This window comes from Corallococcus carmarthensis, assembly GCF_003611695.1.
Classification (GTDB): Bacteria; Myxococcota; Myxococcia; order Myxococcales; family Myxococcaceae; genus Corallococcus; species Corallococcus carmarthensis.
In genome coordinates this window covers 1-57,671 of sequence record NZ_RAWE01000027.1, presented here as the reverse complement: position 1 = coordinate 57,671, position 57,671 = coordinate 1, and the positions used below count along the sequence as shown (strand labels likewise).

Annotated in this window: 39 protein-coding genes and 1 pseudogene (1 of these 40 running past the window's edge); 25 read left to right on the top strand and 15 right to left on the bottom strand. The window is 68.6% G+C overall.

Going from position 1 to position 57,671, the window contains the following annotated elements:
- From D7X32_RS10575 to D7X32_RS10560, 4 genes are all read left to right on the top strand, one after another.
- A protein-coding gene (locus tag D7X32_RS10575) for an alkaline phosphatase D family protein (protein ID WP_439328995.1) crosses the window boundary here: on the top strand, positions 1-1,875 show its 3' portion. The gene continues 267 nt to the left of window position 1, outside the view; the window shows 1,875 of its 2,142 coding nt (coding positions 268-2,142); its start codon lies beyond the left edge, outside the window; it ends in the stop codon at positions 1,873-1,875.
- 127 nt (positions 1,876-2,002) lie between these two features.
- The gene (locus D7X32_RS10570) at positions 2,003-4,315 is read left to right on the top strand and encodes a Tex family protein (RefSeq protein WP_120602398.1); all 2,313 of its coding nucleotides are present in this window, start codon (positions 2,003-2,005) and stop codon (positions 4,313-4,315) included.
- 2,096 nt (positions 4,316-6,411) lie between these two features.
- Positions 6,412-13,101, top strand: coding sequence for a DUF5615 family PIN-like protein (locus tag D7X32_RS10565; protein WP_158625656.1), 6,690 nt, complete (start codon positions 6,412-6,414; stop codon positions 13,099-13,101).
- Positions 13,102-13,106: 5 nt separating this feature from the next.
- Positions 13,107-13,406 carry a hypothetical protein gene (locus D7X32_RS10560; protein ID WP_147450101.1) on the top strand — a complete coding sequence of 100 codons (300 nt, stop codon included), beginning with the start codon at positions 13,107-13,109 and terminating at the stop codon, positions 13,404-13,406.
- Between the two features lie 167 nt (positions 13,407-13,573).
- Here D7X32_RS10560 and D7X32_RS10555 read toward each other — a convergent pair whose 3' ends face one another.
- Together D7X32_RS10555 and D7X32_RS10550 are read right to left on the bottom strand one after the other, a co-directional pair.
- Positions 13,574-14,686, bottom strand: a complete 1,113-nt coding sequence (locus D7X32_RS10555; protein ID WP_120602395.1) for a hypothetical protein — start codon at positions 14,684-14,686, stop codon at positions 13,574-13,576.
- Positions 14,683-16,536 carry an HSP90 family protein gene (locus tag D7X32_RS10550; RefSeq protein WP_120602394.1) on the bottom strand — a complete coding sequence of 618 codons (1,854 nt, stop codon included), beginning with the start codon at positions 16,534-16,536 and terminating at the stop codon, positions 14,683-14,685. The genes D7X32_RS10555 and D7X32_RS10550 overlap by 4 nt, the downstream gene beginning before the upstream one ends.
- A gap of 211 nt (positions 16,537-16,747) precedes the next feature.
- Here D7X32_RS10550 and D7X32_RS10545 point away from each other — a divergent pair, with 211 nt between their 5' ends.
- The 3 genes from D7X32_RS10545 to D7X32_RS10535 all read left to right on the top strand — a co-directional run bounded on the left by D7X32_RS10545 (position 16,748) and on the right by D7X32_RS10535 (position 21,011).
- Complete coding sequence (locus tag D7X32_RS10545) at positions 16,748-17,611, top strand: metal-dependent hydrolase (protein ID WP_120602393.1); 864 nt, start codon at positions 16,748-16,750, stop codon at positions 17,609-17,611.
- Positions 17,612-17,811: 200 nt separating this feature from the next.
- Positions 17,812-19,203 (top strand): TerB family tellurite resistance protein, encoded by a 1,392-nt coding sequence (locus D7X32_RS10540; RefSeq protein ID WP_244238947.1) that lies wholly within the window; start codon positions 17,812-17,814, stop codon positions 19,201-19,203.
- Positions 19,204-19,331: 128 nt separating this feature from the next.
- Positions 19,332-21,011, top strand: a complete 1,680-nt coding sequence (locus D7X32_RS10535; RefSeq protein ID WP_120602392.1) for a DUF3616 domain-containing protein — start codon at positions 19,332-19,334, stop codon at positions 21,009-21,011.
- Positions 21,012-21,026: 15 nt separating this feature from the next.
- Here the strand turns inward: D7X32_RS10535 and D7X32_RS10530 are convergent, their stop codons facing one another.
- Both D7X32_RS10530 and D7X32_RS10525 read right to left on the bottom strand, forming a co-directional pair.
- Entirely contained in the window at positions 21,027-22,400 is a 1,374-nt protein-coding gene (locus tag D7X32_RS10530) for a spondin domain-containing protein (protein WP_158625655.1), read from the bottom strand.
- A gap of 56 nt (positions 22,401-22,456) precedes the next feature.
- Positions 22,457-24,067: an FAD-dependent oxidoreductase gene (locus tag D7X32_RS10525; protein WP_120602390.1), complete on the bottom strand. Its 1,611-nt coding sequence runs from the start codon at positions 24,065-24,067 to the stop codon at positions 22,457-22,459.
- 106 nt (positions 24,068-24,173) lie between these two features.
- Here D7X32_RS10525 and D7X32_RS10520 point away from each other — a divergent pair, with 106 nt between their 5' ends.
- From D7X32_RS10520 to D7X32_RS10505, 4 genes are all read left to right on the top strand, one after another.
- A complete protein-coding gene (locus D7X32_RS10520) occupies positions 24,174-24,770 on the top strand; it encodes a TetR/AcrR family transcriptional regulator (protein WP_158625654.1) in 597 nt (198 codons plus the stop codon).
- Between the two features lie 66 nt (positions 24,771-24,836).
- Positions 24,837-25,682: a GNAT family N-acetyltransferase gene (locus D7X32_RS10515; protein ID WP_120602389.1), complete on the top strand. Its 846-nt coding sequence runs from the start codon at positions 24,837-24,839 to the stop codon at positions 25,680-25,682.
- A gap of 68 nt (positions 25,683-25,750) precedes the next feature.
- Entirely contained in the window at positions 25,751-26,023 is a 273-nt protein-coding gene (locus D7X32_RS10510) for a hypothetical protein (protein WP_147450100.1), read from the top strand.
- Positions 25,996-26,433 (top strand): ASCH domain-containing protein, encoded by a 438-nt coding sequence (locus D7X32_RS10505; RefSeq protein WP_120602387.1) that lies wholly within the window; start codon positions 25,996-25,998, stop codon positions 26,431-26,433. Before D7X32_RS10510 ends, D7X32_RS10505 begins: the two co-directional genes overlap by 28 nt.
- 66 nt (positions 26,434-26,499) lie before the next feature.
- Here D7X32_RS10505 and D7X32_RS10500 read toward each other — a convergent pair whose 3' ends face one another.
- The 4 genes from D7X32_RS10500 to D7X32_RS10485 all read right to left on the bottom strand — a co-directional run bounded on the left by D7X32_RS10500 (position 26,500) and on the right by D7X32_RS10485 (position 32,037).
- Entirely contained in the window at positions 26,500-27,378 is an 879-nt protein-coding gene (locus tag D7X32_RS10500) for an aldo/keto reductase (RefSeq protein ID WP_120602386.1), read from the bottom strand.
- A 66-nt stretch (positions 27,379-27,444) separates the two neighbouring features.
- On the bottom strand, positions 27,445-28,197 hold the full coding sequence (locus D7X32_RS10495) for an SDR family NAD(P)-dependent oxidoreductase (RefSeq protein WP_244238946.1): 753 nt from the start codon (positions 28,195-28,197) through the stop codon (positions 27,445-27,447).
- Positions 28,198-28,444: 247 nt separating this feature from the next.
- Entirely contained in the window at positions 28,445-30,259 is a 1,815-nt protein-coding gene (locus tag D7X32_RS10490; protein ID WP_120602384.1) for an ABC transporter ATP-binding protein, read from the bottom strand.
- A complete protein-coding gene (locus tag D7X32_RS10485; protein WP_120602383.1) occupies positions 30,256-32,037 on the bottom strand; it encodes an ABC transporter ATP-binding protein in 1,782 nt (593 codons plus the stop codon). The genes D7X32_RS10490 and D7X32_RS10485 overlap by 4 nt, the downstream gene beginning before the upstream one ends.
- A gap of 168 nt (positions 32,038-32,205) precedes the next feature.
- On the opposite strand from D7X32_RS10485, the gene D7X32_RS10480 reads away from it, so the two are divergent.
- Together D7X32_RS10480 and D7X32_RS10475 are read left to right on the top strand one after the other, a co-directional pair.
- The gene (locus D7X32_RS10480; RefSeq protein ID WP_120602412.1) at positions 32,206-33,240 is read left to right on the top strand and encodes an aldo/keto reductase; all 1,035 of its coding nucleotides are present in this window, start codon (positions 32,206-32,208) and stop codon (positions 33,238-33,240) included.
- Positions 33,241-33,412: 172 nt separating this feature from the next.
- Positions 33,413-35,767: an arylsulfatase gene (locus D7X32_RS10475; protein WP_120602382.1), complete on the top strand. Its 2,355-nt coding sequence runs from the start codon at positions 33,413-33,415 to the stop codon at positions 35,765-35,767.
- Between the two features lie 63 nt (positions 35,768-35,830).
- On the opposite strand, the gene D7X32_RS10470 is transcribed toward D7X32_RS10475, so the two are convergent.
- Entirely contained in the window at positions 35,831-37,624 is a 1,794-nt protein-coding gene (locus D7X32_RS10470; RefSeq protein WP_120602381.1) for a M4 family metallopeptidase, read from the bottom strand.
- 347 nt (positions 37,625-37,971) lie between these two features.
- Here D7X32_RS10470 and rpsD point away from each other — a divergent pair, with 347 nt between their 5' ends.
- Complete coding sequence (gene rpsD, locus D7X32_RS10465; RefSeq protein ID WP_120602380.1) at positions 37,972-38,604, top strand: 30S ribosomal protein S4; 633 nt, start codon at positions 37,972-37,974, stop codon at positions 38,602-38,604.
- A gap of 117 nt (positions 38,605-38,721) precedes the next feature.
- The gene (locus D7X32_RS10460) at positions 38,722-40,920 is read left to right on the top strand and encodes an FUSC family protein (RefSeq protein WP_120602379.1); all 2,199 of its coding nucleotides are present in this window, start codon (positions 38,722-38,724) and stop codon (positions 40,918-40,920) included.
- A gap of 15 nt (positions 40,921-40,935) precedes the next feature.
- On the opposite strand, the gene D7X32_RS10455 is transcribed toward D7X32_RS10460, so the two are convergent.
- A complete protein-coding gene (locus tag D7X32_RS10455) occupies positions 40,936-42,531 on the bottom strand; it encodes a HEAT repeat domain-containing protein (protein WP_120602378.1) in 1,596 nt (531 codons plus the stop codon).
- A 102-nt stretch (positions 42,532-42,633) separates the two neighbouring features.
- Here D7X32_RS10455 and D7X32_RS10450 point away from each other — a divergent pair, with 102 nt between their 5' ends.
- Genes D7X32_RS10450 through rsmB form a run of 4 tightly spaced genes read left to right on the top strand, consistent with a single transcriptional unit; the run spans position 42,634 to position 46,521 of the window.
- On the top strand, positions 42,634-43,224 hold the full coding sequence (locus D7X32_RS10450) for a signal protein (RefSeq protein ID WP_120602377.1): 591 nt from the start codon (positions 42,634-42,636) through the stop codon (positions 43,222-43,224).
- A gap of 33 nt (positions 43,225-43,257) precedes the next feature.
- Entirely contained in the window at positions 43,258-44,196 is a 939-nt protein-coding gene (gene fmt, locus D7X32_RS10445; protein ID WP_120602376.1) for a methionyl-tRNA formyltransferase, read from the top strand.
- Between the two features lie 49 nt (positions 44,197-44,245).
- Complete coding sequence (locus D7X32_RS10440; protein WP_171448533.1) at positions 44,246-45,208, top strand: type II 3-dehydroquinate dehydratase; 963 nt, start codon at positions 44,246-44,248, stop codon at positions 45,206-45,208.
- Positions 45,205-46,521 (top strand): 16S rRNA (cytosine(967)-C(5))-methyltransferase RsmB, encoded by a 1,317-nt coding sequence (rsmB, locus tag D7X32_RS10435; RefSeq protein WP_120602375.1) that lies wholly within the window; start codon positions 45,205-45,207, stop codon positions 46,519-46,521. The genes D7X32_RS10440 and rsmB overlap by 4 nt, the downstream gene beginning before the upstream one ends.
- Positions 46,522-46,553: 32 nt before the next feature.
- Here the strand turns inward: rsmB and D7X32_RS10430 are convergent, their stop codons facing one another.
- Together D7X32_RS10430 and D7X32_RS10425 are read right to left on the bottom strand one after the other, a co-directional pair.
- On the bottom strand, positions 46,554-47,453 hold the full coding sequence (locus tag D7X32_RS10430; RefSeq protein ID WP_120602374.1) for a LysR family transcriptional regulator: 900 nt from the start codon (positions 47,451-47,453) through the stop codon (positions 46,554-46,556).
- Between the two features lie 128 nt (positions 47,454-47,581).
- On the bottom strand, positions 47,582-47,899 hold the full coding sequence (locus tag D7X32_RS10425) for a hypothetical protein (protein ID WP_120602373.1): 318 nt from the start codon (positions 47,897-47,899) through the stop codon (positions 47,582-47,584).
- 73 nt (positions 47,900-47,972) lie between these two features.
- Here D7X32_RS10425 and D7X32_RS10420 point away from each other — a divergent pair, with 73 nt between their 5' ends.
- On the top strand, positions 47,973-49,082 hold the full coding sequence (locus D7X32_RS10420; protein WP_120602372.1) for an MJ1255/VC2487 family glycosyltransferase: 1,110 nt from the start codon (positions 47,973-47,975) through the stop codon (positions 49,080-49,082).
- A 31-nt stretch (positions 49,083-49,113) separates the two neighbouring features.
- Here D7X32_RS10420 and D7X32_RS10415 read toward each other — a convergent pair whose 3' ends face one another.
- Positions 49,114-50,154: an SDR family NAD(P)-dependent oxidoreductase gene (locus D7X32_RS10415; RefSeq protein ID WP_120602371.1), complete on the bottom strand. Its 1,041-nt coding sequence runs from the start codon at positions 50,152-50,154 to the stop codon at positions 49,114-49,116.
- Positions 50,155-50,191: 37 nt separating this feature from the next.
- On the bottom strand, positions 50,192-50,701 hold the full coding sequence (locus tag D7X32_RS10410; RefSeq protein WP_120602370.1) for a peroxiredoxin family protein: 510 nt from the start codon (positions 50,699-50,701) through the stop codon (positions 50,192-50,194).
- A 164-nt stretch (positions 50,702-50,865) separates the two neighbouring features.
- Between D7X32_RS10410 and D7X32_RS10405 the strand changes: the two genes are divergently transcribed.
- The 3 genes from D7X32_RS10405 to D7X32_RS10395 all read left to right on the top strand — a co-directional run bounded on the left by D7X32_RS10405 (position 50,866) and on the right by D7X32_RS10395 (position 54,373).
- Positions 50,866-51,999 carry an aminotransferase class I/II-fold pyridoxal phosphate-dependent enzyme gene (locus tag D7X32_RS10405; protein WP_120602410.1) on the top strand — a complete coding sequence of 378 codons (1,134 nt, stop codon included), beginning with the start codon at positions 50,866-50,868 and terminating at the stop codon, positions 51,997-51,999.
- Positions 52,000-52,159: 160 nt separating this feature from the next.
- Positions 52,160-53,044 carry a hypothetical protein gene (locus D7X32_RS10400; protein WP_120602369.1) on the top strand — a complete coding sequence of 295 codons (885 nt, stop codon included), beginning with the start codon at positions 52,160-52,162 and terminating at the stop codon, positions 53,042-53,044.
- 39 nt (positions 53,045-53,083) lie between these two features.
- Entirely contained in the window at positions 53,084-54,373 is a 1,290-nt protein-coding gene (locus D7X32_RS10395) for a hypothetical protein (RefSeq protein ID WP_120602368.1), read from the top strand.
- Between the two features lie 58 nt (positions 54,374-54,431).
- Here D7X32_RS10395 and D7X32_RS10390 read toward each other — a convergent pair whose 3' ends face one another.
- Positions 54,432-55,496, bottom strand: coding sequence for a hypothetical protein (locus tag D7X32_RS10390; RefSeq protein WP_147450099.1), 1,065 nt, complete (start codon positions 55,494-55,496; stop codon positions 54,432-54,434).
- Positions 55,497-55,903: 407 nt separating this feature from the next.
- Here D7X32_RS10390 and D7X32_RS10385 point away from each other — a divergent pair, with 407 nt between their 5' ends.
- Positions 55,904-56,644, top strand: coding sequence for a PP2C family protein-serine/threonine phosphatase (locus D7X32_RS10385; protein WP_120602366.1), 741 nt, complete (start codon positions 55,904-55,906; stop codon positions 56,642-56,644).
- Between the two features lie 201 nt (positions 56,645-56,845).
- Positions 56,846-57,671 (top strand): annotated as a pseudogene (locus D7X32_RS10380) (methyl-accepting chemotaxis protein); the annotation flags it as partial.

Below are 57,671 nucleotides of genomic sequence, written 5' to 3'. Positions count from 1 at the left end.
AAGACGGACCTGACGGCGCTGGCGGAGCACGACCACGCGGTGAAGGTGAAGGTCACCGGGCTGTCCGCGCGCACCACGTACTACTACCGCTTCAGCTACGAGAAGGACGGCCAGCGGCACACCACGCGCACCGGACGCACGCGCACCGCGCCGGCGGCGGGGGACGACGTGGCGGTGAAGTTCGTCTTCGCCAGCTGCCAGGACTTCATTGGCCGCTACTACAACGCCTGGCAGCGGCTGCTGCAGCTGGACGCGGACCTGGACTTCGTCGTGTTCCTGGGCGACTACGTCTACGAGACGACGGGCGACACGTCCTTCCAGTCCGGCGACGGTGGCCGGGCCGTGCGCTTCAGCGCTCCGAATGAGGCGCTCCCCCAGGGCACGGGCCTCACCGCGTTCCTGGCGGCGAACTCGCTGTCCAACTACCGCGACCTGTACAAGACCGTCCGCACGGACAAGCAGCTGCAGGCGGTGCACGAGCGCTACCCGTTCATCATCGTCTGGGACGACCACGAGTTCTCCGACGACTGCTGGCAGGACGTGGCGACGTACGAGGACGGCAAGCGGGACGAGAAGCAGCGGGACCGCAAGCTCAACGCGGAGCAGGCCTTCCTGGAGTACATCCCGCTGGACACGGCGCAGTCGCCCGAGGGCGCCATCGACGTGGCCAACGAGCCGCGCTTCCCCAACTCGCGCATCTACCGTGACTTCGAGTACGGCCGGCACCTGAAGCTGCTGGTGACGGACTACCGCAGCTACCGGCCGGATCACCTCATCCCGGAGGACGGCTACCCGGGCACCGTGGCGCTGGACGCGACGCTGCTGGGCGCGGCGCTCCAGGGCCAGCCGGACGCGGTGAAGCAGACGTTCCAGGCGGACACGTTCGCGTACGTGAACATCGACGACGCGGCGTACGCGACCCACAAGCAGGTGCTCCAGGGCGTGTACCTGAGCCAGGCGAAGGCCGCGGGCCTCACGGACGCGGAGGCCGCGCAGAAGGCCGCGAAGTGGGTGGCGGGCCCGCTGGCGCTCTACTACGTGAACCAGGTGCTGGCGGCGGTGAACAAGGCGCTGGTGATTCCGCCCGCGGACAAGCCCCGGGGCCTGGCGTACGCGCACATGGGCAAGGCGGCGCTCTTCAACATCCAGGGCTCGCGCTACGTGGTGGTGAAGGACACCTTCGACCTGTTCGCGGCGGTGAAGTACCAGCTGTCCCAGGGCAAGAGCGAGGACGTGTTCGGCCCGGCGCAGGAGCAGTGGTTCCAGCAGACGCTCACCACGGCGCAGAACACCTGGAAGATGGTGGTGAGCTCCACGTCGCTGTCGGCGCTCATCTGGGACTTCCGGCAGCAGGCGGACATCACGGACCCGACGCTGCGCCAGCGCTTCTACTTCAGCGTGGATCAGTGGGACGGCTTCCCCACGAAGAAGAAGGTGATGCTCAACACGCTCAAGGCGCAGGGCGTGCAGAACACGCTGTTCATCTCCGGGGACATCCACGCGTCGTTCGCGTCGGTGGAGGAGGGCGTGCCCGTGCTGACGGCGCCGGGCATCACCTCCGGCTCCATCAAGAGCCTGGCCAGCCTGGCGCTGATTGGCGCGGGCTACGCCACGGGCGCGCCGGTGTACCAGCACGCTGTCGTGGAGATGGAGAAGACGCTCCAGGCGTCCAACCCGGGCCTGCGCTTCGCGGACGCGGACTCGCACGGCTTCGTGATGGTGGAGGTGAAGGCGGATGAGACGCTCGCCACCTTCCACCTCATCCCCGCCGCGGAAGTGGCCAAGGACTACTCCAAGCGCTCGGACAGCGAGCTGGAGGCGAAGTTCACCTCGCGCACCTTCCGCGTGAAGAACAGCGACATCCAGCCGGCCTGAGCCGGAGGGGCATGACGTGAAGCGAAGGGCCGCGTGGGGGGACTCCCCGCGCGGCCCTTCTGCATGGGCGGCAGGCGAGCGGCGCGTCTCTGGGAGGCGCGCGCGGACCGGGGTATAGACGGGCGCCATGCACGTCTATGCCGCCGCGTTGGCCCAGGAGCTGGGCATCAAGCCGGAGCAGGTGGACCGGACCCTCGCGCTTCATGAAGAGGGAGGCACGGTCCCCTTCATCGCGCGCTACCGCAAGGAGGCCACGGGAGGGCTGGATGAGGTTCAAATCCAGTCCATCCTGGACAAGGCCACGGAGCGCGCGGAGCTGGACGGGCGGCGCGACACCATCCTGCGCAGCATCGAGGAGCAGGGGAAGCTGACGCCGGAGTTGAAGAAGGCGCTCCAGGCGGCGCGTACGCGCGCGGAGCTGGAGGACCTGTACCTGCCGTACAAGCCCAAGCGCCGCACGCGCGCGGCCATCGCCCGGGAGAAGGGGCTGGATCCGCTGGCGGACCTGGTGTGGAAGCAGGAGGGGCAGCGCGGGGAGAACGTGGACGCGCGCGTGAAGCCCTACGTGAACGCGGACAAGGGCGTGGCGGACGTGGCCCAGGCGTTGGCGGGCGCGCGGGACATCTGCGCGGAGCGGGTGGCTGAGGACGCCCGGCTGCGCCGCGAGGCCCGTGACCTGTGCACGAAGCGGGGCACGCTGGGCTCGGACGTGGTGCCGGCGAAGAAGGGCGAGATGACCAAGTTCGAGAACTACTACGGCCACCAGGAGCCGCTGTCCCAGGCCCCGTCCCACCGCGTGCTGGCGCTCTTGCGCGGGGAGGAGGAGGGCGTGCTGAAGGTGAAGCTGGGCCTTCCGGACGACGAGGTGAAGGGGCTCTTCACGGGGCGCGTGGTGACGCGGCCGCAGTCGCTGTTCGCGGGGGAGTTGCGCGCGGCGGTGGAGGACGGCTGGGACCGGCTGATGGGTCCGTCGCTGGAGTCGGAGCTGCGCGGGGAGCTGAAGGAGCGCGCGGACAAGGGCGCCATCGGGGTGTTTGGAGAGAACCTGCGGCACCTGCTGTTGACGGCGCCGGCGGGGGCTCGGGCGGTGCTGGCGTTGGACCCGGGGCTGCGCACGGGCATCAAGCTGGTGATGCTGGATGCGACGGGGACGGTGGCGGAGACGACGACGCTCTATTCGGAGCGGAGCGCGGACGAGCGGGCGCGCGCGGCGAAGCTGCTGGAGGCGGTGGTGCGCAAGCACAAGCCGGAGCTCATCGCGGTGGGCAACGGCACGGGCAGCCGCGAGGCGGAGGTCTTCACGCGGGACACGCTGAAGGCGATGGGCGTGCAGGTCCCCGTGGTGTCGGTGAGCGAGCAGGGCGCGTCCATCTACTCCGCGTCGGAGGTGGCGCGAGAGGAGTTCCCGGAGATGGACGTGTCGCTGCGCGGCGCGGTGTCGATTGGGCGGCGCTTGCAGGACCCGTTGGCGGAGCTGGTGAAGATCGACCCGAAGAGCATCGGGGTGGGGCAGTACCAGCACGACGTGGACCAGGGGCTCTTGAAGAAGAAGCTGGGCGAGGTGGTGGACTCGTGCGTGAACGCGGTGGGCGTGGACGTGAACACGGCGTCACCGCAGCTGTTGGAGCACGTGTCCGGCGTGGGGCCGTCGCTGGCGAAGAAGCTGGTGGCGCACCGGGCGGCGAAGGGGCGCTTCACCACGCGGCGGGAGCTCTTGAAGGTGAGCGGCCTGGGGCCGAAGACGTTCGAACAGGCGGCGGGCTTCCTGCGGGTGCGAGGGCCGGAGCCGCTGGATTCGAGCGCGGTGCACCCGGAGCGCTACACGGTGGTGGAGCGCATGGCGAAGGACCTGGGCGTGGACGTGGCGTCGCTGGTGGGGAACGCGACGCTGGTGCGCCAGATTGAGGCGAAGCGCTACCTGGGGCCGGAGCTGGGAGAGCTGACGCTGAAGGACATCCTGGCGGAGCTGGAGAAGCCGAGCCGCGACCCTCGTGGTGACTTCACGGCGCATGCGACGCGGGATGACCTGCGGTCGCTGGAGGACGTGAAGGAGGGGATGGTGTTGCAGGGCGTGGTGACGAACGTGACGGCGTTTGGAGCGTTCGTGGACGTGGGCGTGCATCAGGACGGCCTGGTGCATGTGTCGCAGCTGGCGGCGCGCTTCATCAAGGATCCGTCGGAGGTGGCGAAGGTCGGAGACCGGCTGACGGTGAAGGTCCTGACCGTGGACCTGGCGCGCAAGCGTCTGGCGTTGTCGGTGAGGGCGGTGCTGGAGGGTGGGGCGCCGCAGCCGTCGGGGCGGCCCGCGGCGGCCGCGAAGCCCGCCAGCGCGCCGGCGCAGCAGCAGCGGCCCGCGCAGAAGCCCGCGACGCAGGCTCAGGCGCCGGCGCAGAAGAAGCCGGAGCCGTTCAACAATCCGTTCTCGAAGCTGAAGCGCTGAGCGCCCGTCAAATTGGGCTGCTGATCGAGGCGGGCTGAATGAGTCTTGCCATCGCCTCGTGGTGACGCTGCACTTGCAGCAGCACCTCGGTTTTGTGCCTCATCAAATCCTGGCAAAAGCCAGGATGGTTGCGGCGAAGAGGCATGAGGTCGCAGCCGAGGATGGGGGATGCCGAAGTGGACCTCGCCTCTGCATTCATCGCAGACATGAGTGCGGCGCAATGGGGGTCTCCACGCCAACGTGCGCTCGCCGACCTGTCGGGTGTGTCCACATCTCGCATTGGGCTCAACGTCCAATCGCTCGACTCAGTACGCAATCTTGCGCGCTCCGGCTCAAGGGGGATCGAGCCTGCTCGCTCACGGTTCGGGTGCGCGTTTTGTGTGATTGATTGGATTTCCGGTGTTGCGGTATGTGCCTTGTTGGCCACCATTTCCTGGGAGCGCATTGTCCATGTGGACCGGTTCCATCCTGCAGAGGGGTGAGGGCAGACTGTGGGATGGTGGACACTGTCCTGCCATTGGTGGTAGTTCACCGCGCCCATTACAGACGTGAAGCAGCAGGCCGGCTTTTCGATAGGTGATGGATTTTGGGGAGCAGAACGTGACGTCAGGGGATGCTTTGAGTTGCCGTTGGATGCTGTTGTTGATGACCCTCTTGGTCATGCTCTCGCCTGCGCATGAGGCAAGCGCGGCCTGCTATCCGGATGGAGCAACCGAGGAATGTACAGTCGGGCTCTGCAAAGGTGAACGGTCCTGCGATGTACATTGGGGGAGTTGTGTGCCCTCTGGTCAGTCAATAGTCTCCTGCTCGGTCTGCGGGCGCCAGGGAAATGTAGCCTGTTCCGAGGACGGCAGCCTCATTCCGGGAACGTGTTCCGCCTATCTCAACCATGAGGAGTGCAATGGTTGTGATGATGACGGTGATGGGTTGATTGATGAGGATATCCCCCCACTCAATCTGCCCTTTAATCCATGTGATCCTCAAGGCAATGGCTGCTATGGCGATCTGCGATGTGTCGCAGGGGGTTGGGCCTGCGTGGTCAGGCCCAACCAATTCCTGAGCTGCTCGGATCAATGCGGCGCGACGGCACGCAAGCAGTGTCAGCCAGATGGAAGCACGGGCGTCTGCACGCGCACGACTGCTGCTCCTGAAGCGTGCAACGGCTGTGATGATGATGGCGACGGTGTCGTGGATAATGCTCCGGGGAAGGGCGCCGGCTCCCTGACTCGGGCTTGCGTAGGACAGAGCGGCGAATGCCCTGGCTCTATTGAATCATGCGGAATCCATGGTTGGTCGGGGAATTGCATCGCGCCTCAAGAGGCCTGCAACGGTTTTGATGACGACTGCGATGGTTCTATCGACGAGGGCGACGTCTGTCGGATGGATGCAATGACCTGTACCTGCACGCCCACGACCTGTGCAGCTCAGGGAAAGACGTGCGGAAGCCTTCCGGACGGCTGCGGCGGGACATTGAACTGCGGCAGTTGTGGTGCCAGCCAGACGTGTATCCAGAATACATGCGTGCAGAGTTGCACCCCCACGACCTGCGCAGCTCAGGGAAAGACGTGCGGAAGCATTTCAGATGGCTGCGGCGGGACACTGAACTGTGGCAGCTGTGGTGCCAACCAGACCTGCACCCAGAATACTTGCGTGCAGAACTGCACGCCCACGACCTGTGCAGCTCAGGGAAAGACGTGCGGAAGCATTTCGGACGGCTGCGGCGGGACATTGAACTGTGGCAGTTGTGGCGCCAACCAGACGTGCACCCAGAATACTTGCGTGCAGAACTGCACGCCCACGACGTGTGCGGCCATGGGCTATGCCTGTGGTACGTATTCGGATGGCTGCGGTGGAACGCTGGCGTGTGGCACGTGCCCAGGCGGGCAGGAGTGCTCGAACCGTGTCTGTGTTGAGCTGTGCCCGGCGAATGAAATCCGATGCTGCGACAACAGTTGTTCGGTACGTAGAAGGTGCGTGGCGACCAACTGTCCTCCCGAGTCCTAGGTCTTGATTTGGAGCGAAGAGGTAGCCTCCCAAATAGCTAATTCGAAGGGCAGAGTATGATTCGCGCAGTGTGGATGAGAGTGCTGGGAAGCATGCTGCTGGGGTTGGTCGCGGCGTGCGGTATTTCCACGGACGGAGCAGATCCCATTCCGTCACTAATCCAGGCAAAGGAACAGAAGCTCGACAACAGCCCATTGGTCGTTCCATTGGACACGATCATGGCGACTGAGCGGGCCTATGCAGGTACCGTCGCAGGGCAGGTCAAGACATCCTTTGACGTCAGCCCGACTGGCGAGGCACTTTATGATGTTCCCTTGTGGGTCCCTCCGGGACGTGCGGGGATGGCTCCGGCCCTTTCACTGGCCTATCGCAGCCGCGGCGGAAACGGGTTGCTTGGGATGGGCTGGAACCTCGCTGGCCTGTCTGAAATCACCCGGTGCCGTAAGACTTTCGCCCAGGACCAGATGACGGCTCCCATCCGCTTCACGGCGGACGACGCCCTCTGTCTCGATGGGCAACGGTTGGTGGCGATTGGGTCTACGGCCGGCGCAACCATCGAGTACCGGACCGAGGTGGAGTCGTTCGCCAAGGTCATTGCGCACGACGTCGTTGGCGGGACGCCTTCCTGGTTCGAGGTCTTTCGTAAGGACGGGCGGATCTTCTCCTACGGGCGATTTCCGGAATCGAATTCTCAATACCGGGGCTCTCGGGTTTCGCTGGCCATAGACCCTGTCAACGGACAGGTGAGTCAGTCATATGAAAGCGCTGCTGTGATCCTGAGCTGGGCGCTGTCGCGTGTCAGTGACCGGGCTGGAAACTACTTTCAGGTCTACTACACGCTCACGGGCACGCCGGCAGGTGGCTACGAACAATTGCCGGAGCGCATTGAATACACGGGCCATGTGAGCGACACGCAGGGGAACCTGCGGCGACGCGCGGTCCTGTTCAAGTATGAGCCGACGAATCGACCTGATTCGGAGGTCCGCTATGTCGGCGGATTGAAGCTCTTGTCAACGAAGCGGCTGCACCAGATCCTCATGTACGGCCCTGGTCTCGGCTCGACAGCTGCAACGCGTGATGACGAACTGCTGAGGAGCTACGAATTCGTCTATCGCAACGACAGCATTACGCGGCGCAGTCTGCTGCGGCGGATCTTTGAGTGTGATGGCCAGGAGGCCTGCCGGGAGCCACTGGAGTTCGACTACGACTCCGGGTTCGATTGCAGCGCCAGCCAGACCAATGACTGCGAGGATCCGGTCGTCCAACCTCATAACTTCAAGAAGATGGCAGCCACCGAGGCCATTAACGGTGGCGCGGGTGGATATCTTGCCATTCGAGACGTGAGGTGGCCCGGCCGGGGCGTCACCGCTGGGGCTCTTGTCGAAGGGGTCCAGGATTTCTGGACGCTGGAGACCCTGGACCTCAACGGCGATGGGCGTGACGATCTGCTCTATCGTCGCAATGATGATGCGGAAGTCTACGGCAACACCCGGGTTGTAGGGGATGGGACCTGGTACTACCGGCTCGCAACCGCAGGTCCTTCGGTCTTCGGTGAGCCCAGGCTCGCAGGTCTTCCCAAGTCGAAGATGGGAAACAGTGATGACGATCTCCGCATCGTGGACATGGATGGGGACGGCGTTCCAGAAGTCCTGGCTCTTCAGCTCGCGGACGGTCCCGCCGGGCAGAATGGCTACTTCCAGTTGTATAAATTCGATGGGCTGAAATTCCAGCCCGCGAACATCCAGGCCAATGAGACGTTTCAGTTTTGGTATAACCAAACTGCGCCCTCAAACGTGCCGGGCCGCTTCCCAGTCATGCATGTGGCTGACTTGAATGGTGATGGACTGCCGGAGCTCTTTCGCTCCACGCAGCAACCCCAGCCCAATGCCTGGGGTTTCCGGATGAATCTGGGTGGATTGGCCCTATCGGGCTATCAGCAGCTGGACATGAAGTCCGGCATTGACCACTCGGGTTATGCCGTGGATGTGGACGGTGATGGCAGCACCGAGGTCCTGGTTCGAAAGGGCCATGTGCCAGATGGCTCGGCGTCGCCTCGGGACAACTTCTCCGCGCCATATCTCGCGATAGGCGTGGGGCTGGGGGGAAGTCCTCGTGTTGCTGTTACGACGCTCTCCGGGCTTCCAACCTGGCCGATCGACAACACCAGCAGTGTCTATCATTATGATCGCACCTGGTTTCTGGATATCAACGGCGACGGGCTGCCGGATGCGGTCAGTGCGCGGCGGGACCGCGACACGAATGGGGGCGAGAATCAGGCGGGCAACCTTCGCATCGCGATCAACACAGGCAATGGTTTTCTTCCGCCGCAGGTTCAGCAGTTGGACGCGATTCAGCGGATCAGTCCCTCGTGGTTGAGTCTCTATGGGCGCAATCAGGACCCGGGCGTTCGCATCCTCGATTTTGATCACGACGGCAGACAAGATCTGCTGCTGACCGATTCAGGTAAGAATAACGGGTACGGTCCCAGTGACACCCGCACGTCCCAGTGGGTCCTCCTGGGTCGGGACGATCATTTCGAGGCCCGCGAACTGAAGCTGGAAGTCCCCGTTGGCCAGGCGGCGGGTGGACCGGCCCCCAACAGCCCATATGGCTTCGGCCAACGCTTTTCTCGGCTCTTTGACGTCAATGGAGACGGCTTCCAGGACCTCATCCAATTCGAACCTGATCCGAGCCTTCCGCCAAACGGGCCGAGCGAGAACCAGCCTCTTCTGCAGGTGTACGTCCGGCAGGGACGACTTCCGGACGTCATGACCGGAAGCCGGGAGGGGAAATCGGGGCGGCAGACTCGGGTGCGCTATCAGCACCAACTGGAGCGTCCCGCTGTTGAGGGACAGCCTCCCGTTTACACTCCTGGTACCTGTCTCGCTCCGCAGCAGTGCCCTCGAAGCGGACAGTGGATGGTGGTGGAGGCGGGAGTCGAAGACGGAACTGGCACCGGCCATTTCAACAACACGTTTTACTCCTACGAGTCCAGCCGCATGGACTTGCAAGGGCGTGGCTGGCTTGGATTTGCCAAGCGAACGAGCGTCAGTGCGTCCACGGGCGCAAGGACGACAACGACCTACGACAATCAGACCCGCACCGGGACGCTGTACCTGCATGCCGGGCTTCCGCAGACGGAAACCTCCGAGATCACGCTTGCCAATGGTGTGAAGCACATCAAGGAGAAAATCTATCGGTACACGGTCAAGAACAGTCCTGAAGGCCGCCCCTATGTCTTCGCGCATCAGGTGGTGGAGACAATGCTTGAAGGGCTGGGGAATGATCCTCCCATCACCAGGCGGAATATCCAGACGATAGCGCTCGATGACTACGGAAACCTGAAAGAAACGCAACAGCTGGACGATGAGATTTCGGCAGGGGCGCCTACGGGACGCAACTGGCGGGAAGGCACCTATCGCCCGATCATCGACAACAACACCTCTGCCTGGCTCCTTGGCATGGTGCGCGAAGTGAGGGTCGGAAGCGTCGCCATTGATGGAACGGATGAGACGCGTACCACGACGCATGACTACGACCCCGTGACGGGCTTCTTGATCCGAACCATCTCCGAACCGGGAGGTGGCGCGGACTTCGAGCTCAAGACCGAATACAAGCCGGACGCATTCGGCCTGATCGAACGGGTGACGCGAACCAGCCAGAACTCGGTCCGGGTGGAGTCCCAGATATTCGACACCCTGGAGCACCTCTTTGTTTCTACGTCCTTCAATGCAGCGAACCACCGCACCCGTTTCGCCCATCACCCAGGCCTGGGCGTCACTGCTATGGCAGAGGACCCGAACGGCCTGGTGACCCGCTTTCGCTACGATGGTTTCGGCCGGCTGCGTGCGACGCTGTCCGTCACGGGGGCCAACAAGACACTGCAGTATGGCGCGGGCTCGTCCGGATTGATGAAGATCACGGCCAGTGTCGCAGGGGTACAGCAGGTTGCCACAACATTCGACAACCATGGACGGGAAATCCGCAAAGAGACTCGCGGATTCGACGGAACCGTCCTCTCCGTGTCGTCGGTGTATGACAACCTGGGAAGGCAGGTCTTGGTTTCCCGCCCTCAAAAAAACAATGGGCCTCAAGCGTTTACGCACACGACGTACGACTTGCTGGATCGTCCTTTGTCTGTTGAGACGCCAGAGGGAACGACTGTTACGTATGTGTATGACAACCTGACGACAAAGGTCACTGATGAGCGCGGGAACCGAACCTCGTCTCGCCGGGATGCGCGTGGACAGCTGGTCTTCACAAGCTCCTTCATGGATGATGGGCGCGAGGTTCCGACCACCTATGCGTATGGCCCCTTTGGCGTATTGAGCCGTGTGTGGGACAGCAAGGGCCATGACATCGTCATCCAGCATGATCGGCTGGGCCGTAGAACCCAGGTCAATGACCCGGATACGGGTGTCACGATCCAGAATTTCAATGCTTTTGGCGAAATCCGGCGCGAGCAGGATGGCAGTGGAAAGGTCACCACCTTCGATGAGTACGACAGCTTGGGACGGAACACGAAGCTGACGAACTCGGACGGCGTCACCCGGTTCATCTGGGACACCTCGATGAAGGGCGCGCTCGGCAGTTCGGTCAGCCCGGATGGTGTCACCGTCACGCACTGGTACAACGCGCTTGGCCAGTTGTCCGAGAGCGACTGGAGCGTCAATGGCGCGACCTACCGTATCAACCGTTCGTATGACACGACGGGCCGGCTTGCCACGCTGAGCTACCCGGAAGCGGCCGGACAACGTCTCGTCCTGCGCCAGGGCTATACTGCCTATGGCCATCTCAAGGAGGTGCGGGATGATGTCACCCAGCACGTCTATTGGACGGCACAGAGCCAGAACGAGTATGGGCAGCTCACTGCGGAGCGGCTGGGAAACGGCATCCTCTCCCAGCGGAGGTATGATTCCCGCGGTCGGCTGCGCTTCATCGACTCCAGGGTCAGCGATCCTCAGTCGGCGTTCAACGGCCAGGTCCGTCAAGGGCTGTCCTACGCGTGGGACGTCGAAGGGAACCTCAAGAGCCGGAGTGACCTGCTCGCTCAGACGACAGAGGACTTCGAATACGACGCGTTGGATCGGCTGACGAAGTGGGCCAGCTTCCAGAATTGTCGCCGGTCGATGCTGGAGTATCGCTACGACGACCTTGGCAACCTGCTGGAGCGGCGAGTCCTCGAGGGAAGTGGCACCGCGACGAACAGCATCTACCCCACAGGGCCGGTCCGGCCCCACGCGGTGACGCAAACGCAGGCGGGAGCCTACACCTATGAGGACAATGGCAACCAACTGACCGGCCCTGGTCGCACGGTGAGCTATACGGCTTTCGACCTGCCGTCCCGTATTTCAGGGGGTGGGCGTGAAGTCACCTTCAAGTACGACGCAACTCAGACCCGTTCGGTCAAGACCAGCAGTCTGAGCGGCACGACGACCTACGTCGGTGGGCTGTACGAAAAGCGGCAGGCGAATGGGGGGACAGTGCATGTCTTCAACATCGCTGGCGGCGAGCGGGTCGTGGCTCAGTTGTTCTGGGAGGAGTCAAGCGGCGCGGTGACGTCCGAGCAACCACTGTATTTGCTGGGCGATCATCTGGGCTCGACGGAGACCGTGACCAACCTGGCCGCCAATGTGGTGGAGCGCCAGAAGTTCGAGCCGTTTGGTGGGCGCCGCCAACCGTATGCCCTTCCCATCGCGTCTTCTGTTGCCTCGGGGGCTGTCCGGATTGGCTTCACGTCCCATGAGGCCGACGACGAGTTCGGTCTGGTGAACATGGGAGGGCGCATCTATGACCCGGAGACCGCCCGGTTCCTCACGCCGGATCCCTTCGTGCAGTTCCCGCAAGAGGGACAGGCTTTCAACCGCTACGCGTATGTGCTGAACAACCCCCTGCGGTGGACAGATCCCACAGGGTTCGAGGCGGACGACCTCCCCGACGCCGGAAGCGTCACCATCGACGTCATCGGGCCGGCTCAACCCGCCCCTACGTTCGCGGCTGGCGCGGGTGCGGCTGAATGGACGGGAGCTCCCGCGCCAGTGGTGCTCTCCGCGGATCAGAACGGCACGTCGTCCTACGAAGCCCGGCACAAGTCGATGGTCATCCAGCAGCGCGGAAACATCGTCATGCAAGACCTGCGTGAGGGCCGCGCGCCGAGGACTGTGAAGGTGGGAATCTTCACCGACTACGAGCTGGAGGTTGCGCGTCGGGAATTCGTGATGGATGGTGTTCGGTATGTCATGACAGAAGGCCTGCTCTATCTGTCCTTGAACCTCATGACAGACGGTGCGTTTCGGTACGTGGCATCGGTCTTCCGTGGCCCCGTCGCGGATATTTCATGGGCCCTGGAGAAGGAGCTTCTCAAGGATGGCGCTGAGCTCGCCGCGGACGTCGTGCTGGTCGCCGCGGAGGTGGGGCCTGCGAGACAGGCTATTGCCAGTTTGCTGCAGCAGAGAACGCGCCAGCTCGCCGGGTTTGCAGGTGACGGTGTTCCGGTGATTCTGGACGAGAATCTTAGTCGGCGTGGTGCTGCCGAGGCGTTGAGGGACGCTGGATATAATGTTCGCTCGGTTCGTGAGATCTTCGGCCGAGGCGATGTCCCAGATTCCGAAATCCTTCGTTTTGCTGAAGGCGCGGATGCTCGCGTGCTGACGATGGATCGAGGCCGGCAGCTAGATGGCGGGTTCTTCCAGCGAGCAATTCAAGTTGACGGTCGCGCAACAGGAAATTCCAGCCTTTTGAAGGTCCTCGAAGATGCTCTTGGGGTGTCTCCGAAACGGTAAGGGTCATGAACGACAAGAACGAGAACGAAGCTGAAAGGGCCCGCCGCCTTGCTGCGTCCCCTGGCCATGAATGGCGATTGCTGGCGCATCGTCAATCAGGCGACGTGGACGTGAAGAACGAAGGGGTGTTCGATGAATTGGTTGTCGACCACTGGCTCCATATCGAGCAATTCGGCGAACGCGAGTGGTGGATGCGGGTCGGGGACGCCCGGATCCTGGTGCTGGTGCAAAGCAGTGGCGATGTTCGGGTCGATGTAGAGCGCGGCTTCTATGCACCCAACCTCGGAACCACGACGGATGAATGAGGCTGCGTTCGCGGCGACATGACGGAGATCACGGCACCAGGTGGCCGTGATGTTCGATTCGAGCGCAACGGCAACTTCAGAGGAGCGTGAGGGCACAACCTTCACTTTGCGCCCCACCTCCTTCCTTCCAAAAGAGGGCAGCGGTCCCGCTGGACTTGGGCGAGCGCTCAATCCAGCGGGAACAGCCGCGCTTCCTTCGCCAGCACCGTGTTGCGCGCCAGCAATCCCGTGAACCGCTGCGTCCCATTCCGCGCGTCGAACCGTGCCGCGATGTCGCGCGCCTGTGACTCCAGCCAGTCCTGCAACGCCCGCGTCCCATAACCCCCGTCCACCGCGTGCAGCGGGAACGCCTTGGGCAATCGCAGACTCACTTCGTCCCGTCCGTCCGCCACCACCTGCCCCAGCAGGAAGGACGACGCCGTGTAGAAGCTGAACCGGTCCCGGTGGCTCGCGTGCTCCAGCGCCCAGCCCAGGTGCTTCTCCAGCAGCGTCAGCCCTCGCGACAGGTTGCCCGTCAGCGCCAGGAACTCCAGGTGCTCTCCCACCGTGGAGAGGAATTCGCGGTTCTTCGCCACCATCGCGTAGCCGCGCACGTGGCAGTCCCGCGCTTCCTTCATCCGCTCCAGCTTGAAGAACGGATACAGCAGCGTCCCCAGCGTCAGGTGCGGGATCTCCGCGCAGGACTGGCGCCCGTCCAGGATGGGCTTCGCCTTCTGGATGGCCTGCTCCCACTCGCCCTTGTCCACGTGGTGGTCCAGCTCGTCGTCCAGCTCGCAGACGCGGCAGTCCGTCAGGTGATCCCTCGGCGCCACCAGCCACGCCTCCCACAGGCGCTCCGCCTCCGCCGTGTCCCCCATGTCCCGGGCCATCTGGTAGCGCAGCTTCAGCGCCGCCCGCTTGCCCGCGTCCAACTTCGCGAAGCTCTGCTCCACGTCATCCAGCGCGTCGGCAATCTGCTTGCGGCTGATGTGCGGGAACTCGTCCAGCCGCCCCACCACCCACTTCTGCTTCCAGAGCATGTCCTCCGGATCGAACCGCTGCGGGTCCTTCTTCTGCTGCCCCCGGCACCACGCGAACGCCACCAGCGCCTTGTCCGGATAGCCCCCGAACGTCGCCGCGTCGATGAGCGCGTCCCGCAGCTCGTACCCCAGCGGCACGTCGCCGTGCACGTCCACCAGCCGCACCGCCTCCTCCAGTGCACGCACCTTCGCGTCGCCTTCCGGCAGCTCGTCCGCCTGCGCGCGCAATGCCTCCACCTGCTGGTGCCAGTCCCCCATCAGTGCATCCCCCGCGAGCCCGGACCCGACGAACCGCCCCCGCCCCCACCTTCATCCAGCCGCGCCGAGATGAGCCCCAGCAGCCCGTGGTTCAACAACGCCATCTCCTGCGCGTTCAGCGGGTGCTGTCCCAGGAGCAGCGCCTGCACGTAGAGCATCTCCACCGACAGCTTCAGCAGCTCCCGCCCCTCCACCTCCGCCAGCCTCCGCACGACCGGGTTGTGCAGGTTGAGGCACAAGAGCGCCCGCTCCTGGCCGCCCGCGCCCGCCATCACCCCGTCCAGCACGCCCGCGTACAGGTCATCCGACTCCTCACGCGCCCGCTCCGCGTCCCTCCGGAACGCCCCTTCCGCGTCCGAGCTGTAGAGCGTGGGCACCTCCGCCGGGAAGAACTTCTTCACCTCCACGCCACATCGGAACGGCGCCAGCACCGCTTCCGCCAGACGCAGCAGCGGATAGATGGCCTCGCGTTCGTCCAGCGTCAGCTCCTCGAAGCTCTGCGGCAGGTCCGCCGACGAGAACGGAGCCACCTGCGCCTCCGGCACCACGTGCGGCAGCTTCTCCAGCAGCGCCGTGTCATGCGTGTACGCCGCGTTCAGCACGCACAGCCCCTGCGCCGCCGCCACGCGCGCCACCTGCCGGAATCCGTCCAGCGTCGGCGTGTAGCGCACCACCGGCCACGACCGCCGGTAGTCCGCCAACGTCATCACCCCGAGCGACGTCTCGAAAGGCAGCCAGTTGATGACCAGCCGGTAGAAGTCATCGTCATCCAGCGCCAGCCCCTTCACCGACAACCCATGCAGCGCAATCAGCCGCTGCAATGCCCGCGGCTCCTCGTGCGCCAGGTCCATCAGGTACTTGCGCAGGGACTGCCCCAGGGCCTCGCGCGCCTTCGCCAGCACGGTGTCTTCGTAGAAGGACTCGCGGCTCGCGGTGGGCCTCAGCCCGTTCCCGTTCACCACGCACTTCACGAAGAACGCCCACTCCGGCAGCAGGTTCTCCGCGCTCTCCGACAGCAGCATCTGCTTCAGGTACACGCGGTGCTTCTGCTTCGCGTTGAAGTGCGGCGACGCCGGCAGCACGTACGCCACCCCGTCCACGTCCCCCGCCTCCGAGCGCAGCGGAATCACATCCAGGAAGTCCGTGCCGAACACCTCGCGCCCGTACTCGAGCAGCGCCTGCCGCCGGTCGCCGGGCGTCTCGTAGAAGCGGCGCCAGGGCGGCCCATCCGGGTTGAGCGTCTCCGTCTTCCCGTCCACCGTGAGCCGGACGGGGAAGGGCAACAGGCCTCCGTAGTGCTTCGCCAGCTGGCGCACGCGCTCCGGCGTGAACCACTCCACCATGTCCGGACGGGCCACCAGGTAGACGTGCGTGCCGGGCGCGTCCAGCGGGTGCTCGGAGACGCGCACGTCGTAGGTGCCGTCGTGCCGGCCCCGCCACTCCAGCGTCCGCCCATCCCCCTTCGCCGAGCGCGTCACCACCAGCAGCTCGTCGCACACCATGAAGCACGACAAGAGGCCGATGCCGAACTGGCCGATGAAGTCGTTGCGGCGCGCTTCCAGCTGCTCGCGCTTGGAGGACTCACCGATGGTGGCCAGGAAGCGGTGGATCTCCTCCTCCGTCAGGCCCACGCCCTCGTCGGTGAAGAGCAGGGTGGGCGGGCCGCCGTCCTGCTTCTCCCGCAGCTCCAGCCCTACCGCTCCGGTGGCCTGGGGCTCCAGCTGCTGGCGGGCGCGGATGGCGTCCGTGGCGTTCTGGAGCAGCTCCCGCACGTAGACCCCGGGCGAGCTGTACAGGTGGTGGGACAGGAGGTCGATGACCCCACGGAGGCTGACTTGGAATCGATGGTCCACGCGGCCATCGAGCGTAGCGCGCTGCTTCCTCCCCGGGGCCACAATCCCCCGCCGTGGGTGGATGAAGGCATGTGTCCTTCCCATGGCAACCGGACGCACCAGCCCCCTTCCGCCTCCCTGGTGGGGTGGTATGTCGCGCCCCGGCGGTGCGGCGCCCCTGAGGCGGCACGGCCACATGTCGTCACTTTCCTTCCTCCTGGAGCGGACAACGATGGGCAACAACCTGAAGGCAGTGGTGGTGGGCGCGGTGCTGGGTGTCGCGGGTGCGGCCTTCGCGCAGGGCACGCCGACGACGCCGGCGGCCCCCAAGGCCGAGGCCAAGGCGGCGGGCAAGGCGGCGGGCGCGGGCAAGGCGGCGGCCACGGCGGGCAAGACGGAGGTGACGTGGTGGGGCCACGCGGCCTTCGTGGTGAAGACGCCGGGCGGCGCGGTCATCGCCATCGACCCGTGGCTCACCAACCCCAAGGCGCCGCAGGGCGCGACCTGGCCGGAGGCGGTGGACGCCATCCTCGTGTCCCACGGCCACTTCGACCATGTGGGTGAGACGAAGGCCCTGGCCCAGAAGACGAGCGCCAAGGTGTACGGCTCCTTCGAGCTGGTGTCGCAGCTGGGCCTGCCGGAGGCGCAGGGCGTGGGCGCCAACGTGGGCGGGACGTTCACGGTGAAGGACGCCACCATCCACCTGGTGGAGGCGGTGCACTCCAGCAGCTACCAGGCGGACCCCAAGGCTCCGTCGCAGTACGCGGGCGCGCCCCTGGGCTTCGTCATCGAAATCGCCAACGGCCCCACGCTGTACCACGCGGGTGACACCGGGGCCTTCCAGTCCATGGCCCTCATCGCGGAGCAGTTCAAGCCCACCGTGGCGCTGCTCCCCATTGGCGGCCACTTCACCATGGACCCCGCGCAGGCCGCCGTCGCCTCGAAGCTGCTGAAGGTGAAGACCGTGGTGCCCATGCACTACGGCACCTTCCCCGCCCTGACCGGCACGCCGGACGTGCTCACCACCGAGCTGAAGAAGACCCGGTCCACCAGCAAGGTGCTCGCCCTGGAGCCCGGCAAGGCCACCGCGCTGTAGGCCGTCCCGGCGGGTCGTCTTCTTTCGCGCTCGTCCGCCCCGGGTGGACGGGCGCGCTGTTTTTTCCGCCAGTCATCAGCATCCGTTGCAGGACGCCGCTGCTGACCTGGGGCCGGGTGGCATCCCGGAGGCGACTGGGTTATTCCCCGCCTCGTGCGCTTCCGGCGGGGTCCGGCCGCGCGCGTTCGAGGGGTGTACCGGTGTCGGTGCTGGTTTTTGGAAGGGGGACCTGGCTGGCCACGCTCCTGGCGGACGTGGTCGCCGCGCATGCTCGCTCCCCCGCGCCCGTCCCGACGCCCCCGCTTCCGGAAACCCCCTCCGGCCGCGCCCGGGGCCGCGCCTTCCTGCGCCGCACGCTGCGGGCCTCGGGGCTCGTGTATGGCACCCCGGTGCCGCTGCCCTCTCCGGTGGACGGTGGTGAGCCCTTCGACGTCCCGGCCCGAGCAGTGGAGGACGAGCTGTTCCACGCCGTGGTGCGCACGCTGGCGCGCATGGCGCTGGACCTGGCGCGGGTGATGGACGCGCCGGAGGGCCCCCGGGTGGAGCAGCTGCTGGTGCTCTTCGCGGTGCTGGCGGGCGAGCTGGACCTGGCGATGGCGCTGGACGCGCGGCTCGCGGCGGGGCTGCCGGTGCCCCGGCGGATGGTGGGCCGGGTGGAGGACGCGCTCGACAAGCGGGCGCCATCGCTGGCCGGGGACCCGGTGTACGGGCTGGTGCTGCACAACGGCGCGCAGTACGCGGACGCGCAGCTGTTCTGCCGGCAGGCCATTGATTTGTTCTCGAGCGGGCGGCTGTCGCGCGCGACGGCCGAGCGGCGGCGGGACTTCGCGGCGCGGCAGAAGGCGCTGCTGGTGGACGTGCTCACCGCGCTCGCGTGCGTGGATCGCGAGCCCAGCCAGCCCGCGCGCCGCGCCATCCTCCGGCAGGTGGAGGGGCTGAAGCTGCCGCACGCGCTGGAGGGCGAGGTGAAGGCCGCGGTGCGCCAGTCCTTCGAGCGCAAGCGCGACGTGCGGGACGTGGTGCGCCGCGTGCGCAGCGTGGACATGCGCCACCTGCTGCTGGAGCAGACGCTGCTGGCGGCGCTGGTGGATGGGCGGCGCACGCGGCGGGAGCGGGCCTTCATCGACACGCTGGCGGGCGCGCTGCATGTGCCGCAGGCGGAGCTGCGCCGTCTGGAATTGGAGATGGCGGAGTTCTACGCGCGGCACCGCTCGCTGGTGGATGTCTTCACCGTGTCGGACGCGGCGGGCGCCATGGGCGAGGAGCTCATGGGCGGCATGCAGGAGACGCTGGAGAAGAACTTCCACCGGCTGATGCAGGAGGCGCGCGAGACGGGCGACCTGGCGGTGCTGCTCACCAAGGCGGCGCGGCGCCAGAAGCTCACCGACGACGAGCGCCAGCGCATGCGCGCCCAGCTCATCGACGTGGCGAAGGCCATCCCCGCGCTGGCCATCTTCGCCGCGCCGGGCGGCATCCTGCTCCTGGCGGCGCTGGCGAAGGTGCTGCCCTTCAGCCTGCTGCCCAGCGCCTTCCAGGACGGGCCCGCGGTGGACTCCGACGACGAGGACACCCTGGAGCGCGAGGCGGGGTGAAGCCCGCGTGACGTCCGGGTGAAGCCCGCCGGACGCGCGTGTCGCGAGGAGTCCACCCGATTGTCACGACGCGGGTGCGCCCGGGAGACGAGCGTACGCGGCCAATTCCTGTTCAAGGGGTCGCACGCATGCGCGGGTCGAAGCGGTACGGGCAGTTCGCCGGCTGGATGGCACTTCTGTGGCTGGGAGGCTGCGGACCGACGGAGGCCAACCGGAGCGAGCAGGCCGGTGCCGCGCTCGCCAGCGCGCAGACCACGTCCTTCCAGGATGGGGTGTCCCCGTCCACCGCCTACGCGGGCACTCGCGACGCGATGATCGAAGAGGAGGACTCCGACGCGAACCACGGGACGGACACCCGCCTGTCCGCCAGCGGGGACACGCCCGCGGGCAGCGGCAACGAGAACTACGTCCTCTTGCAGTGGGACGTGTCCGCCATTCCCGCGAACGCGACCGTGCGCTCCGCCTCCATCGTCCTGTCGGTGACGGACAAGGCGGATCAGTCCTACGGGTTCTTCGAGGTGACGCGCGCCTGGACGGAGAAGCAGGTCACCTGGGAGCGGGCGGATTCGTCGCATGACTGGGCCTCCAATGGCGCGGACGGCGCGGGAGACCGGAGCACGGTCCTCCTGGGGGCCATCCGGGCCGCGTCGACAGGGACGTACACGGTGCCGCTCAACGCCCAGGGGCTGGCCGTGGTGCAGAAGTGGGTGGGGACTCCCGGCGCGAACCACGGCGTGATCATCGCCGACAAGGATTTGGACAACCGGCTGGAGGTCCGCTCGCGCGAGGACTCGACGCGCACCTCACGGCCGAAGCTGGTGGTGACCTGGGACCTGGACGGCCCCGTGCCGGGGACCGGGAGCGCGACGTACACGGGAACGTGTGATGGATCCGCGGGCGTGGCGCTGGAGGGAGGCCTCTTCCTCAACCTCAACGACGAATCCCAGACGGCCCGCCTCTATGCGCGGGGACAGAACAGCGCTCCGGCGCAAACGCGCGAGTTGAACAGCATGCTGGGGCTGTCCTCATCGGACGAGGCGGACTTCGAGGACGCGGCGCGGGTGGGCAACCGCATCTTCGTGACGACGTCCCAGGCGCGGAACAAGAACGGCGTGTTGCAGGCATCGCGCTACAAGTTCTTCGCGCTGGACGTGTCCGGCACTGCGCCCCAGGCCTCGCTCCAGTTCGCGGGCGTGTCGTCGAACCTGCTCAAGGACCTGCTGGACGGGAGCAACTGGACGCAGCCGGATGCGGCCGTCCTCTCCCTGCTCCAGGCCCGCTCGCGGCTGTCGGAGTCGACGGTGGCGGAGCTGGCGCCCAAGGAGCAGGGCACCAACGTGGAGGGCCTGGCGGCGCTGCCTTCGGGCGGACTGGCCATTGGCTTCCGCAATCCGCAGGTGGGTTCGAGCGCATTGGTCGTCACGCTGACGAACCCGGACGCTGTCGTCACGGGGAGCCGGGCGCGCTTCGGTCAAGCCATCCGGCTGGAACTGGGAGGGCAGGGGATTCGCGGCATGGCGTGGTCGGAGGCCCACCAGGCGGTGCTCGTGCTCAGCGGTCCCCATGACGAGACCCCGGGGCCCTTCGCGCTCTGGAAGTGGAGCGGTGTCGCGGGTGCCGCGCCGGTGAAGGTGCGCGACCTGACCGCCCCGTCGGACTCCTCGCCCGAGGCGGTGATTCCCGTCCCGGGGACCCGCGACGTGCAGGTCCTCTTCGACATGGGTGCGCACCTCGTGGGCGGCGCCGAGTGCAAGGAAGCCTCGGTCTCCAGCCAGTCCTTCACCGATGCCGTATTCACGGTGGAGTGAGGCGCGCGCCTTGCCCTACTTCGCCTCGGTGATGGTGACGCGCAGGTGCTGGGACAGCGGCGTGCCGTAGCGCGACGCGGGGACCCGGCGCACGGTCTTGTCGGTGTCCAGCGTCCACTCGGGGGCGCCCTGGTGGGGGCCCACGGCGGGCTCCTCGTCCAGCTCCGTGCCCACGTCCCACAGGTACACCTTGGGCGTGACGTCGCCCGTCAGCGGTGTGTTGTCTTTGTCGAACAGCGCGATGCCCTGCTCGTCGGTGCCGAAGAACCAGTCATTGGACTGGCCGAACATCGTCGCGAAGGACAGCCGTTCGGCGGGGCGGGCGGTCACGGTGAACTCATACGCGTGGCCCGGCAGGAGGGGGCCGGGAGCGGACGCGTCCACGGGGGTGTTGAAAGTGCCCGACGTGCTCACGCCCGTGGGCGGAGTCGTGGTGATGGCGCTGGCCAGCCGCGAGGCGTCGCCCGTCTCCGCGAGCGCCTCCAGCCCCTGGCCCCGGTCCTGCGTGCCTTCGGTGAACAGCGGCGCCGCGGCGTTGTGCACGGCGAAGACGCCCGGTGACAGGGGCGTGGCCACGCCGTTGAGCGGCGTGAGCCAGGTGTGCAGCGCGGTGGCGTCGCCGCCTTCCGCGAGGGCTTCCAGGCCCTGGCCTCGGTCCGGCTGGCCCTCGGTGAAGAGGGGCTCGCTGCCCGCCGTCACCGTCCACACGCCCGGCGAGATGCGCACGGGCTTGATGCCTTCGGAGGTGCTGAGGGTGTTGCGGTCGTCGGAGACGTTCTCGATGCGCACGGTGAAGCGGTGCGTGGCCGCGTCGTGGGCCAGTTGCACGCGGATCATCGACGCGAGGTCCGGCAGGGCGAATGGCACACCGCTGCTGAGCACGGGCCGCGAGCCCACGCGCCGCACCTTGGGGGTGAAGTCCTTGATGCCCGGGCCGTCCGTGGCCGTGGCCTGCTTCGGACCGGTGTGCGCGCCCACGGCGGGTTCCTCGTCCACCTCCGTGCCCGCGTCCCAGAGGACCACGCGCGACGTGATGTTCCCGGTCAGGGGCTGTCCGTCGGAGGAGTAGAGCGGAATGCCCTGAGGTTCGGTGCCGAAGAACCAGTCGTTGGATGCTCCGAACATCGTCGCGAAGGAGAGCCGGTGGTTGAGGCCCGCGGTGAAGCTGAACTCGTAGGTGTCGCCAGGAGCCAGCGGGCCCGGGGACGTGCCGCTCAGCTTCGTGTCGAACCGGCCGGACTTGAGTTGCTGGAAGGGCGCCACGTTCTCGATGCGCACGCGGAAGCGCCGGGAGGACGGGTCGGTGTCATCGCCGGAGCCGCAGGCGGACAGTGTGAGCAGACCCAGCGCGGCGCAGGCGGCGCTTCCACGGAAGGAGCGGATGGACATGGAGGCAAGTCTCCCTGGGCCTCGCGGAAATGCGAAGCCCGGCGGCATGGCTCCTTCTACGCAGGACTGATTCCAGCGGTTACGTCCGGTGCGGCTTCCACTCGGGGTGGAGGCATGGATGGGATTGCCGGGGAGGAGAGGCGGGGCAGGAGCGGCGTCAGGAATTGCTCCAGCGCCGCGAGGTTGCCGGGCCGGGACGTGTGCCCCACGTAGCCATCCGGACGCACCAGGATGAGCGCACCTGTGCCCGGGGCTACGTCGTAGGCCCGGTGTGCGTGGCCGTGCGTGTCGAGCACGGCGTCAGCCTCAATAGATGTTCCCTTCGGAATGATACGGACGACACGCACGGTGGCGCCGAAGCGTGCGTGGGTCGTGGCCTCCGGTCCGAAGGCGAGCAGCGTCCAGTGCGGGCCGCGAAACCTGTCCGACAGTCGGACAGGTTTTCCGTCCGCATCCACGCAGGGCGCGTCCGGGGCGCGGTCACCCGCTTGCACACGCGCTGTGTCGCCGGGGGCCGCTGGTGCGAGGGGGCCGCCGCGATAGCTCCAGCCCAGCTGCCGCAGCTCGTCGCCCCGCTTCATGGCCTTCATGCGTCCCTGCAGCATGCCATCGAACAGCTTCGAGGACAGCCCGAGCACCCGCGCGGCGACGGGCAGCCGCTCCACCTCGTAGGTGTCGAGCAGGGCCGGGTCGGCGCCCTGGAGCACGTGGCCCAGCTTCCAGCCCAGGTTGTAGGCGTCCTGCACGCCGGTGTTGAGGCCCTGGCCTCCGGTGGGAGGGTGCACGTGCGCGGCGTCGCCCGCGATGAACACCCGGTCCACGCGGTAGCGGTCCACCATGCGCGTGTTGGGGCGGTACACGGACAGCCAGCTCGCGTCGTGCAGCCGCAGCTTCGCGCCAGGGCGTGCACCCTCCTGGATGCGCTGGTGGATCGCGGCCTCGGTGAGCTCCGGCACGGTGTCGCCGGGCTTGACCTGGAGGGCGAGCTGGAAGCGGCCTCCGGGGAGAGGACACAGCGCCACCATGCCGCCCCTGGCGAAGGGCCACACATGCCAGTGCGAGGGGTCCAAGCCCTCCACGCGCACGTCGCCCACGACGATGCGCTCCTCGTCATGGGTGACGCCGCGGAGGGCCAGGCCCAGCTCCTTGCGCACGCGGCTGTGTCCGCCGTCCGCGCCCACCAGGTATTCCGCGCGGACGGTCTCCTCCGCGCCGTCACGGGTGAGGGTGGCGGTGACGCCGGTGGCGTCCTGGGTGAAGCGGGTGAGCGCGGTGCCGAACTCCACGGTGACGCCCAGCGACGCAAGCCGGTCGCGCAGGATGCCCTCGGTGCGGGCCTGGGGGACGAGCCAGGCATTGGGTCGGGGGACGTCCGGCGTCGGGGCGCGGGGGGCCATCATGGTCCAGCGCCCCACGACGAAGCGCCGCCAGTGGATACGAAGGCGCGGATAGTCCATCCCCGCGGCGAGCACGGCGTCGAGCACGCCCAGGTCGTCCAGCACCTCCAGCGTGCGAGGCTGAAGTCCCTTGCCGCGAGAGCCGACGAAGGGCAGCGGCGCCGCGTCCACGATGCGCACGCGGATGCCCCGGCGCGCGAGGTCGCACGCGAGCGTCAGGCCGGTGGGACCGGCGCCAATGACGAGCACCGGCAGGGTTTCATGGGACATGGAAGGTCTCCTGTCGCGGGGGCATTCGTGGCCCGGAAGCGATGGAGACAAGAATGTAAGGGACTGCTTATGTTGTCAGCTTGCGTTCCCGAACCAGGAGCCCGGCATGCCGCGCGCGAAGCTTTCCCCTCGGAAGACGCCCACGCAGGAGCGCTCGCGCGCGACGGTGGACGCGCTGTTGCAGGCGACTGCTGACATTCTGGTGCGCGACGGCTACGCGAAGCTGACGACGAACCGCATCGCGGAGCGAGCCGGCGTCAACGTGGCCTCGCTGTACCAGTTCTTCCCCAGCAAGGAGGCGCTGGTGGCGGAGGTGTCGCGCCGGCACGTGAAGGAGCAGCGCGCCGCCGCGCGGGAGGTGCTGGCGACGCGGAAGTTCGACACGCTGGAGCAGCTCATCCGGACGCTGGTGGCGCTGGGGTTCGCGGCGCACGCCGTGGATCCGAAGCTGCACCACGCGCTGACGGAGGAGCTGCCCGCGCGTCCCGCCAGGAAGTGGGATCCGGAGGACGCGCCCATGCTGGAGGCCCTGGGCCAATTCAGCACCGACGTGCCGGACCCGGAGCTGGCCCTGTGGCTCATCGACACGGTGTCCCACGCGGTCATCCACCGCGCGGTGGTGGAGCGCCCCGAAGCCCTGTCCCAGGGACTGCTGCGGGAGGAGCTGGTGACGCTCCTCCTGCGCTACGTGAAGCGGAAGTAACGGGTGTCAGACGCGTGAGTAGGCTTCACGCCTCATGACAGCAGTGAGGGGGATGTCACGAAGCTCTTGATCGATACGAACGTCTTGATTCCGTTGGAGCCCAGCTCGCCCGGACAGGTCGAGGAGTTGATGGAGCCCGCGACCCGGTTGGTGAGAGCCATTGAAGAAGCCGGCTATCAGCTCTTCATCCATCCGGCCATGAAGGTGGATGTGGAGCGGGACCGCGACGAAGGGCGCCGCCAGCTTCGCGAGTTGCTGTTGGGGAAGTACCTCCCACTGCCCGCGCCGCCTCTCGTTCCCACCAGCTGGGACGAGGTTCTGGGGAGCCCTGAACTTCACTCGAACGATTGGGTGGACCACCAGTTGCTCGCCGCTGTGCGCGCCAACGCCGTGGGCGTCCTGGTGACCGAGGATCTGCGCATCCACCGGAAGGCGAAGCGCGTCGGGCTGAAGGAACGCGTTGCCACGGTTGGCGAGGCCCTCGCCATGGTGCAGGGCTTGCGAGACAAGTTCGCCCGGCCACCACCCGCGGTGGAGTTCACGTTCGCGCACGATGTTGAAGCGGAGGATCCATTCCTCGACAGCCTCCGGGGGGACTACCCGCCGTTCTCCGACTGGTTCCGCAAGTGCCAGATGGAACACCGCCGATGCTGGGTGGTGAGGGGACACGGACGTCATCTGGCTGCGCTGTGTCTCATCAAGGAGGAGGAGGGCGTCCTGGCGCTCAAGGGGCGCACGCTGAAGCTCTGTACGTTCAAGGTCGCGCCCGAACACCAGGGCCGACGCCTGGGTGAGCTCCTGCTCAAGAGCGTCTTCGAGCATGTTTCGACGCGGATTCGCAGCTGTCACTGGAGCCCGGCATTCACCCTTTTGGAAATGGCCTGCGGAAGGCGTACCTATGCCGGGCTTTGATTCGTCAAATAGAGCCTGGGGCGTCCCTGCTGTTCTACCTGAGCCATTCCCAGAAGGCCGTGACGGTCGTGGGCGTCGCGGAGCAGACGCTGGCGTCCACCGATGTCGATGAGATCGCCGCCACGGTGGGAAAGCGCACGGTCTTCTCCCTTCGCGACATTCAGGCGCTGTGTTCGAATGGCGAAGTGCTCGCCATCCTCTTCCGACAAGCGGCCATCCTGAAGGAGCCCATCCCTCTCGGTGAACTCTGTCGTCATGGAGTGCTCAACGGCCCTCCGCAGTCCATCACCACGGTCCAGCAGGGAGGTCGTGAATGGCTCCGCCAACGCCTCGGGCTGTAGTCCTGCTGCCCATCCAACCCCGGTATGCGACGCCCATCCTGGAGGGACTCAAGCGCGTCGAGTTCCGGAAACGCGCCTTCCGCCGGGAGGTTTCACACGTCGTCGTCTACTCCTCCAATCCGGTGAAGCAGGTTGTCGGCTTCTTCGACATCCTGGGCATCGACGAGGCCCCTCCCGCTCAGCTCTGGCGCCGCTACTCGCGAGTGGGGGCCATCCTGAAGGAGGACTACGACCAATACTTCTCGCGATGCGAGGGCGGCGTCGCGATCCAGGTGGGGAAGGTGCACGTCTTCGCGAAGCCCTTCCCGCTGGGGGACATCGCCCCGGAGATGCGTGCACCCCAGAGTTACGCCTATCTGAGCTCGCACGCCTTCACCAAGATTCGGGGGCAGCGGACGCTCGTCACCTGAAGTGCCGCGAGCACCCCATCCGCCTTCGGGCCGGTGGGGTGCCTCCTGCGAAGCCGCGGTGACGCGTCAGCGGCCCGCCGCCTGCGCGTCCACGGCGGCCAGCTCGTCCTTGGTGAGCTTCACCTCCGCGCCCGCGAGGTTCTCCTCCAGGTGCTTCACGGAGGACGTGCCCGGAATGGGCAGCATCACCGGCGAGCGCGCCAGCAGCCAGGAGAGGGCGATCTGCGCGGGCGTCGCGTCGTGCTTCTTCGCCACGGAGTCGAGCGTGCTCCCCGGCTTCGCCAGGCCGCCCGTCGCCAGCGGGAACCACGGGATGAAGCCCAGGTTCTCCTTCTCGCAGTAATCCAGCACCTTCTCGTGCACGCGGTCGGTCAGGTTGTAGCGGTTCTGCACCGACACGATGTCCACCACCTTGCGCGCCCGCTGGATCTCCTCCACCGACACCTCCGACAGGCCGATGTGGCGGATCTTCCCTTCCTTCTGCAGCGCCTTCAGCTCACCCAGCGACTCCTCCACCGGGACCTTCGGGTCGATGCGGTGCAACTGGTACAGGTCGATGCGCTCCAGCTTCAGCCGGCGCAGCGACAGCTCCAGCTCCTGGCGCAGGTACTTGGGCGCGCCCACCGGGTGCCACTCGTTGGGGCCCGTGCGCACCAGGCCCGCCTTGGTCGCCACCACCACGCCCTTGGCGTAGGGGTGCAGGGCCTCCGCGATGATCTCCTCGCTGACGAAGGGGCCGTAGGAGTCCGCCGTGTCGATGAAGTCCACGCCCAGCTCCAGCGCTCGGCGCAACACGCGCACCGCCTCCGCCCGGTCCTTGGGCGGGCCCCAGATGCCAGGGCCCGTGAGCTGCATGGCGCCGTAGCCCAGCCGGTGGACGGGCAGGTCGCCGCCCAGCTTGAAGGTGCCGCTCTTCTCCGCGGGTCGCGTCGAGGTTCCGCTCATGAGTGCTTCCTCCGTGCAGGTGAATGCCCAAATGGATGCATGTGCAGGAAATGCGTTTCCCGCGTTTCAGGCCGTCCGGTACCGCCCGGCCAGGGTGTGGCTGGCCCCACGCAGCAGCCCGGCCTCCGCCTTCTCCAGGGCCGCGAGGGCCTCCGCGCCTTCCAGTCCAGGGACGCAGACCGTCTCGCCGCGCTCCAGCGCGACGAGTGACGCGGTGACGACATCCTCCGGCGACATGGTGCCGGGATAGCCGCCGTTGAATTCGGTGAAGGTCATGCCCGGGCAGACGACCTGCGCCACCACCGGAGTGCCGCGCAGCTCGCCCGCGAGCGTCCGGGTGAAGTGTACGAGGAACGCCTTCGCGCCCGCGTAGGTGGCCCGGTGGGGCAGGGGACCTGGCGGCATCGCGCCGGAGAAGGCGAGCAGGGAGGCGACGTTGATGACCGCGCCCTTGCCCCTCGCGAGCATGCCGGGCAGCGCCGCGCGCGTGGCCAGCATCGGCGCAATCATGTGCAGGTTCGCCAGTCCCTCCAGGGCCGTGGGCTCCACCTGCGCGAAGGGGCCGTAGCCGCCCACGCCCGCGTTGTTGATGACCAGGGTGATGTCCTCACCCGCCGCGCGCCCGGCCACTCGCTGGAGGTCCGCGTGCACCGTGAGGTCCGCCCGCAGCACCTCCGCCCGGATGCCATGCGCCGCCGTCAGCTCCGCCGACAGCGCCTTCAGCCGCTCTTCCCGCCGCGCGACGAGGACGAGGTCATACCCGAGTGCCGCCAGCCTCCGGGCATACACCGCGCCAATTCCTGCGGACGTACCCGTCACCAACGCTGTCCCTCGACTGCCTGCCATGCCTGCTCCCTGAAAGGTGAAGAGGGTGCGCGCCCGGCCTCGTCGCAATGAATGCTGGAGATGGCGACTGCCGCCGCGAAGCGCACGGCGCCGACGCCGCACCCTCGGCCGCTGGGTAACGAGGGGTGGGCGGCCTTGCAAGCAGGATGCAGGTCCAGCGGGAATCAAAGTGCCGGAGACGGTCCAGGGCGCAACGTCCACGCGCCGCTGGGGCGCTCCTTCAGCCCAGTGCCTTGACGGTCGTCTCCGGCGTGTCGCGGAATTGCTGGTGGTACAGCTCCGCGTAGAGCCCACCCTGCGCGAGCAGCTCCGCGTGGTTGCCTCGCTCGACCACGGTGCCGTGCTCCAGCACCAGGATGAGGTCCGCGTGGCGGATGGTGTTGAGCCGGTGCGCGATGACGATGCTCGTGCGGCCCGACAGCAACTGCCCCAGCGCCAGCTGGATGAGCGCCTCCGTGCGCGTGTCGATGTTCGCCGTCGCCTCATCCAGGATGAGCACCCGCGGATTGGCGATGACCGCGCGAGCGAACGCGAGCAACTGCCGCTGCCCCTGGCTGAGCGTCGCGCCGCCTTCCCCCAGCACGGTGTCGTAGCCCTGCGGCAGCCGGGTGATGAAGTCGTGCGCGTGCACCGCCTTCGCCGCCGCCTCCACCTCCTCGCGGGTGGCGTCCTGCTTCCCGTAGGCGATGTTGTCCGCCACCTTCCCGCTGAAGAGGAACGGCTCCTGGAGCACCATGGCCATCTGCCGCCGCAGGCTCGAGCGCGTCACCTGGCGCACGTCCTGCCCGTCCACGCGCACCGTGCCTCCCGTCACGTCGTAGAAGCGCGGCACGAGGCTGGCCACCGTCGTCTTGCCCGCGCCCGTGCGCCCCACCAGCGCCAGCGTCTGGCCGGGCTCCAGGTGGAACGACACGTCGCGCAGCACCGGCCTCGCCGCGTCGTAGCCGAAGGACACGCCCTCGAACACCACCTGGCCCTGGAGCGCTCCCAGCTCCACCGCCCCGGCCGCGTCCGGCGGCTCCGTCTCCTCGTCGAGGACGGCGAAGATGCGCTCCGCCCCCGCCAGCGCGGACTGCATCAGCGCGGCCACCGACGCGGCCAGCTGCACCGGCCGGAAGAACTGCTGCACGTAGATGAGGAACGCCGCCACGCCGCCCACCGTGAGCTGTCCGCTCAGCGCCAGCACGCCGCCGTAGCCAATCACGAGCGCCATCGACAGCGTGGAGAGCAGGTCGATGGCCGGCGAGAACGCGGACGTGATGCCCACCGCCGCCACGTTCGCGTCGCGGTTGGCCGCGTTGCGGTCGCGGAATCGTTCGATGTTCTTCTCCGTGCGGTTGAACGCCTGTGCCTGCCGCACGCCTCCAATCTCCTCCTGGAGATTCGCCGTCACGTCGCCCACCGTCTGCCGCGTCTTGCGGTAGGCGTTGCGTGCCCGCGACGCGAAGAACCAGGTGGTGAGCACGATGGCGGGGATGAGGGAGAAGCACGCCAGCGCCAGGCGCGCGTTGAGCGCGAACATCGCGACGAGCACGCCCACCAGCCCCATCAGGGACCCCAACAGCTGCGTCAGTCCCTGCGCGAAGAGCTGGTTGAGCGTGTCCACGTCGCTGAGCAGACGGCTCATCAGGTCGCCCAGCGGCCGGCGGTCGAACCACGACAGCGGCAGTTGCTGGAGCCGCTCGAAGAGGCGTTGGCGCAGGTCCGCCAGCACGTGCTGCCCCGTGTGGCCCACGCGCCACGTCTGCGCCCGCTGCGACAGCAGGCCCACGGCGTAGACGACGAACAACACCGCCAGCGTCCGCAGCAGCCCCCAGCCATCCCCCGCGCCGATGTCGTGGTCGATGGCCCGGCTCATCAGGTACGGCCCCAGGGCCTGGCACGCCGCGCCTATCAGGATGAAGACCATGGCCGCGGCGAGCGTGCCCGCGTGCGGACGCAGCTCGCCAATGAGCCTGCGAAGCACCTTGCCGCGGTGCTTCGCGCGGCCCGCCTCCAGCTCCGCCATCGCCTCGATGCTTCCCGGCCGCCTCATGCCACCTCCTCCTGGCGCGGCGGCAGCAGCTGCGACCCGAGGATGTCGTTGTACAGCTCGCTGGTGGCCTTCAGCTCCTCGTGGCGTCCCTTCGCGGCGATGCGCCCCTCGTCCAGCACCAGGATGAGGTCCGCGTCCCGCACGGTGCTGATGCGCTGGGCGATGACGATGGCTGTCCTGCGCTTGTCCCGCATCAGCGCGTCCAGCGCGCCCTGGATGGCGGTCTCCGTGCGCGCGTCCACCGCCGACGTGCTGTCGTCCAGGATGAGCAGGCGCGGATCCGTGAGCAGCGCCCGAGCGATGGCCAGCCGCTGCCGCTGCCCGCCGGACAGCCCCACGCCGCGCTCGCCCACCACCGTGTCGTAGCCCTGGGGCAGCTCGCGGATGAACTCCGCCGCCTGGGCCGCCTCCGCCGCGGCCTCCACCTGGGCCTGGGTCGCCTCCGGGCGCCCGTAGGCGATGTTCTCCCGCACCGTGCCGGAGAACAGCAGCGCGTCCTGGAGCACCACGCCCATCTGCGAGCGCAGGCTCGCGAGCGTCACGTCCCGCACGTCCTGCCCGTCCAGCAGCACCGCGCCTCCGGTGACGTCGTAGAAGCGGGGCAGCAGGTTGATGAGCGTGCTCTTGCCGGAGCCGGTGGTGCCCAGCACCGCCACCAGCTGCCCGGGCTCCAGCGTCACGCTCACGCCGCGCAGGATTTCACGGTCACTGCCCGCGTAGCGGAAGCGCACGTCGCGCAGCTCGATGCGGCCCTGCAACGAAGGCAGCGGCACCGCGCCCGGGCGGTCCGTCACCTCCACCGCCGTGTCGAGCAGTTCGAAGACGCGCTGCGCGGACGCGCTCGCCCGCGACATGCTGGCCGCGAAGAAGCCCAGCGTCATCAGGGGCATCAGCAGGAAGGCCAGGTAGCTGTTGAAGGCCACCAGCTCTCCCAGCGTCAGCTTCTGGTGGAAGATGCGCCAGCCGCCCACGCCCACCACCATCAGCGTGCCCAGGCTGGCGAAGAAGGTGACGAAGGGGAAGTTGTCGGCCAGCGCGTCCACCACCCGCAGGTTCTTCTCCTTCAGCTCCGCGTTGGTCTTCCCGTAGCGCTGCAGCTCCCGCGCCTCTCCGGAGAAGGCGCGCACCACGCGCAGCCCGCGCAGGTCCTCCTGCAGCGTGGTGTTGAGCGTGCCCAGCAGCGCCTGCAGCTGACCGAACAGCGGGCGCATCCGCCGCATGAACCGGCGCAGCACCCAGAGGATGGGCGGCACGGAGCTCAGCGCCGCCAGCCCCAGCACCGGATCCAGGTACAGCAGCAGCCCCGCGCAGCCCAACAACATCGCCGCCGCCGCGGCGAACTGCACCACGCCGCTGCCCACGAAGGTGCGCACCGCCTCCACGTCGCTCGTCAGCCGCGTGAGCAGTTGCCCCGTCTGCGCCTGGTCGTAGTAGCTGAAGGACAGCCGCTGGATGCGCGCGAAGAGCGCGTCACGCAAGTCGAACGCCACGCCCTGCGACGCGCGCTCCGCCAGATAGCCCTGGAGGAAGTTGAACAGGCCGCGCCCCAGCGCGATGGCGGCCAGGCCTCCCACCGCCAGCCACACGGGCCGCTGCTCGCCCCGGGCGAGCCCCTGGTCGATGGCGATGCGGATCATCTGCGGCGCGCCCAGATTCGCCACGGAGACGAGCAGCAGCGACAGCAACGCGCCCAGGGTCTCCACGCGGTAGCGGCGCAGATAGCCCAGCGCGCGCAGAATGGGGGGACGGCCGGATGCGGGTGGCGCGGACGTGCTCACGTGGGACCTGGACCCCTGCCTCCCCGCCCGGGAAGGCGCGCGCATGATGGGCGCGCGTCCGCTCCGCTTCAAGCACGACGCGCGCCGCGAAACGACGGTTGCGCGCCGCGCCACGGGCCGTTACCTGGGCCGCCTTTCCTTCCGCCGGTTCGTCACGAGGTGAACGTCATGGAATACAGGCAGCTGGGTGGTTCTGGTTTCAAGGTCCCCGTCCTCAGTCTGGGCACGGGCACGTTCGGCGGCTCGGGTGAGTTCTTCAAGGGCTTCGGCGCCAGCGACGTGAAGGAGGCCACGCGGCTCGTGGACATCGCGCTGGACGCGGGCGTGAACATGTTCGACTCCGCGGACGGCTACTCCGCCGGACTCGCGGAGGAGATATTGGGCAAGGCGCTGGAGGGGCGGCGCGACAAGGCCATCATCTCCACCAAGGCCACGTTCCGCGCGGGGCAGGGCCCCAACGACGTGGGCTCCTCGCGCTTCCACCTCACGCGCGCCCTGGAAGCCGCGCTGCGCCGGCTGAAGACGGACTACATCGACCTGTTCCAGCTCCACGCCTTCGACGCGGTGACGCCGGTGGAGGAGGTGCTCAACACGCTGGACGGCTTCGTGCGCGCGGGGAAGATCCGCTACATCGGCTGCTCCAACTTCTCCGGCTGGCACCTGATGAAGTCGCTGGCGGTGTCGGAGCGCTACAACCTGGCGCGCTACGTGGCCCACCAGGCCTACTACTCGCTCGTGGGCCGCGACTACGAGTGGGAGCTGATGCCGCTCGCGCAGGACCAGAAGGTGGGCGCGGTGGTGTGGAGCCCGCTGGGCTGGGGCCGGCTGACGGGCAAGCTGCGCCGGGGCGCGCCGAAGCCGGAGGTGAGCCGCCTGAACAACCCCGCCACCGCGAGCGGCGGCCCGCAGGTGCCGGAGGAGTACCTCTTCAAGGTCGTGGACGCGCTCGACGCCGTGGCCCAGGAGACGGGGAAGACGGTGCCGCAGGTGGCGCTCAACTGGGTGCTCCAGCGGCCCACCGTGGCCAACGTCATCATCGGCGCGCGCACGGAAGAGCAGCTGCGCCAGAACCTGGGCGCCATCGGCTGGAACCTCACGCCCGCGCAGGTGGCCACGCTGGACGCCGCCAGCACGGTGCCCTGGCCGTACCCGTACTTCCACCAGCGCCAGTTCGCCGAGCGCAACCCGTTCCCCGTCACGTGAGCCGGGCGTGAAGTGGGAGGCGGCCGGGGCCTGGACCCGGTTGCCTCCGTCCGGAGGGCAGATTCCCCGTCCCTCCGGACGGTGCACCTCACGTTCACGAGGTCACGTCCGGGGGGCCCGCGGGTCGGGGGCCGCCGGGCGGGCTTCGCTTCGCGTGGAGGCGCGCTCGCTCATGTCCCTCAAGGAATACAAACCCGGCAGTCCCTTCCCCGGCGTCATCGGCCGCACCTGGGAGCAGTCGTCTCCCGCGTGGCCTTCCCCCCTGCGCTCGAAGCCGGGCGCGCCCAACGTCCTGTTCATCATCCTGGATGACACGGGCTTCGGGCACCTGGGCTGCTACGGCTCGCCCATCCGCACGCCGAACCTGGACAGGCTGGCGAAGGGCGGGCTGCTCTACAACAACATGCACACCACCGCGCTGTGCTCGCCCACGCGCTCGTGCATCCTCACCGGCCGCAACCACCACTCCAACGGGATGGCCACCATCACCGAAACGTCGCTGGGCTACCCCGGCTACAACGGCACCATCCCCTTCGAGAACGGCTTCCTCTCCGAGATGCTGCTGGATGCGGGCTACAACACCTATGCGCTGGGCAAGTGGCACCTGACCCCCGCGGAGCAGACGAGCGCCGCCGGGCCGTACTCGCGCTGGCCGCTGGGCCGCGGCTTCGAGCGCTTCTATGGCTTCCTGGGCGGGGACACGCACCAGTACTACCCGGACCTCGTCCACGACAACCACGCCAGCCGCCCGCCCGCCACGCCCGAGGAGGGCTACCACCTCACCCCGGACCTGGTGGACCGGGCCATCGACTGCATCGCGGACACCAAGCAGGTCGCGCCCGACAAGCCCTTCTTCCTCTACTTCGCCACGGGCGCCATGCACGCGCCCCACCACGTCCCCCGCGAGTGGGCGGACGGCTACGCGGGCCAGTTCGACGACGGCTGGGACGCCTACCGGCAGCGCGTGTTCCAGAAGCAGCTGGAGCTGGGCGTGCTCCCCGAGGGCACGCAGCTGTCCCGGCATGATCCGGACGTCCAGGACTGGGACTCGCTGCCCCCGGAGGAAAAGCACCTCTACGCGCGGATGATGGAGGTGTTCGCGGGCTTCCTGGAGCACACGGACCACCACATCGGCCGGCTGCTGAAGTTCCTGGAGGACACGGGAGAGTTGGACAACACGCTCATCATGGTGCTGTCCGACAACGGGGCCAGCGCGGAAGGTGGGCCGCACGGCTCGGTGAACGAGCTGAAGTTCTTCAACAACACGCCGGAGTCGCTGGAGCAGAACCTGGCGGCGCTGGAGGACCTGGGCGGCCCGAAGTACTTCAACCACTACCCGTGGGGCTGGGCCTGGGCGGGAGACACGCCGTTCCGCCGCTGGAAGCGGGAGACGTACCGCGGCGGCACCACCGACCCGTTCCTCGTCCACTGGCCCCAGGGCATCCAGGCGAAGGGCGAGGTGCGCACGCAGTACGCGCACGCCATCGACATGGTGCCCACGGTGCTGGACTGCCTGGGCCTGGAGCCGCCCACGGAGATCCGCGGCGTCACCCAGTCACCCCTGGAGGGCATCAGCTTCCGCCACACGTTCAACGACGGGAACGTCGAAAGCCGCCACCGCACGCAGTACTTCGAGATGTTCAGCTCGCGCGCCATCTACCACGACGGCTGGCGCGCGGTGTGCCCGTTCCCCGGCCCGTCCTTCGCGGAAGCCGGAGAGGCGTTCGGCCAGTCACTGCTCGACGAGGAGCGGCTGCGCGAACTGGATGCGCACGGCTGGGAGCTGTACCACGTGGCGGAAGACTGCTCCGAGACGAAGAACGTGGCGGAGGAGAACCGGGGCAAGCTCATCGAGATGATTGCCCTCTGGTACGCGGAAGCCGGGCGCTACCAGGTGTTCCCGCTCGCGTCGCCCACCCTCGCCGTGTTCGCCATGGAGCGCCCGCAGCTCACGAGGGACCGCACCCGCTACGTGTACCGGCCGCACACGTCACCCGCACCGGAGAACGCGGCGGTGCACGTGCTCAACCGGCCGCACACCATCACCGCCGACGCGGAGGTGAAGCCCGACACGGAGGGCGTGCTGCTCTGCCACGGCGGCCTCACCGGTGGCTACACGTTCTTCATCCAGGACCGGAAGCTGCACTACGTCTACAACTTCGTCGGTGAGCGGGAGTTCCACATCGAGTCGGCGGTGGACGTGCCGGAGGGGCGCTCGGAGCTGAAGTTCGAGTTCGAGCCCACCGGCAAGCCGGACCTGGCCGTGGGGAAGGGGGCCCCCGGGCGCGGCAGGCTCTACATCAACGGGGACCTGGTCGCGCAGAGCACCATCGACGACACCATGCCGGTGGCCATCAGCCTGGGGGAGGGGCTCACGTGCGGACGGGACGAGCAATCGTCCGTGAGCAAGCGCTACGCCGCGCCCTTCGAGTTCACCGGCATGCTCCACCAGGTGACCGTGGACGTCGTCGGGGAGCATGTCCGTGACACCCAGGCCGAACAGAAGGAGGCCCTGGCGAAGCAGTAGGGACACACGACGGACCCGGACGGGGAGGGGGGCGCCCCGTCCGGGCTTGAAACCTTGAGCGGACTACTTGGTCACGCCGACGGCGGTCCAGGCCTCGGCGACCTTCTTCGCCTCGGTGGAGTCCTTGCCGTACAGGTCCGTGGCGGCCTTGATGGTGGCGGCGCGGGCCTGGGAGAAGTTCGTCTGCGGCGTCATGTACGTGGTGAGCGCGCGGCCGAAGATCTTCAGGCTCTTGTCCATGCCGATGCCGTCCTTCACCTCGATGCCGGACGTCTTGTTCTTGCCGCCCTCGGTGAGCAGGAAGAAGGCGTTGTTCGCGATGCCGCTGGAGCCGTGGACCTCCGGGTTCTTGGCGAAGTCCTTGTAGTTGTCGATGGAGTAGCCATCCGACGTCGGGTCGTTCATGTAGCGGAGGGCGTCCGTGCTGTCGCCGTTCTTGGGCGTCCACGCGTCCTCGCCCACCGCCCAGTCGAACTTCACGGCCTTGTTCTTCTGGCTGGCGAACCACTCCACGCCGGTGCCCATGATGTCGCTGAAGGACTCGTTGAGGCCGCCGGACTCGCCCTCGTACTCCAGGCCCGCGGTGCGCTCGGTGAGGCCGTGGGTGATTTCGTGGCCCGCGATGTCCAGCGTGGTGAGCGGGCCGGAGTCCTTCCCGTCGCCGTCGCCGTACTGCATCTTCTCGCCGTCCCAGAACGCGTTCACCAGGTTCACGTCGGTGTGCACGTAGGAGACCAGCTTCTCACCCTTGCCGTCGATGGAGTCGCGGCCGAGGACTTCCTTGTAGAAGTCGTAGGTCATCTCCGCGCCGTAGTGCGCGTCCACCGCGGTGGCGGCGCGCGACGGGTCGGTCTTCTCACCCCAGACGTCGTTCTTGTCGGTGAAGCCCGTGGTGCCGGACGCGTTCTCCGCGTTCTTCGCGTCGTACGTCACGATGCCCTTGCCGCGCGTCTTGTCATCCAGCGAGAACGTGCCGTCCTTGTTCTTCGTGGTCTGGATGTCGACCTTGCCGCTGTACATCGTCTGGTCGTCCGCCACGCGGCCCGCGCTGCCCGGGGTCGTCGGGGTCGTCGGCGTGGTGGGCTTCGTCGGCGTGGTGGGCGTGCCCTCCGCGCGCTTGGCGTTGGTCGTGCGGTCCAGGTGGCTGATGGTGTTGTACTGCTTGAGCGACTCGCCGGTGTTCGCGTCGATGAAGTAGTTCATCGAGCGCGGGTCCTTGCCGGTGGACACGGACGTGTCGGTGAGCGTCACGTGGAAGGCGGCGTGGTACTGGCCGTCCTTGCCCTTCACGATGACCTTCTCCGCCGTGGGGGCCTTGGACGTCGCGCCGTTGAAGTCCTTCTGCGCCACCGCCAGCGCGTCCTTCGCGTTCAGCTTCGTGGGCGCCTTGCCAATGCCCACCGGGATGCTGGACACGTCGCCGGTCAGGCTGTCGAACTGGCCCTTCGCGTCCAGGTGGCCGATGACCTGCTCACCCGCGACCTTCACGCCCTCGTGCATGCGGTCCATGCGCACGTGCGTCATGCCCAGCTGGTCGCGCTCCACCGAGCGCGGCGAGAACGACGTACCGCCCGTGATGCCGGTCAGCTGCGGGTTCTTCTGGTTCACGTACGCCACGGTCTGCTGCACGGCCTGCTGCGCCTGGGGGCTGGAGAGGTCCACCGGGCCCGGCGTCAGCTTCTGGCCCACGCCGTTCAGCGCCACCGTGGCCTTCGCCTTGGAGGGCGCGCCCGCGCTGAAGCTCGACTGCGAGCTCATGCCCACCGGGCCCTGCGGCTTCACGGTGTTCACCGGCTTGGTGTCGGTGCGGTTCTGGGTGGCGGCAACGGGCTTCGAAAGGTCGGTGCGCAGGGCCATGGGGTGTGCTTTCGGGGGAAAGTTGAAGCGGACAAATTGATTCTCGTGTCAGCCGTTCCGTTGTTGCGTGTGGGTGGCTGCGTACACGGTCATGAGTGGGCTCAACCTCATGAATTCACAGGTGAAGTTTTCGTCCTACATCCACTCCAGAAACACATTCCGACCGGTAGGTAGGCCGGTGTTCCGGGTCGTATTTCCGTTCATTTTCAACCTGCCTGTGCACGGCCGTCCACTCACCCCCAGTGGCTGGAAGCTTGACCGGCCGCTCCCTTCATGGGTATTGAAATTGATAGTGATTATCAACTTCAACTTGGCTCGACCCAACAGGAAGGCCGGAGGAACGCACCGTGGCACGTGAACTGGGACCCCGAGGGAAGATGTGTCGGCGGCTGGGCATCCCCCTGTCGCGCATCAGCGCGAAGGACCCCGACAAGGATCCGGTGCTGCGCCGGCCGTATCCGCCGGGCCAGCACGGGGCGACGGCGCGCGTGTCGGTGAGCGACTTCGCGCAGCGGCTGCGGGAGAAGCAGAAGCTGAAGCTGTACTACGGCCTCCTGGAGAAGCAGTGCCGCAGCGCGTTCCTGGAAGCGCGCCGGTCGCCGGGCAACACGGGCAAGGTGCTGATGCAGTTGTTGGAGAGCCGGCTGGACGCGCTGGTGCTGCGCGCGGGGCTGGCCACGAGCATCCGCCAGGCGCGGCAGTTCGTGCGCCACGGCTACTTGCAGGTGGACGGCAAGCGCGCGGACATCCCGAGCATCCGGCTCAAGCCGGGCAACGAGGTGCGCTTCCATCCGTCACACCTGAAGCTGTCGGTGGTGCAGGACGCCTTCGGCCGGATGAAGTCCCGCCAGGTGCCCGCGTACGTGCAGGTCCTGGGGGAAGGCGAGGGCATGCGCTACGTGCGGCTGCCCGAGCGTGAGGAGATCCCCGTGGACGTGAACGAGCCGTTCATCGTCGAGTACTACGCGCAGCGCAGCTGACCGCCTGGCCCCGCTTCGCCTGCCCGCCATGCATGCGGACGGGCAGGGGCGGATTCCGGCGCTCGCGCACCCCATCTTCTTCCTCGGGGGGGAAGTCCACGAGAGGAAGGAGCGGGGATGCGCGGGGACGCAGGCGACACGGTGGCGGAAGGCTGGGTGGCGCCACGGGGGCGTGCGGCCCGGGGACACCTGCCCCGCCACGTCGCGGGGCTCTTCCGCTTCCAGCCGGGCCGGCCCGCGGTGGCCGCGGGGCTGCGCACGGCGCTGGCCCTGGGTGTGCCGCTGCTCGTCTCCGCGCTGCTTCGAATGCCGGCGGCGGCATGGGCGGGCATGGCGGGGCTCTTCGTCGCGCTGGTGGACAAGGGCGGGCCGTACCGCACGCGTGCCCGGGCCATGGGGGCGATGACGGTGCTGGGCGCGGGGGTGGGGTTGATCATCGCGCTGCCCAGTCCCTTCTGGGTGGACGTGGCGCTGACGTTCTTCTGGGTGACGGCGTGCGGCTTCGCGCGCAGCTACGGCGACACGCCGGGCATCGTGGGCATGCTGCTGGCGAACCTGTTCGTGGTGTCGCTGGCGCTGCCGTCACGCGGGCCGGAAGCGGCGCTGATGCAGGCGGCGTTCTTCGTGGCGGGCGGGCTGTGGTCCATGTTCCTGGCGCTGGTGCTGTGGCCGCTGAGGCCCTACCGCCCGGCGCGGCTCGCCATCGCGGCCTGCTACGAGGAGCTGGCGGCCACCGCGGACGTGGTGGCGGGCTGGCCCATGGAAGGGCCCTCACGGGTGGGGACGTGGGAGGCGGTGCAGCAGGCCGCGCGCATGCGGCAGTCGCTGGAGACGGCGCGCGCCACGCTGGGGGCCACGCGCCAGGGACGGCAGGAGGAGAGCGGCCGGGGCGAGTACCTGCTGGTGCTGCTGGAGGACGCGGACGCGCTGTCGCTCCTGCTCACGGCCATGACGGAGGCGCTGGACGAGGCGCCGCGCCAGGGGGCATGCCGCGCGGCCCGCACCGAGGCACAGCATGCGTTGGGCGCGCTCGCGGTGGACCTGCGGGGCGTGGTGGGCGCGCTGGCGCGGGGCTCGGTGCCGGTGCCGGCGTCGTGGGACGCGGAGCCGGTGACGCGGGTGCTCCAGGCGGACGGAGGGTTTCCGGAGCCGGCGCGCTCGCAGTACTCGCACGTGGCGGGGCTCCTGGGGCGGCTGCGGGAGTACAGCGCGGTGGCGCTGGATGTGGCGTCGCGGTTGGAGCGCGGTAAGCCGCTGCCGGAGCGGGACACGAAGCCCTTCGGGCAGGAGCCGGGCCGGGGACGCTCCTGGTGGAAGGTGTTGCGCGACCAGCTGACGCCGGAGTCGGTGGTCTTCCGGCACGCGCTGCGGCTGGGGCTCACCGCGACGGTGGCGACGGCGTTGGCGGAAGGGCTGGGGCTCAATCACTGGTACTGGGTGACCATCACGGTGATCGTCGTGTTGCAGCCGTACTCCGGGCTCACGACGGAGAAGGGGCTTCAGCGCGTGGCGGGGACGTTCGTGGGCAGCGTGCTGGCCATGGGGCTGGTGCACGTGCTGCCCGCGCAGTGGATGATGCTCGCGGCCATCGTGCTGCTGGTCTGCGTGTCGGTGAGCGTGCGGCCGCTGAACTTCGCGGTCTACCAGGTGCTGCTGGCGCCGGCGCTGGTGCTGCTCGCGGAGATTCAGACGGGGGACTGGCGGCTCGCGGGGGTGCGCATCCTCAACACGCTGCTGGGCGGCGTGCTGGCGCTGGTGGGCATCCGGCTGCTCTGGCCGAGCCCCGAGCACGCGCGCTTCGCGGAGGAGGTGGCCGGCGTGCTGAATGCGGACCAGGACTACCTGCGCGAGGTGGCGCGGACGCCGGTGCCCACGGAGGCCGCGCTGCGCGAGGCCCGGCGCACGGTGGGCGTGGCGCTGTTGTCCGCGGAGGCGTCCTTCCAGCGGCTGCTCAGTGAGTGGAAGGGGCCGGCGAAGGAGCTGGAGCCGGGGATGGCGCTGATCACGTACGCGCGGCGCTTCACCGCGGCGGTGACGGCGCTGGCCGCGAGCCGCGCCTGGCATCCGGCGTCGGACCTGGGGCCCGTGGTGCGCTACGCGTCGGATGCGCTGGAGGAGCTGTCCGCGGCGCTGGTGGCGCGCCGCGTGCCATCAGCCCTCAAGCGCGAGGCGCCCGGGCTGGAGGGCACGGACGCGCTGGCGCGCACGCAGGTGACGAGGCTGGTGCGCCAGTTGGGCGTGCTCCAACACGCGGTGGAGCGCATGCCTCCCGCGCTGCGTGCTTCGGAGGATGGCGCCGCACCCGTTCCCGCGTGAGCGCCGGAGTCCGCGTCAGGCCCGCTCCAGCTTCACCATCAGCCGGCGCAGGTCCTCGTTCACGCGCACGAAGTTGGAGTTGCCCTTCTCGTCCTCCAACTGCTTCTTCAGCGCGGGCAGGGACGCGTCGCGCAGCTTCTTCGCCCCGCCGGGCGCGTCCGCCAGCCAGTCCACCGCCTGGATGACCGTGGCGCGCGCCTCGGTGTCGCGCTCGGCGAGCCGGGCCGCCAGCGTCGGGCCCTGGTCCGCGGCCCCCAGCCGTCCCAGCTCCAGCGCCGCGCGCTGCAACAGCACCGCGTTCGCCTTGGGCAGCCGCTGCGACCAGCAGGCCGCGTCGCCATTGCATGCCTGCGCCGCCTCCAGCACCGCCGCATGCCCCTGCACCTGATCCGCGCGCTTCTTGCCCAGCGCCGCGGCATCCTCACACCCTTCCTCGCCCGTCTCCTTGCAGTCCGCCGCCGTGCGCGCCGGCTCCGCCGCCGCCAGCTTCGCGAGCACGGGCTGCTCACGCGCATCGCCCAGCAGCGCGATGCCCTTCACCGCGATCTCCCGCGCGTACCAATCCCCGCTGCCCGCGGCCTTCTCCAGCGCGGGCAGCGCGTCCCGGCCGCCCAGCAGCGTCAGCGCCCGCACGTACGCATCCCGCACCGTCGGATCCGGCTCACCCACGAGCCCCGAAAGCGGCTTCACCGCCTCCGGCGCGCGCATCCTGCCGAGCGCATCCGCCGCCTGCATCCGCACCAGCGCTTGAATCTGCGGATCCGAATGCGTGAACGACAGCTGCTTCAGCAGCGACGGCACCGCGCGCTTCTCCCGCAGGTCGCCCAGCACCTGCGCGGCCTTCATCGGATAGCTGGCCGGGTTCACGCCCTGCGCCTTCGCCCACGTGAGCAGCTCCGCGTCCTTGCCGTCCAGCACCGGCAGCAGCGCGTCCGCCGCGGGCGCGCCCAGCTGGAACAGCGCGAAGCTGCTCTCCACGTAGAACGACATGCCCCGGCGCTCCTTGGTCAGCGTGCGCATCAGCGCCGGCACCGCGCGCGGATCCCCGATCTGCCCCAGCGCCTCGATGGCCTTCTTGTTGAGGAACGGCTCCGCGGACTCGTCCGTCGCCAGCTGGATGAGCGGCTCCACCGCCGGCTTCGCCTTCAGCGCGCCCAGCACCTGGATGGCCTCGATGCGCGTGTAGTTGTCCTTGCTGCGCAGCAAGGGCACCAGCGATGGCACCGCGCGCTCATCCCCAATCCGCCCCAGCGCGCCCACCACCGCCTTGTTCACCTGCTGCGCGGGCACGTCCGACGCCCCGGGGTCCAGCGCCGCCGTCAGCGGCTCCAGCGACGTCGGGTGGTGCAAATCCCCCAGCGCCCGGGCCACCGCCGCCTTCACCTCCGGCTTGCGCTCCGAGGACAGCCTCGCGTGCAGGAAGGGCAGGAACTGCTCGTTGACGTTGCCCGACGTGCGCATCGACTCAATCACTCGCACCCGGTCGTCGGGCCGCTTCGCCCCCTCCAGACTGGACTGCCAGTACTCCGGCGTCTTGGGGTCCTCCTTCTTGCAACCTCCCAGGGCAAGGCAGGACACGGCCAGGGACAGGGCGACGAATGAGCGGGACATGGGGCTCCTTTGCGTCCGAACGTCAGGCTTTCGTCGGGTGTAGACCTGTCCTGACGAAGGACGCAAACCTCCCCCACCTCCTGGGGTACGCTGGTCAACGACATGCCCCATGCCGAAGACAGTCGTAACGCGTCGCGTCCGCCCATCGTGCGCCGGACGTACCTGCTCGACCGAGAATTCCAGCTCAAATACATCTTGCTGCTCACCGGCATGGGCGCCGGGAGCATGCTGCTGTTCGGCGTGCTCGCGCAGCAGGTGAACCGCATGGCGGCCGAAGGGGGCCTGTCAGGCGAGGAGACGCTCTGGTGGCTCACCGGCGTCGCCACCGTGGGCCTGGGCATCGCGCTCGGGTTGTTCGGGCTGCTCTTCACGCACCGTGTGGCGGGCCCCGTCCACGTGATGAGCCTCTATGTCGCGGCGCTCGCGGCGGGCCGCTATCCGCGCCTGCGCCCCCTGCGGCGCAAGGACGAGCTGCGCGCCTTCTTCGGGCGCTTCAGTGAGGCGGTGGACCGCATCCGTCAGCGCGAGGCGGACGAGGCGCTCGCGCTGGAGAAGGCCCTGGCCGTCCTCAAGGACGTGGCCACCACCCCCGAGTCGCGCGAGGCCATGGCCACGCTGGAAGCCCTGCGCGCGCGCAAGCGCCAGGCGGTGGACACCTCCGCGCCGCCCGCCACGTTCAAGTCCGTGGCCTGACCCCATCCCTTTCCTCCAAGAGATTTCCCTCACATGAGCAGCCGACCCCGCATCGTCTTCATGGGCACGCCCGAGTTCGCCGTGGCCTCGCTGGAGGCCTGCTTCGACGTGGGCGACGTCGTGGCCGTCGTCACCCAGCCGGACAAGCCCAAGGGCCGGGGCAACGCCGTCACCGCGCCGCCCGTGAAGGAGCGCGCGCTGGAGAAGGGCATCCCGGTCCTCCAGCCGCAGAAGCTGCGCACGCCCCCGTTCGTGGAAGAGCTGCGCCAGTACGCCCCCGACGTCTGCGTGGTGACCGCGTACGGAAAGATCCTCCCCAAGGACCTGCTGGCCCTGCCCGCGAAGGGCTGCGTGAACGTGCACGCCTCGCTGCTGCCGCGCTTCCGGGGCGCCGCGCCCATCCAGTGGGCCATCGCGCACGGGGACAGCGAGACGGGCGTGTCGCTGATGGTGATGGATGAGGGCCTGGACACGGGCCCCGTGCTGGCGATGAAGCGGCTGCCCATCGCCGCGGATGAGACGAGCGCCACGCTGCACGCGAAGCTGTCCGCGCTGGGCGGCGACATCCTGCGGGAGTCCCTGCCGCGCTACCTCAAGGGCGAGCTGACGCCCCAGCCCCAGCCGTCCGAGGGCATGGTGCTGGCGCCCATCATCGACAAGGAGAACGGCAAGCTGGACTTCACGAAGCCCGCGGTGGAGCTGGACCGCCGCCTGCGCGCCTTCACGCCGTGGCCCGGCGCGTACACGCTCCTGGGTGGCAAGGTCTTCAAGGTGCACCGGATGCAGCCGGCGGCGGGGAAGGGGGAGCCCGGGACGGTGCTGTCCGCGGGGCCGGAGGGCATCGAGGTCGCTTGCGGCGAGGGCTCGGTCGTCTTCCTGGAGGTCCAGCCAGAGGGCAAGCGCGTGATGCGCGCGGGGGACTTCCTCTCCGGAAACAGATTGCAGCCGGGCAGTCAGCCGTTCACGTCGTGAGCGCGCCCCCGAGCGCCCTGTGGAATCCTCGCGTCATGGAGTCTCAAGGATGGGCATGAAGCTGCTGGTGTTGCACGGGCCGAACCTCAACCTCCTGGGAGAGCTCGAGGACGTCGCGGGGGGCCGCCTGCCGGACCTCGACGCGGCCCTGCGCGCGAAGGCGAAGGACCTGGGACTGGAGCTGACCATCGTCCAGTCCAACCACGAAGGGGTCCTCATCGACACGCTCCACGCCGAGCGCAAGAAGGTGGAGGGCATCCTCATCAACCCGGCGGGCTACTTCACGTCCTACGCGCTGAAGGAGGCGCTGGAGGCGGTGGGGCTGCCCGCCATCGAGGTGCTGCTCAAGCCGCCCGCGCGCGAGTCCGTGGTGGCCGAAGCGTGCGCCATGCAGGTGCTGGGGCTGCACGGCTTCGACCCGTACATCCAGGCGCTGGAGACCTTCGCGAGCGGCATCTTCCACCCCGCCATCCCCGGGCCGGTGAAGACGCTGGGCCGCCGCAAGAAGGGCGCCTCGGCGGAAGAGGACGAAGGCTCCCGGCCCAAGCCCAAGCTGGTGGGCCGCGTGCACCCGCTCAAGAAGGACGACGCGCCGGAGCCCACGCCGCTGGCCACGCCCGCGCGCTCGCTCAGGCGCACGGCGGAAGCCGGGGGACCGCTGAAGACGCTGGGCCGCAAGTCGGTGCCCACCGTCGTGAAGGGGGAGGGCAAGGCGGGCAAGACGCTGGGCCGCGCGGCGAAGGAAGGGGCCACGCCCGCGTCGGACCTGCTCACGCGGGCGCTCGTGCGCCAGAAGATCGCGGACCGGCTGGCCGGACGGCTCAGTGAAGCGGAGCTGGCCACCTGGGCCCGCGCGAAGTATCAGCAGGTCCAGCGTGGTGAGCCGGCGGAGAGCGGCCACCGCGAGCTCCTGGAGGACAGCCTCCAGAGCCTCACCCTGTCCCATCTGCCCGCGACGCGGCTGACGGACACGCAACTGGTGGACCTGATGACCCGGCTGGAAGAAGGATGAACGCCCGTATCCTCGCCATCAACATCCTGTCGCGCGTGCGCGCCACGGATGCCTACCTCAACGTGGTGCTGGACACGGTGCTGTCGGAGTCGCCGCCGAAGGACCCCCGCGACGCGGCGCTCGTCACCGAGCTGACCTACGGCACCACCCGCCGGCAGCTGGCGCTGGACTACGCCATCACCCGCTTCGCGGACCGCAAGCTGGACGCGCTGGAGGACAAGGTCCTGGCCGCCCTGCGCGTGGGCGCCTACCAGCTCTTCCACACCCGCGTGCCCGCGCGCGCCGCCGTGGCGGAGACCGTCCAGGCCCTCAAGGACGTGGGCCTGGGGCGCGCGGCGGGCTTCACCAACGCCATCCTGCGCAAGCTGTCGGAGCTGCCGTCGCCGCCGCTGCCAGCGCAGACGGACCCGGTGGAGTACCTGTCCGTGCGCGAAAGCCATCCGCGCTGGCTGGTGGAGCGGTGGATCCGCCAGTTCGGCCGCGAGCGCGCGGAGGCGATGCTCGTCGCCAACAACCTGCCGCCCGCCGTCGTCGTGCGCGCCAACACCTCCAAGGTGACGCGCGACGCGCTGCTCGCGCAGTTCAAGGACGTGGGCGTGGACGCGCGCGCCACGGACGCGTCGCCCGTGGGCATCATCCTGCCCTCCGTGGGCCGCGTGGAGGACCTGTACGGCTACTCCGAAGGGCTGTGGCAGGTGCAGGACGAGGCCGCGCAGCTGGTGGGCGTCTACGGCGCCATCCCGGAGTCCGCGCGCGTGCTGGACGCGTGCGCCGCGCCGGGCGGCAAGGCCTGCCACCAGGCGGAGACGCACGACGTCGTCGCGGTGGACCTGCACGCCAACAAGCTGCGGAAGATCGACGCGGAGGCCCAGCGGCTGGGGCTGTCCGGCCGCCTGAAGGCCTACGCGCACGACGCGGCCGAACCGTTCCCCGAAAGCTGGGGCGAGTTCCACGCGGTGGTGGTGGACGCGCCGTGCTCCGGACTGGGCACGCTGCGCCGGCACCCGGAGCTGCGCTATCGCCGCAAGGAGGAGGACGTGGCCCGGCTGGCCACGCTCCAGCGGCGCATCCTGGAGAACTGCCAGGAGGCGGTGCCGGCTGGCGGCCTGCTCGTCTATGCCGTCTGCACGCCGGAGCCACAGGAGGGCCAGGACCAGGTGGACATGTTCCTGCGCAGCCACCCGGAGTGGACGGCCGAGCCGCCCGTGCTGCCCGGCCTCAAGCTGCCGCTCGCCCAGGCCTGGCTGCGCACGCTGCCCGGACCGGAGGGCTACGACGGCTTCTTCGCGGCCCGGCTGCGCAAGCTCTACTGAGCCGGGCCGGGCGCGGACCGCAGGGCGACGCTTCAGTCGTCCTGCGGAATCAGGGCGGCCTGCTTGAAGGCCTCCAGCACCGCGGCGGACGCGCGGTCCAGGTACTTGCCCTTGCGGATGAGCAGACCGATGGGGCGCGACACGGGCCCCTCCGCGAAGGGCTTCGCCACCAGCGAGCTGTTCTTGATCTCCGCGTGGGCCGTGGCGAGCGGAAGGATGGCCACGCCCAGGCCCATCTCCACCGCGCGCTTGATGGTCTCCACGTTGTCCATCTCCATCACGGGATTGATGTCGATGTTCTTCTCGCGGAACAGGCGGTCCAGGGCCTTGCGCGTGGGGGCTTCCCGGTCGAAGGCGATGAAGGGCACGCCCGACAGCGCGGTGACGCTCACCTTCGCCTTGCTGGCGAACGCGTGGTTGGGCGCGCAGACCACCGCCAGCTTGTCGTCGCGGAACGGCAGGATGTCCACGCCCGCGCGCGGCTGCGGATAGGCCACGATGCCAATCTCCGCCGCGCCCAGAATCACGTCGTCGTAGACCTGATCATTGCGCCGGTAGTTCAGGCGCATGTTGACCTTGGGGTGCGTCTTCAACAGCTGCTTCTGCACCACGTTCAGCTCGTGCAGACCCACCGAGTAGATGGTGGACACGGTGGTCGCGCCCTGGACCTCCGTGGCCTGCTCGCGGATCTCCTGCTCCACCTCCGCGAAGCGCGCCAATATCTCCTTGCAGCCCCGGAACAGGCGCTCACCCGCGGGCGTGGGCGTCACCTGCCGCGCGCTGCGCGAGAGCAGCTTCTGCTCGTAGCGGTTCTCCAGCGCGCGAATCTGCTGGCTCACCGCGGACTGGGTCACGTGATTGAGCTGCGCCGCGCGCGAGAACGAGCCTGTCTCGACCACGTCACAGAACATCTTCAACGATTCGAGCTGCATGGGCCGTCTCCTACCCTCAAACCTAATGGCCGGGCCAGTGGTAATTAGTTGACCTACCCCGCGCGCGAAAATGACCTACAGGGAAGGTGCGCCCGGCTGCTTGCGCGCCGCGGCGAAATCTTGGGCTCTCAAACGCTGGAGTCATGGGAGCCGCCAGGGGAGTCGTCAGGAGCGTTGGGGGGACGCGGCCGGGTGAGGGCGAAGAGGGCGGCGCCCAGGGCGACGAGCGCACCCCCGCAGAGCGTCTGCACGCGGCCCAGGTCGCGCTCCGCCCCCTGGATGAGCTGGCATTCCTGCGCGGACAGGCCGGCGCAGTCCGCGGGGACGAAGACGGCCTTCACGCCCAGGACGAGCAGCCCCAGGCCTCCCAGGAGCATGCCCGCCACCAGCCCGAGCGCCGCGGCGCGCAGGACGGAGGCACCCCGGGGTGGAGGCAGGGAGGTCATGGGCCGGGAGGCGTAGCACCGTCCCGGGCCGGAAGGGACAGGGGAGGGTGTCCCGGGCGTATGCTTCCGGACCATGCGAATCCTGTACGGGGTCGTCGGCGAAGGGATGGGCCACGCCACGCGTTCACGCGTGCTGCTGGAGGCGCTGACGAAGGAACACGAGGTCCACATCGTGGTGTCGGGGCGGGCGCAGCACTACCTGGCCCAGCGCTTCCAGAACGTGCACGGCATCTGGGGGCTGACCATCGCCTACGAAGGCAACTCGGTGAAGAAGTGGCAGACGGTGCTGCAGAACCTGAAGGGCGCCGTGACGGGCTGGCCGCAGAACGTGCGCCAGTACTTCGACCTGGTGGAAGGCTTCAAGCCGGACGTGGTGGTGAGCGACTTCGAAACGTTCAGCTACCTGTTCGCGAAGAACCACCGGTTGCCCGTCATCAGCGTGGACAACATGCAGATCATCAACCGCTGTCAGCACGACCCGGCGCTGCTCGCGGGCCACGAGGAGAGCTTCGAAGCCACGCGCGCCATCGTGAAGGCGAAGCTGCCCGGCGCCTTCCACTACCTGGCCACGACGTTCTTCTACCCGCCGGTGCGCAAGCGCCGCACCACGCTGGCGCCGTCCATCCTGCGGCCGGAGATCCTGGCGGCGAAGCCGGAGGCCGGTGAGCACCTGCTCGTGTACCAGACGGCGACGACGAACACGCACCTGCCGGAAATCCTCAAGCAGTCCGGCGTGCCGTGCCGCGTGTATGGCCTGCGCCGCGACCTGAAGGAGGACGTGGTGGACGGCAACCTCACCTACCGGCCCTTCAGCGAGGCGGGCTTCATCGACGACCTGCGCACCGCGCGCGCGGTGGTGGCGGGCGGTGGCTACACGCTGATGAGCGAAGCCGTGTACCTGCACAAGCCGCTGCTCAGCATCCCCGTGGGCGGCCAGTTCGAACAGGTGCTCAATGCCCTGTACCTGGAGAAGCTGGGGTACGGGATGTATGTGAAGGAGTTGAGCCTGGACGCGCTGAAGACGTTCCTGGGCCGCGTGCCCGCCTGCGCGGAGGCCCTCAAGGGCTACGAGCAGGACGGGAACGTGAAGATGCTCAGCGCGCTGAACGACCAGCTGGCGCAGGCGTACGAGCACCGCGGCCACTGGCGCATGGAGCTGGCGGAGATGGACGGCAAGGCTTAACGCCTTCGTCCACCGGGGTGTCCCCGCGAGCTCAGTGCAGGGACACCTCGTTCTCGTTGTTGCGCTCCGCCGCGCGGCGGCTCATCTCCGTGAGCCAGGAGCGGGTGAGGGGCGTCTCGCTCTCGCTGCCCTTGAAGCGCTCCGGGGTGCTGTCCTGGGGCAGCAGCCGGTTCACCGCGTCCAGCACCAGGGCGGTGAGGTTGGGCGCCAGGGCGCGTCCCACCGCGCCCAGCTTCGCGGGCATGCCCACCAGCGCCTCCGCGTCACCCCGGCGGCAGGCTTCGATGATCTTCCGCGCCACGCGCTCGGCGCTCATCGAGATGCCCATCATCGCATTGCTCACGTGGAACCACGCGTACTCCTTCTCGTGGTCGCCCTTGAAGTTCGCGTTGCGCGGGCTGCCCGTGCGGATGAGGGACGGGCACGCCGTCGTCACGCGGATGCCGTCCTGGGCCAGCTCCGTGCGCAGCCCGTCCGACAGGCCGACCAGCGCGAACTTGCTCGCGGAGTACGGCACCAGGTGCGGGATGCTCAGCTTGCCGCCCATGGAGGCGACGTTGACGATGCGGCCCTCGCCGCGCGCCTTCATGGCCGGCGCCACCGCGAGCGTCGTGTACAGCGGCCCCCACAGGTGGACGTCCACCGCCTCCTCGAAGTCCTCCAGCGTCATGGACTCCAGCGGGCCCACCATGATGACGCCCGCGTTGTTGATGAGCACGTCCACCGCGCCCCACCGCTCGTGGACGGCGCCCACCATCGCGTCCACCTGCACCTGGTCGCGCACGTCGCAGCGCAGGGACAGCACCTCCCCCCCGATGCGCTCCAGGTCCGCGTGGGCACGCTTCAGCGAGTCGACGTCCCGGCCGCAGATGGCCACGCGCGCGCCCTCGTCCAGCAGCATGCGCGCCATCACCAGCCCCAGCCCTCGCGAGCCTCCGGTGATGACCACCACCTTGTCCTTGAAGCTGAAGCGCGCACGCAGCGCGCGCCTCAGCCCCACGGCGGCGCCCACCCCGGCGGCAATCGCGCCCAGGGAGAGGCCCTTTCGCTCGGTGTGTCGTCGGTCGGCCATGGTGCGATTCTCCAGGGATGGGTGGGGAGCCGGGGCGCTAGGGATTGGAGGCCGCGACCTGGTCCTCCTGCTCGCGGGACACCTCGCCGTGGAGCGCGGGCGTTTCCTGGCCGGGCAGGTTCTTGAGCAGCGCGCGCACGCGGCGCAGGGCGTCCTTGCCGCCAATGCGGTTCTTCATCCGTCCGTCCGTGCCGAAGAGGAGGAAGGCGGGGTGCTTGTCCACGCCGTAGGCCTTGGCCATGGAACCGTCATCCATGGCGATGGGGTAGCGCAGGCCGTGCTCGCGCGCGAAGCCCTCCACCTTGTTGGTGTCGCGCAGCTCCGTCTCCGAATGGGTGACGTCCACGCCAATGACCTTCAGGCCCTTGGGCCCGTAGTCCACCACCCACTGGTTCACGGCCTCGAACTGCGCGGCGCAGTCCTCGCAGTCCATGGTCCAGAAGTGCAGGAGGACGGGCAGTCCATCGAGCTCCGAGACGTGGACGGGGGCATTCACCCACCCGCCATCCGGGTCCAGGAGCGTGAGCGGGATTTTCGTCGAGGCCATGCGAGCTCCCTATGGGAAGTGGAAAGCGCTTCAACGGGACGTGACTCAAGCTATGCATGCGTCACCGGTTGCTCCCGGCTGCGCGCCCGTCCGCTCGCCTGTCCGGCAAGGTGTGGTGGCCTGCTCCGCCCCCCGGTGGGCAGGCAGGCGGCATGGAGGACGTGATGCGCATCCCCGACTTCGAACTGGAGCGGTACTTCGCGCGCTGGGAGTTCGCCGCGCCCTACCTGCTGTGCGCGTCCGACGTGGAGGGCTGGCGCATGGCGGACCTGCTGGCGCTCGCGTCGCCGGAGGACCGCGCCCGCTGGGACGGCCTGACGCTCGGCTACACGGAGACGCCCGGCATGCCCGCGCTGCGCGACGCCATCGCTGGGATGTACCCGGACCTGTGCTCCGAGGACGTCCTCACCTTCGCGGGCGCGCAGGAGGCGCTGTTCGTCGCGATGAACGTCCAGCTGGGCCCCGGCACGCACGCCGTCGTCACGTGGCCGGGCTACCAGTCCCTGTATGAAGTGGCGCGCGCCACCGGCGCGGACGTGACGCTGTTGCCGTTGCGCGAAGAGGACGGCTGGGCGCTGGACCTGGACGCGCTCACGGCGGCGCTGCGCCCCGACACGCGCATGGTCGTGGTGAACTTCCCGCACAACCCCACGGGCTCGCTGCCGGACCGCGCCACCTTCCAGAAGCTGTGCGCGCTGTGCGAAGCGCGCGGCATCCACCTCTTCTCCGACGAGGTGTACCGGCTGCTGGAGTACGACGCGAACGACACGCTGCCGCCCGCCGCGTCGTGCTTCACGAAGGGCGTGAGCCTGGGCGTGATGTCCAAGGCGTTCGGCCTGGCGGGGCTGCGCGTGGGCTGGCTCGCGACCCGGGACGCGGCGCTGCTGGCGCGCTGCCGCGCCTTCAAGGACTACACCTCGCTCTGCAACAGCGCCCCCAGCGAGCTGCTGTCCCTCATCGCGCTGCGCGCCCGCGAGCGCGTGCTGGAGCGCAGCCGCGGGCTGCTCACCGCGAACCTCGCGCGGCTGGATGACTTCTTCGCCCGCCACGCGGACACCTTCCACTGGGTGCGCCCGCGCGCCGGCAGCGTGGCCTTCCCCCGTCTGTCGCGAAACATCCCGGTGGCTCGTTTCACTGAGTCATTGATTACCCGCGAGGGCGTATTGCTGTTGCCGGGTGACGTGTATGGCTTTCCCGGCAATCACTTCCGGTTGGGGTTGGGGCGCGCCAACCTGCCGGAAGCACTGGAGCGGCTGGAACGCTTCGTACGGGACGGGGGCCTGGACGCGCTGGGGTGACGCCGCGGGGCGGCGCGATGCGTCAGGGTTTCCACTGACGACTGGACTTTCGGCTTATCGCGTTCATCTGAAACAACCCCTAGAGTGGTCGTCCCCTCGCCCGGCCTGGGGCCGTGCGGAAGCCCTCTCATCCCCCCGAGAGGCCAGGAGACACACCCCGATGAAGATGCTGATTGGCGCGGCCGTGACCGCCGCGACGCTGTTGGTGGGTACCGAAGCCGCCGCGACGAACTACACGCTGTGGATCCACGGCCGGAACGGCAACACGACGAAGGCGGGCAACTACGCCGACTTCAGCTACTGGGGGCCCGCCACCACCGCGGCGGGCATCAACAAGAAGGCGGTCAACTGGAACGGCACGCAGCGCGTGGGTTCGGAGAACTACCGCATCCGCAACGCGCTGGACTGCTTCTGCACGGGCACGAACTCCTGCTACATCGCCGCGCACAGCGCCGGTGACCTGCAGATCGGCTACGCGCTGTCGCTGTACGGCGCCAGCACGCGTCAGGTGAAGAACGCCACGCCCAACGCCAACGGCGAATGCGGCAACGTGGGCACCTCCACGCAGACGGGCTGGAACATCAAGTGGGTGGCCGTGGCGTCCGGCGCGGGCGGCGGCAGCGAGCTGGCGGACCACGGCGACTGGGCGGTGAGCGAGCCCCTGGTGAGCGACCTGGTCACCACCACGGCGCGCTCCATGTACAACCACAACGCCACGGCCAACGTGGAGTTCCTCATGTTCGCCGGCTCCAAGGGGACGCTGTACTCCGGCATCCTCCCGGGCCAGGACGACGAGGCGGTGTCCTACCACTCCACGGGCGGTGTCTCCGGCAGCAGCGGCGGGTCCTACTGCAACCCGGGCGACTGGTTCTGCGGCGGCACGCTCAACCTGCTCAAGAACGCGTGCAGCGACGGCCGGGCGAAGTGGAGCTTCCACTCCGTGTACCTCCGCGACGACGGTGAGTCGTACAACCACTACGCCAACGGCACCTGGGGCGGCATCGTCTCCAAGGTGCGTGAGTACATGGTCCAGTACGCGTACTAGAATGACGGCTTCCCCCGCCCCCTCCGGCGAAGCCTGCTCATGACTCCCGACGACGGTCCTGTCTCTTCCGCCTCCCGGCTGCGCCACGGCCGATGGTTGCTTGCCCTTGTGCCCCTGGTGCTCGCGGGTGGGGCGTTCTTCTGGTGGCAGGGAAGTGAAGGGGCCGAAGCGCCGGAGGGCGCACCGGAGCCTGCCTCCGCTCCGGTGGCCAACCCCCGCGAGGTGGCGCGGGCACCGGCGGAGCGCGGCGGCACGGCCCTGGCGGCCGAGTCCGCCGCGCCGTCACTGCTCAGCCCGGAGGCCCGCGAGCGCGAGGCCCGCCGCGAGCTGTGGCAGAAGCGGCTGGAGCGCGCGAAGCGCTCGTTGGAGTCCTACGTGGCGGCCACGCGCTATCCGCCCGAGTCGCGGCCCAGCCGCGAGCACCCGGATCAGATGGAGCTGGCGGAGCCGGAGCGCACGCGGCCGCTCAGCCCGAAGGCGTCGGAGGACGGCACCTCCGACGTGCAGCTGCGGCTCAAGCAGGACAAGGTGTTCGTCGTCGGTGACGAAGCGGTGCTCTTCAGCGTGGCGTGCGAGGACTCGCGCCGCACGCCGCAGCCTTGCGAGGTGGTGTCCGCGCTGGCGCACGAGGCGGAGCACATGGCGGGCGCTGGCGGTGTCCCGGGCGTGCCGGTGACCTTCGCGGACATGGGCCAGGGCGGCGACGCGGTGGCGGGTGACGGGATGCTCACCGGGCGCTTCCAGCCGTCGAAGCAGGGCTTCGCGATGTTCTCCGGCACACTGCGCGTGGACGTGCGCGTGCGCTCGGGTTCGGTGGAGGACTCGGCGTTCTTCGACGTGCTCTATACGCCCGCGCCGCCGGCCACCTTCACCCGCAGGGTGCGCGAGGCGGTGGAGGCGGGGTCGCTGGACCTGTACCTGTCCGTCCAGGTCCGCAAGGCGGGGCGGTACGTGGTGTCCGGCCGGCTGGACGACGAAGGCGGCGTGCCGTTCGCGTCGGTGTCGTTCAACGAGGAGCTGCAGGAGGGGTTGCAGGAGGTGAAGCTCAACGTCTTCGGCAAGCTCATCCGCGACGAGGCGCCCACGTTCCCGCTGACCCTGCGCGACGTGGAGGGCTTCCTGCTCAAGGAGATGGGCGACCCGGACCGCGAGCTGATGGTCACGATGCGCGGGCCCGTGCACACCACGCGCGAGTACACGCTCCAGCAGTTCTCGCCCGCGGAGTGGCGGAGCCCGGAGCGCGACCGCTACACGAACGAGCTGGAGAAGGACGTCATGGAGGCGCAGAAGCAGCTGGACGCCGCGCTCTCCGACACGCCCGCGCCCTGAGCGTCACCTGGGCATCACCCGAGCGTCACCCGGACTTCAGGGCCGGGTGACGGCGGGCTCATGACTCGAGCGGCGGCGGAGGAGGCGTGGCGGCCGCGTCGACCTCCACGAAGTCGGCGTCCTGCACGTCCTCGATGTCCACCGTCGCGACGGCGGGCTCGGACACCGGCGCCTCCACCTCCGCGGCCACCACGACGCTGGGCTCCGCTTCGGCGGCGCGCGTCTCAGGCCGCGCGGGCGGGGCCTCCACGCCGGGAGCCGTTCCGTAGTGGGCCTCCGCGTACGCGGCGGAGTAGGCGGCTTCGGCCTGCACGGCCTCCATCGTGAAGTCGTCCGCGTCCGCGAGGAAGTCATTCGGACGGGGGGCGTTCAGCGCTGCTTCCTGGGACAGGTCCGGTCCGCTGTCCTCCATCGTGGCCAGGAACCCGTCCGAATCGTCCGGCGCACCGGACGCCTCCAGTCCGTCCGCGTCGCCGGATGAATCCAGGGCCGCGTCGTCCGCGTCCAGGCCGTCGCTCAGCGCGCTCAGCTCCTCGTCGCTCAGGCCGGACAGGTCGCCGGACTCCAGGAGGAACAGCAGGTCCTCCGCCTCCTGCGCGGAGACGGTGCTCGGCATGGTGTCCAGGTTCTGCAGCTCCCACGCGGCCGCGTCGGGCGACAGGATGTCGGAAGGATCCATGGACGGATCCGCCGGCGGGGCTTCAGCGCGGCGCTCCGCCTGCTGGAAGTGGCGCGCCTGCAGCATCGGCGTGGACGTCTGCGGCGTGCCCAGAAGCTGTGCGTACGCGGGCCCGGCCTCCTCGAAGCTGCTCTCCCCCGCGAAGGTGCGCAGCTGGGCGTTCTCCAGCAGCGCGGCCCGGGGCTCCGGAGCCTCCAGGCCCGACGCGCGGCCCCGCGCCTCCGAGGACGGCCCCGGCGTCAGCCCCAGGTCCGCGAGCAGCGCACCCGCCAGGTCGCCGTCGGCGTCCGCCTGGAAGTCGCTCGTGTCGGCGAAGCCCCGCCGCACCGGCTCCACTGGCGTCATGGGGTCCTGCTTCACCGGGGCGGTGACCTCCAGCTCGGAGGAGATGGACCAGGCCCGGGACGTCGAGATGCCAGAACCCACTCGGCGGATGGATGTCATGGTTCTCCTCGGGTGATGGCCCGCAGGTCGGGCGGCTCATGCATTGTCCGCCGGGGCCGGCAGGAGTTGCTAGGGGGCTTCACGCGATCCCCATTGGCCCCGATGCCCGATATCCTACCGGCGCCCATGACTCCCACCCTTGCTCCACACGTGGACGCCGGTCCCGCGTCCTCCCACGAAGTCCGCCCTGGCCTTCGGGGTGTCCCGCTCGTTGAAAAGTCACGGCGGGGCGGGGCGGAGACGACCGCAACGTCGGTCGGCGGACAGGCGGGTGTGGGCGCGCGGAGGGAACGCGCACCCGGACGTTCTCCAGAGGCGAGAACCCCGTGGGGGCGTCCCGGGGGCGAAGAGACCGGGCCGTTGGCCTCCCGTTTGCTGTCCGGGAGCCCAGCCAGGAGGCGGTGGTGATGAGATTCGAGAGCGCGGGGCAGACCCACATCGGTCGCCGGCCGCACAATGAAGACGCCTATTGCGTGCTGCCCGAACGCGGGCTGTTCGTGGTGGCGGACGGGTTGGGCGGGCAGGAGGGCGGGGAGGTCGCCAGCCAGTGCGTGGTGGACACCTTCGCGGGGTTCAGCGACCGGCTGGACCGCGACCGCGACGGCACCTGGCCGGACGCGGTGGACCCCGCCAGGAGCCGCGAGGAGAACTACCTGGCCGCGTGCACCGCGCTCGCCCAGCGCACCCTGCGCGTGCGCCGCGTGGGCAAGCTCAAGGAGATGGCCTCCACGGTGGTGGCGCTCGCGGTGGGAGAGCGCTGGGCCGCGGTGGCCCACGTGGGTGACAGCCGCCTGTACCGCCTGCGCGAGGACCGCCTGGAGTCGCTCACGCGCGACCACTCGCTCATCGAGGAGCTGCGGGCCGCGGGCCGGGAGCCGCCCGGCAATCCCGCCAACCTGCGCCACCTCATCACCCGCGCCCTGGGCACGGAGAACGCGGAGCCCACCGTGCAGCGTCTGGAGACGCAGCCAGGGGACGTCTTCCTGCTGTGCTCGGACGGGCTGTATGAGCCGCTGGGCCCGGAGCTGCTGAAGGAGCAGCTGCGCGCGCCTTCCGCCCAGGCCGCGTGTGACGCGCTCGTCACCGCCGCGTACGAAGCGGGGGGCCGCGACAACATCACCGCCGTCGTGCTGCGCGTGGCGGCCTGAAGTCTACCCACTGTGTCACACGCTGGGAGTGCGTGGGCCTTGAACCCCTCAGGTCGGTCCTGAACGCCGACCCTACGCGATGGGTCCGCAACGACGGAGGGGAGTCACCCGGCACAGGGACTTCAATCCTTCGCATCTTCCAGGTTAATCTGGGGCCTCCCCCTCGCGTCTCCCCCTCCCTCGTCCGAGCACCCGTTGCGTATGACGCTCAGCCTTGCCGCGCGCCTGACCGCGGCCCTCACCGCCGTTGTCATCACCCTCACGCTGCTGACCGTGACCCTGATGGGGTTGTCGCTGCGCTCGCGCGTGGAGTCGGAGATGGCCTCCGCCCTGACGCGGGATGCGACCCGTTGGGAGGCGTTGAAGGACCAGGAGCTGCGGGTGCTGGCGGAGCTGGGGCACGTGGCGGTGGCGAACCCCGCGTTCACGCGGGCCTTCTCCGTGGCGCGCCCGGAGGCCGCGACCCTGCTGAACGAGCAGCGCGCGCTGCTGGGCGTGGACCTGCTGGTGCTGGTGGGCGTGGACGGTACGGTGATCGCGTCCACGGGCGAGCAGGACCTGCCGGGGCTTCCGAAGGTGGTGCGCCAGCAGGGGCAGGTGCTGCTGCCGGCCGCGGGCGCGCCGCTGCTCGCGGTGGCGCAGACGCTCCAGGCCCACGGCGCGCCGGTGGGCTACCTGGTGGTGGGAGCGGAGCTGGGCACGCAGGAGCTGGGGCGGCTGGGCGCGGGCAGCGAACACCTGGAGTCGCTGCTGCACGTGGGCCCCCGGCTGGTGGCGCAGTCGCTGCACTCGGTCCAGGCTCCGGCGCTGCTGGGCGCGAGCCAGGGCGAAGCGGACGGCGCCGAGGTGGACGTGGGCGGCACGTCGCTGCACGTGTCGCGGGTGCAGGTGGGGGAGGGGCTGGAGCTGGTGCTGGCGCGCGGCGCCCAGGCGGAGTGGGCGCGGATGCGCTCCACGCTGATGGGGGTGCTGGGGCTGGGGCTGTTCGCTGGCTCTTATACACATCTCCGAGCCCACGAGACGCTCA

Excerpts from the sequence above, each read along its gene's own strand:
- D7X32_RS10570 (WP_120602398.1), top strand. The coding sequence starts at position 2,003 with ATGCACGTCTATGCCGCCGCGTTGGCCCAGGAGCTGGGCATCAAGCCG.
- D7X32_RS10565 (WP_158625656.1), top strand. The coding sequence starts at position 6,412 with ATGCTGCTGGGGTTGGTCGCGGCGTGCGGTATTTCCACGGACGGAGCA.
- D7X32_RS10560 (WP_147450101.1), top strand. The coding sequence starts at position 13,107 with ATGAACGACAAGAACGAGAACGAAGCTGAAAGGGCCCGCCGCCTTGCT.
- D7X32_RS10545 (WP_120602393.1), top strand. The coding sequence starts at position 16,748 with ATGGGCAACAACCTGAAGGCAGTGGTGGTGGGCGCGGTGCTGGGTGTC.
- D7X32_RS10535 (WP_120602392.1), top strand. The coding sequence starts at position 19,332 with ATGCGCGGGTCGAAGCGGTACGGGCAGTTCGCCGGCTGGATGGCACTT.
- D7X32_RS10530 (WP_158625655.1), bottom strand. The coding sequence starts at position 22,400 with ATGTCCATCCGCTCCTTCCGTGGAAGCGCCGCCTGCGCCGCGCTGGGT.
- D7X32_RS10525 (WP_120602390.1), bottom strand. The coding sequence starts at position 24,067 with ATGTCCCATGAAACCCTGCCGGTGCTCGTCATTGGCGCCGGTCCCACC.
- D7X32_RS10520 (WP_158625654.1), top strand. The coding sequence starts at position 24,174 with ATGCCGCGCGCGAAGCTTTCCCCTCGGAAGACGCCCACGCAGGAGCGC.
- D7X32_RS10505 (WP_120602387.1), top strand. The coding sequence starts at position 25,996 with ATGGCTCCGCCAACGCCTCGGGCTGTAGTCCTGCTGCCCATCCAACCC.
- D7X32_RS10500 (WP_120602386.1), bottom strand. The coding sequence starts at position 27,378 with ATGAGCGGAACCTCGACGCGACCCGCGGAGAAGAGCGGCACCTTCAAG.
- D7X32_RS10490 (WP_120602384.1), bottom strand. The coding sequence starts at position 30,259 with ATGAGGCGGCCGGGAAGCATCGAGGCGATGGCGGAGCTGGAGGCGGGC.
- D7X32_RS10480 (WP_120602412.1), top strand. The coding sequence starts at position 32,206 with ATGGAATACAGGCAGCTGGGTGGTTCTGGTTTCAAGGTCCCCGTCCTC.
- D7X32_RS10475 (WP_120602382.1), top strand. The coding sequence starts at position 33,413 with ATGTCCCTCAAGGAATACAAACCCGGCAGTCCCTTCCCCGGCGTCATC.
- D7X32_RS10470 (WP_120602381.1), bottom strand. The coding sequence starts at position 37,624 with ATGGCCCTGCGCACCGACCTTTCGAAGCCCGTTGCCGCCACCCAGAAC.
- D7X32_RS10460 (WP_120602379.1), top strand. The coding sequence starts at position 38,722 with ATGCGCGGGGACGCAGGCGACACGGTGGCGGAAGGCTGGGTGGCGCCA.
- D7X32_RS10455 (WP_120602378.1), bottom strand. The coding sequence starts at position 42,531 with ATGTCCCGCTCATTCGTCGCCCTGTCCCTGGCCGTGTCCTGCCTTGCC.
- D7X32_RS10450 (WP_120602377.1), top strand. The coding sequence starts at position 42,634 with ATGCCCCATGCCGAAGACAGTCGTAACGCGTCGCGTCCGCCCATCGTG.
- fmt (WP_120602376.1), top strand. The coding sequence starts at position 43,258 with ATGAGCAGCCGACCCCGCATCGTCTTCATGGGCACGCCCGAGTTCGCC.
- D7X32_RS10440 (WP_171448533.1), top strand. The coding sequence starts at position 44,246 with ATGGGCATGAAGCTGCTGGTGTTGCACGGGCCGAACCTCAACCTCCTG.
- rsmB (WP_120602375.1), top strand. The coding sequence starts at position 45,205 with ATGAACGCCCGTATCCTCGCCATCAACATCCTGTCGCGCGTGCGCGCC.
- D7X32_RS10430 (WP_120602374.1), bottom strand. The coding sequence starts at position 47,453 with ATGCAGCTCGAATCGTTGAAGATGTTCTGTGACGTGGTCGAGACAGGC.
- D7X32_RS10425 (WP_120602373.1), bottom strand. The coding sequence starts at position 47,899 with ATGACCTCCCTGCCTCCACCCCGGGGTGCCTCCGTCCTGCGCGCCGCG.
- D7X32_RS10420 (WP_120602372.1), top strand. The coding sequence starts at position 47,973 with ATGCGAATCCTGTACGGGGTCGTCGGCGAAGGGATGGGCCACGCCACG.
- D7X32_RS10415 (WP_120602371.1), bottom strand. The coding sequence starts at position 50,154 with ATGGCCGACCGACGACACACCGAGCGAAAGGGCCTCTCCCTGGGCGCG.
- D7X32_RS10410 (WP_120602370.1), bottom strand. The coding sequence starts at position 50,701 with ATGGCCTCGACGAAAATCCCGCTCACGCTCCTGGACCCGGATGGCGGG.
- D7X32_RS10405 (WP_120602410.1), top strand. The coding sequence starts at position 50,866 with ATGCGCATCCCCGACTTCGAACTGGAGCGGTACTTCGCGCGCTGGGAG.
- D7X32_RS10400 (WP_120602369.1), top strand. The coding sequence starts at position 52,160 with ATGAAGATGCTGATTGGCGCGGCCGTGACCGCCGCGACGCTGTTGGTG.
- D7X32_RS10395 (WP_120602368.1), top strand. The coding sequence starts at position 53,084 with ATGACTCCCGACGACGGTCCTGTCTCTTCCGCCTCCCGGCTGCGCCAC.
- D7X32_RS10390 (WP_147450099.1), bottom strand. The coding sequence starts at position 55,496 with ATGACATCCATCCGCCGAGTGGGTTCTGGCATCTCGACGTCCCGGGCC.
- D7X32_RS10385 (WP_120602366.1), top strand. The coding sequence starts at position 55,904 with ATGAGATTCGAGAGCGCGGGGCAGACCCACATCGGTCGCCGGCCGCAC.